Genomic DNA, 57,671 nt, shown 5'->3' on the forward strand with positions numbered 1-57,671 from the left:
TTATAGAGGATTCACCTCTGAAGCAAGACAATTGCACTTTTTTGATAGATTATAGTTAATTTTATTTAGCTATTGACATCTAATAGTTTGTCTTTATTATAAAACGAACACTCGTTCCTTTATTCAATTCACTTTTAATATCAATATGAATATTGTGACGATCCGCAATTTCTTTCGCTATTGCCAATCCCAAGCCACTTCCATTTGCATTGTTTTCATCTTTACTTGCATAAAAGTTCTTAAAAATATTAGGCAAGATGGAAGAATCAATACCACAACCATAATCCACCACTTCAATAATCTTATCATCTTTGTCTGCACGTACATCTATTTTACTAGCAACATTAGAAAACTTGATTGCATTATCGAAAACAATCATGAACATTTGACGAATTCGTGTATAATCTGCATGAATCATCCATACCTCATTAAGTTTATTATCATAGCATATCTCAATCTCTTTCTTCTTTGCAATCTGAGTGGATGATCGTAGTGCATCCTCTACAACATCAAATACATTCACTTCGTTTTTCATAATCGAATAACTCGGATTTTGTAATCGTGATAGTTCTAATAGATCATTTACCATTCGCTCTAAATGCAAACTATCTGCCAGCATCTGTTGATAATACTCCTTGCGTTTATTCTCATCTTTTATAACACCATCATTTAATGCTTCTAAAGAACCACGAATGACTGTAATTGGGGTTCTTAATTCATGTGAAATATTAGAAATGAAATCTTTTCTAGATTGTTCTAATATTTCAATATTCTTGGCTGATTCATCCAATTTTAAAGCTAACATATCAATATGCTTTGCCAAAGAACCTAATTCATCATTTTGTTGGATATCTGTATGTGCTTTATAATCACCTTCCGCTAACTTTTGAGTGGTTGCCTCCATCTTTTTTAAAGGATAAACAAAACGCTTCGCTAAAAGAATCGACAATCCGAAAATAAATAGGATAGCCACTCCAAAACTAATCATCAACACCGTAATTCCTGAGCGTGATAATGCCTCAATTCCAGAGACTTCACTATGCAGTAATACCGCTGCAACAACATTATTATCTTTATCATATACAGGAGCTCCTGCTGTAATTGTAGGATCTTCTAAAAGACCACTAAAATTATCACTCGTTACACTTTCTCCAGCAAAAACATCCTCTACCATCGTCTCAGCACTATCTGGCAAATCGGCATAACTAACTTCATGTTTTCCATGTCCTACTTGAATATTTTTGGTATCTCGATCAACAACCCAAACATTTCCTAATGTTGCATCATCAACAAATCGTATGTATGCACCATATCCATTTTGTCCATTTTGTCCATTTTGACCTTGATTATTCGCTTGTCCTTTGCCATTCCCATGTCCATGAGAAGTTGTTTCATGCTCTTTCTCACTCTCTGCAAGTTCATAAGTACTCAATGTATCTGCAATATTTTCAGCGCGCTCTTTTAAATCATTTGAACTCGTATTTGTCGTTTGCGTCGAAAACAAGTTTAAAAATAACAATCCTACAATGATTGCAAATAACAATAATAACCCTGTAAAGTATAAAACTAATTTTCTTGTAATCTTATGTTTCATCTGTAACTTCCTCAAATTTATAACCAACGCCCCAAATGGTAGTGATCTTCCAATGTTTATGTTCATAACGATCGAGCTTTGCTCGTAATCGTTTTATATGCGAATCTACCGTTCTACTATCACCATAGTAATCATATCCCCAAACGCTATCAAGTAGATTATCTCGTGTAAATACCTTATTTCTATTTGTTGCAAGAAGCCATAACAATTCAATTTCTTTTTTGGTTAGCGAAAGCTTTTCTTCCGCAATCATAACTTCATAGCTTTCTAAGTCAATTTGCAAATTATCATATTGATAATGTTTTTGATCATCCTTTGATTCAAACGTATCCATGCGTCTTAAGATAGCTCTAACCCTTGCCATTACCTCATTTGGAGAAAAAGGTTTTACAATATAATCATCAGCACCAATATCCAATCCCATAATCTTTTCAAAATCTTCCCCTCTTGCAGTAACCATAAGAATTGGTACATTTGAAGTTTTTCGAATTTTTCGACATACTTCAAATCCATCTAATTTTGGCATCATAACATCCAACAATAGAATATCTATGTTTTCTTCATCAAATATTTGTAATGCTGCTTCCCCATCATGGGCAAGAAAAACAGTATATCCTTCTTGTAATGCATACTCACTTAAAATAGAAGTAATTTGTTTATTATCATCGGCTATTAATATCTGTGTCATAAAGAAACCTCCTACCTTGTATAAGTATATCTTTAAATCTTGTCTTTTTTATGTCCTTTAATTTGACTTTATCATAAAAATAGAAAGAAAAAAACATCATTCTGTCACAATTCTATTTTAAACTATAGATGAAGATAACAAGAGGAGGAAATTTTATGAAAAGAAAAATTATGATTATTGCATGTAGTTTTGTTTTAATTACTACGTTATTCGTACTTATCACAAACAAAACTGAAGCAGCTACTGGAAAAGGTATTATGCAACATTGGGATTCTCAAACAAAAGAAAATCTAAAACAAAAAAAGCAAAGTACAAAAGCAGTGAAATCAAATGTTGCCCCTGATACAACAGTAGACACTTCAAATCAGCCTACACAAGCTGCTTGGGTTTGTCCAAACAATTGTAATGGTGGACCTTGTTCGAATGTAGATTGTCCAAATTACACAACTGCTTGGAGTTGCCCAAATAACTGTAATGGTGGATCTTGTTCGAATGCAGATTGTCCAAATTACACAGCTACTTGGAACTGTCCAAACAACTGTAATGGCGGTGCTTGTTCAAATGCAAATTGTCCAAACTATGTGAATTCATCACAAACACCAAATGGAGGACAACACCATGGTAATGATCGCCATAACCAATCAAATTCAGGTCGACACAAAAGTAGACATCACTAAAAAATGCCATTAAAATGGCATTTTTTCTAATATATCTAAATCATATGGTGTTTGTTGGTAAACATAATTCAACCAATTGTGATAAAACAAATTCGCATGGGCACGCCATGTACAAATAGGTTCCTTACTTGCATCGTTCTCTGGGAAATAATCAAATGGAATTTGAATATCGATTCCTTTTTCTAAATCACGATGATATTCCTTTACTAAGGTATCAGCATCATACTCTAGATGTCCTAGAATGAAGATATGCCTTGCATCTTTCGACATAACCATATTCATTCCTGAAAGCGGTGATGAGGATAAAATTTCTAATTTATCATTGGCTTTCACCTTTTCTTCATCTATTCCTGTATACCTTGATTGTGGAGTATCGAATACATCATCAAAGCCATTCATAATAAAATGATTTGATTGTACTTGTTGCGCATAAATACCAAACAATTTTTGATCATATTGCACTTTATCAATATCATAATGATAATATAAACCTGCTTGTGCACCCCAACAAATATGTACAGTAGAGAAGATATGACGTTTACTCCAATTCATAATCGTACAAAGTTCTTCCCAATAATCTACTTCATTAAATGTAAGATGTTCTAAAGGTGCTCCTGTAATAACCATTGCATCATAACGATTTTCATAAATCTCATCAAAATCTAAATAGAATTTTGATAAGTGACTCATGCTTGTATGCTTTGACACGTGTGATTTCATCTTTAGAAAATCAACATCAATCTGTAATGGTGATTTACTGATCAATCTTAATAATTGTATTTCTGTATCAATTTTATTTGGCATTAAATTTAAAATTAATAATTTGATTGGTCTTATATCTTGATGAATTGCGCGTTCGTTATCAATGGCAAAGATATTTTCCTTATCTAATACATGTTTTGCTGGAAAATCATCCAATAATTTAATTGGCATTCTACGCTTCTCCCAATGCCTTAAACGCTTGTTTTAAATCAGCAAGAATATCATCAATATGTTCAATACCACATGATAGACGTACCAATCCTGGAGTAATACCACAATCCAATAATTGCTCATCACTTAATTGACGATGCGTAGAAGTAGCTGGATGTAAAATACAAGTACGGATATCAGCAACATGTACTTCCAATGAGATTAATTTTAAATTGTCAATTAATTTAGCAGCTCTTTCTCTTCCACCTTTTACGATAAAGGAAATAACCCCACAGCATCCATTTGGTAAATACTTTTGCGCTAGTTCATGATATGGGTCACTTTCCAAGCCTGGAAAACTAACACTTTCTATTTCATCTTGGGCTTGTAAATATTTTGCTACATCTAATGCATTTGCATAATGTTTATCCATACGTACTGTTAATGTTTCAATACCAGCATTCAATAAGAATGCATTTTGTGGAGCTGGGGTTGAACCCAAATCACGCATCAACTGTACTCTTGCTTTGGTAATGTATGCAAGTTCTTTAAACGTTTCTACATAACTAACTCCATGATATGTTTCATCTGGTTCTACCAATCCTGGGAATTTTCCATTATCCCAATTAAATTTTCCACTATCAATAATTACTCCACCAACTTGAAGTGCATGTCCATCTAGATATTTTGTTGTACTATGAGTCACAATATCTGCACCAAATTCAAATGGACGACAGAAATATGGAGTTGGGAAAGTATTGTCGATGATAAGCGGAACATCATTGTCATGTGCCAATTTCGCAAACTTCTCAATATCCAATACCGTCAAAGCGGGATTTGCTACTGTTTCTGCAAATACGGCTTTGGTATTTTTCTTAATATATTTTTGTAATTCTTCCAATGGTAAATCTTGATCTACAAAGGTAACTTCAATGCCAAACTTTTTTAATGTATGAGCAAATAAATTTACTGTTCCACCATAAATATAAGAGGAAGAAATGAAATGATCTCCACACTCTAAAATATTTAAAATGGCTAGAAAACTTGCAGCCTGTCCTGATGATGTACACAAAGCTCCAACTCCACCTTCTAAAGCAGCAAGCTTTTGTTCTACAGCATCAACGGTTGGATTTGCTAAACGTGTATAGAAAAAACCAGGTGCTGTTAAATCAAATAGCTGTCCTACATATTCTGTAGAATCATACTTATACGTTGTACTTTGACAAATTGGTAGAACTCTAGGCTCTCCATTTTTCGGTTTATATCCTTCATGCAATACTTTTGTTTCTAATTTCATTTCCATCACTCTCTTTCTTAAAATAAAAAATCTTTCATCCAAATAGGACGAAAGATCGTGGTACCACCTATATTCGTTAATATTTCACAATATCAACCTCTTCAAGTACATGTTATATACTCTATCGCTGTAACGAGCGAACACGTCACCTTCTAACATCATATGCTCGAAGGATGCTACTCCAAGACCATCTTCTACAATACTTCCTTTATTCCTTCTCACCTGCTGGAACTCTCTTTAAAAGTAGATATCGTATACTCTTCTTTTCACAGTATTTATATTTGCTTATCATTCTATCACAATGCTAAGCGATGTCAATACTTTTTTTATTTTGTTTCTATTACAATACTTTATCTAATGTCTTCTCTGATACCCATACGGATACGGAACCATCATTTACAGCAAAGTCTGCACAGCCATCTTCTTCAATTTCTAAACGTTCACTGCGGTTTCCCAAACAATCCACATAAATCTCACCAACATGTTGAGCCCCTATACTCATTCGTTTGACTCCACCTTTGGCATTCGTAACAACTAATGCGACACCAGAATCTTCATGCTCTGTATCACCAAATCTGGTAAATCCAATGATATCAGGATGATCAAAATAGTCCATCTCAGGCCCATAAGCTAAGTATTTACGTACTTTTATCAATATCTCTAACTCTTTCCCCACAGGATCGATATCTTGCTTAGGGATCCCGAATAAGTCCCCAAAGAACACACAAGGAATACCTTCATCCTTCAACAATATCAAAGCATATGCTTGTGGTTTAAACCAACCTTCAATCCATGATTCTAAGCTTTGTCCTGGTTGCGTATCATGATTATCAACAAAGGTAGTTGCCCAGTTGTGACGTGTCTGCAATAATGTATTCTCAAAAATATTACGCATATCAAAGCGTCCATCTGAATTTGATGCATGTTGTAAATTAAAATGTAAAGGAACATCAAACAACGACATCATACCACCACAAGAATCCAAATAATTTTCTAACTTTTCTAAATCACCATTCCAATATTCACCAACCGCAAAAATATCTTTTCCAGCTTCAGAGCGACGATTTTTCAACCACTCAATAAAAAAGGAAAAACGAATATGCTTCACCGCATCTAGTCGATATCCATCAACCTCACTCAACGCTTGATACCAATTCCCCCAACGATTCAATTGATCAACCGTTTCTGGATTATCCATATCAAGATCAGCTCCCATTAGATAATCAAAATTACCATTTTCATTATCTACATTTTGCTCCCACTTCTTACCTTCAAATCCATAAATAGCTTCTTTTTGTGTGAATTCATCCCAATTTACACCTTTAAAGTTCTTCCAAGTCCAAACATAGTCATTATACATTCCATGTCTTTTAGGAAACGTAAATTTTGTCCATGCCTTTATTCTTTCAATACCACTCTCTTGTTGATTACGATTAGTATCTAAAAACCGAATTGCATCCACTTCTTCAGTTTCATCTGCGCCAATAAAATGATCAAATACAATATCTGCATAAACTTCAAGTCCAACATCGTGCAATGCACGAATGGCATGCAAATATTGATCTTTCGTTCCATACTTTGTAGGAATAGCACCCTTTTGATCAAATTCTCCTAAATCATATAAATCATAAACACCATATCCGACATCATGAATTCCTGCTGCCCCTTTATAAGCTGGAGGTAACCAAACACCATAAAAACCCATCTCTTTAAAACGGTGGGCATTTTCGACAATATAATTCCAATGATTTGTATCTTCTGGCAAGTACCATTCAAAACCTTGCAAGATTGTTTTGTTCTCCATATATACTCCTATATTATTTCTATTATACGTTTTTTTCATACTCACATGCAAACAATACGCGACAAAAAAAGGACCTTCCATACTTGAAAAGTCCTAAATACTTACTAAATACTAATCTTATCTAATATATTATTTAAGTATGCTATGGTAACTCCATAGTTTGTAATCGGTACTCCATTTTGCTTAGCTTGTTGTAAACGCGATAATACATATTTCCGATTAAACATACAAGCTCCACAATGAATAATCAAATCATAAGCTTTTAAATCTATAGGAAATTGGTTTCCACTAACTACATCAATCTGTAGCTTATCACCAACCTTATTGCGTAATAACTTAGGAATTTTCACTCTGCCGATATCTTCGCTAAGTGGTGCGTGAGTACAAGCTTCCGCTATCAATACTTTTGATGTTTCCTGTAGATTATCAATTGCTTGTGCACCTTCTATAAATGCATTTATATCCCCTTTATAAGCAGCAAACAAAATAGAAAAAGAGGTTAATTTACTAGCTTTGGGTTTTCTTTCATAAACTTTTTTAAATACTTGTGAATCACAAATAATCAAAGCTGGATCTTTCGCTAAAGATTGTAGTGCTTCCTCCATCTTATCCATTGTACAACTTACAACGATACTCTTTTTATCAAGCAAGTCACGAATGGTTTGTACTTGTGGTAAAATCAATCGTCCTTTTGGTGCTTGAATATCTTGAGGCATCACCAATAATACAAGATCATCTTCTCTTACCAATGTCTTAGTAATGCTTTCCATTCCATAATCTTCAGGCAATAAGCGCAGAATTGCTTTACGAATCACTTCTACATTGTTTTCTCTCGCATTGATAACAAACAGATTCTCATGTACAAAAGATATTAGTTTTTCTTTGATTTTTTCTGGACTATTATCTTTTGTTTCATTGATTATGGTAATAATTTTAATATTCAAATCTTTAAAATATTGATACCATTTTTTTCCTTCTTCAATATCTTCATCTGCAAATACAACGATTGCAATATCACTTTTTGCAGCTGCTAATTTTGTTTTTTCTAATCGCTTTTCCCCTAATTGGGTAGCATCTCCATAACCAGCGGTATCAATAAACACAACCGGTCCAATACCATATAATTCCATGGGCTTATAAATAGGATCGGTAGTAGTACCTTCTTGATTAGAAACAATGGAAACTGCTTGTTTTGTAAGACCATTTAATAAGGTTGATTTCCCACTATTCACTTTTCCAAAAATACCAATATGCAAGCGATTGGCATTGGGTGTACTTTGTAAACTCATACTATCACCTAGAAACGGAAATCCCGTTTTCCATCATGCAACTTCTTCAAATATTCTTCTGCAATTGCTTTTACTTTCTCACTTTTAATATTTGGTATCTCTTTACGAATTACTGCTTCACCCAAAATGCGAGTAGCATCACTTGCATAATCTTCTAGATATTCCTTCAATGTCATCAAGGCGTTTGGTTGACATATATTCGCAATTTGTCCTGACTTCACCAAAGACATAAAACGATCTCCTGTACGTCCTTCACGATAACATGCAGTACAAAAACTTGGTATATAACCTAAGGACAACAACCAATGAACAACCTCGTCAAGCGTCCTTGTATCGCTTACATCAAATTGTGAACTATTTTCTTCTTCTTTCTCTGCATATCCTCCAACACTAGTTGAAGAACCGCCACTAATTTGAGATATTCCCAATTTCAACACACGTTCTCTTGATTTTTGTGTTTCTCTAGTGGAAATAATCATTCCTGTATAAGGGACAGCAATTCGAATAACGGCTGTAATCTTCGCAAAAATATCATCACTAATTGCATCTTCAAAATCTTCTGGATCAATATCGTCTGCTGCCCGAATTCGAGGTACACTTATCGTGTGTGGTCCCACACCATGTACCGCCTCTAAATGCTCCGCATGCATCAACAAGCCAACAAAATCATAACGATACATATTAAGTCCAAAAAGAACTCCAATTCCTACATCATCAATCCCAGCATCCATTGCACGATCCATCGCTTCTGTATGGTAAGCATAATCATGCTTTGGTCCAGTTGGATGTAACATTTCATAATTTTCTTTATGATATGTTTCTTGGAATAGAATATACGTCCCAATCCCTGCATCTTTTAATTTCTTATAATTTTCTACTGTCGTAGCAGCAATATTTACATTCACTCTACGAATTGCTCCATTTTTATGTTGAATCGAATAAATGGTTTTAATACTATCAAGAACGTATTCAATTGGTGACTCAATAGGATCCTCTCCTGTTTCTAATGCTAAACGTTTATGACCCATATCTTGTAATGCAATTACTTCTTTTCGTATTTCTTCTTGGGTCAACTTCTTTCTAGCAATCGTTTTATTCTTATAGTGATATGGACAATATACACAACCATTTACACAATAATTAGACAAATACAATGGCGCAAACATCACAATTCGATTTCCATAAAATTTTTCTTTTATCTCCATTGCCAATTCTTCAATTTGTTTGTTTTCTTCTTCTAAATCACACTCTAAAAGAACCGCTGCCTCTTTATAAGAAAGCCCTTTACATTCCTTTGCCTTATTTAAAATCTCATTGATTAATTGCTTATTTGATTTATTTTCTTGAGCATATGCTAGGGTTGCCAAGATTTCTTTATCATCAATAAATTCTGTTGCTTTTCTAGATCCTTTGTTATACATCTTTCTCTCCTTTAAAATCTCCTCTATCATAGCTAATTGTATAGCCAATTTTTTCTAATCGTTTGTTTAAACTATCCAAGGATTCCGCTGCTTCATCATCCATGCAAGCTTTATCATTGTATAATTGATATTTTTTACGCATCGTAAGTGGTGATAAATTCGGCATCACCACATTTGCACCAGCTAAAATTCCTTGATCACGTCCTGTTGGATCAATCGTTGCCAATGCCGTAGTGGAAGGAATCAATGCTTGAGGGTGCATTAAACGCATAATCGCTAATAAAATTAACGTTGTATCCATACTCCCCTTTGCTTCTTCTTTAAACGGTGTATCCTCATGTGGTAAATATGGTCCGATTCCTATCATTTCAGGTGATAATTCCTCTAAAAACTTGATATCTTCAATCAAATTTTGGGTAGTTTGTTTAGGAGAACCAACCATGATACCACTACCTGTTTGAAAGCCTATTTCCTTTAAATCTTTTAGACACTGTACTCGTGTTTGAATATGCATCCCTTCTGGATGTAAAGATGCATAATGCTTTTCATTGATGGATTCATGTCGTAATAAATACCGATTCGCTCCTGCATGAAAATATTGCTCATACGTATGCTTATCCTTTTCTCCCATACTTAACGTAATTGCACAATCTGGATACTTATCACGAATTGTACGGATGATATCACTCATCTCATTTACACGATAGCTATCATCTTCTCCCGATTGTAAGACAAATGTTCTAAAACCTAATTGATATCCTGTTTGACAACATTCTAATACATCTTCTTTATTTAAACGATAGCGTTCAACCTTTTCATTATCACGGCGTATCCCACAATAATAGCAATTGTTCTTACAATAGTTTGAGAACTCTATCAACCCACGAATAAAAACTTTATTACCAAAGTTTTCTTGAGCTACAGCTCTTGCTTGTTCAAACAAATATGCTTTTTCATTATCACTTAACTTCGTTAATAGATATTCATATTCATAATCTTCTAGATGTCGCTTGTTTCTTAATTTATCTATAAGTTTCATACATTACCTAAACATTCGCATATAATGTTTTTGATTTAATATGATCAAGCATTCCTAACTTTCCCGATAAGGCAGAAATCACATCATTTGGTGCATCAATAATAATACTGATTACAGATATATTCCGCTTACGATAAGGAATTCCCATGCGTCCTACAATATATTCTCCATATGTATGTAATAATTGATTCATTGCTTCTACTGAACCACCCTTTTCAACGATGATTCCAATCTGTGCGATCCTTGTTTCCATATAACCTCCAATAAAAAAATCCTTGACTACAAAAGACAAGGACAAAAAAGATTCCTCGCCTTAATACTTGGGACAGACCCTTGTACGCAGCACGATTTCTGTATTTTATATTGTACTCCTTTTTTCTAATTCTTACAACCAACAAAGAAAATATGCTTTAAATTTTACTCTTTATAAAAATACAGTATAATGTAGATAAAGAAGAAAGAATACTTTCTTAGAGGAGGATGTATAGGATGAAAAAACTATTAGGAATTAGTGTTGCCGTAATTGCTGCAAGTGGGATTGCAATTGCTGTTGCAGCAAAAATGGAAAAAGATAAAATCAAGCGCGAACTTCAAGAAAAGAAGCCCGACGAATTGATTAAAATTTTAAATGATGCCGCAACTGTTTTAGAATTAAAAGAAATTGCGGATATGGATGAAAGTACAAAAGAAAAATTTGAAAAAGCAAAAGCAACACTGATTGCAAAATCAGATAAAAAGGATAAAGAATAAACTATTTTGCTTGTATCAATAACAAAAAACGAGGGCACTCATACTGAGTTTCCTCGTTTTCTTTTATTCTAACTCCAAACCACCTGTATATAGTTGGTAGTATGTTCCATGCTCTTTTAATAAAGCATCATGATCACCACGTTCAATAATTCTACCATGATCCATAACCATGATTACATTTGAATTCTTAATCGTTGATAAACGATGCGCTATAACAAATACGGTCCTGCCTTCCATCAATTTATCCATTCCTTCCTGTACAATCTTTTCTGTACGTGAATCAATGGATGATGTTGCTTCATCTAAAATCAACACTGGTGGATTGGCAAGGGCAGCCCTTGCAATCGATAGCAATTGTCGTTGTCCTTGTGAAAGTGAACTTCCATCACTCTTTAAAACAGTATGATATCCGTCTTCTAAATGTTGTATAAATCCATGAGCATTGGCAAGCTTACTAGCAGCGATTACTTCTTCATCACTAGCATCTTCTTTCCCATAACGAATATTATCCATAATTGTTCCAGAAAATAAATGTGTATCTTGCAATACTATTCCTAAAGAACTACGTAAATCATCTTTTTTAATTAATTTCACATCGATTCCATCATAGGTAATACTACCTTTTTGGACATCATAGAAACGATTAATCAAATTTGTAATTGTTGTTTTCCCTGCACCGGTTGCACCAACAAATGCAATTTTTTGACCTGGTTGAGCATAAAGATTAATATCATGTAAAATGATTTTATCATCATTATAACCAAAGATAACATCATCAAAGCGTACATCTCCTGCCAATGGAACATAGCTTACTTCACCATTTTCACGAGGATGTTTCCACGCCCACTTTCCAGTTCGTTGTGCACTTTCCACCATCTTACCGTCTTCCATTATCGTTACATTACATAATGTGACCTTACCATCATCCACTTCTACTGGTTCATCCATCAAAGCAAAGATACGCTCTGCACCAGCCAATGCCATAATTACAGCATTCAACTGTTGTGATATTTGAGTTACTGGCATGGTGAAGGAACGATTCAACTGTAAGAAAGACGCCAACCCTCCAAGGGTTAAGTTTCCAATTCCAGAAATTGCAAACACTCCCCCAAAAAGGGCCGTAAGCACATAAGATATATTTCCTAAGTTTCCCATGATTGGCATCAAGATATTCGCATATTTATTCGCTTCATTTGCACTGTCAAACAGATCTTCATTAATCTTATCAAAAGCTTCTTTGGCAGCTGTTTCATGAGTAAATACTTTAATTACTTTCTGACCTTCAAACATTTCCTCAATATACCCATTCACACGTCCTAGATTCTTTTGTTGGGCATTGAAATATTTCGCACTTTGCCCTGCTATCCTCACTGTCACAAAGCGCATGATCACCACCATCACAATAACAATTGCGGTAAGTGGTAAACTAAGTACTAACATTGAAACAAAGACACTTACAACTGTAATTGCTGAAGAAATAAACTGTGGGATACTCTGTGATATCACCTGTCTTAAGGTATCTACATCATTGGTGTATACAGACATGATATCCCCATGTGAATGCGTATCAAAATATTTAATTGGTAACTTTTCCATATGAGCAAACAATTCATCCCGAAGCTGCTTTAAACTATTTTGGGTGATTTGGTTTAATAACCAAGAATAAATATAAGTAGCTAGTATTCCAGTTAAATAAATAACTCCCATGGTAAATAATGCATTCACCAAACTACTAAATTCAGCATTTCCTTTCATGATTGGTAAAATATAATCATCAATCAAGCTTTTCAAAAACAAGGAACTTATTACTGAAACAATCGAACTGATGAAGATAAAAACTAAAACAAGAAATGAATATCCTTTTCGTACCGATATGATAAATTTAAGAATTCGCTTTAATGTTTTTACTCCATCATTTGGTTTTACTACTTTATTTCTTGCCATTATCTTCACCTCCCTTTACTTGTGTTTCATAAACATCTTGGTAAATAGGATTCGTCTTTAATAATGCTTCATGTGTTCCAATCCCATTGATTTTTCCATCTTCTAAAACAACGATACGATCAGCATCTTCAATGGAAGAAATACGTTGTGAAATAATCAATTTTGTCGTATCTTTTAGCTTTGTTTGAAAAGCTTCACGAATAAGATAATCGGTTCTTGTATCAACCGCACTTGTAGAGTCATCTAAGATCAAAATCTTAGGCTTTCTAAGCAATGCACGGGCAATACATAAACGTTGTTTCTGACCACCAGAAACATTGCTACCACCCTGTTCAATATAGGTATCATACCCTTGGGGAAACTTACGAATAAAATCATCCGCTTGTGCTAACTTACATGCTTCCACAAGCTCTTCATCACTGGCATTACTATTACCCCAACGAAGGTTTTCTTTAATTGTACCTGAGAATAATACATTCTTTTGTAATACCATCGATACTTCTTCACGTAAAACATTTAAGTCATATTTCGCAACACTTACTCCACCAACACATAACTCCCCACTTTCAATGTCATACAATCTAGGAATCAATTGAACAAGTGTTGTTTTACTACTTCCCGTTCCTCCTATAATACCAATGGTTTCTCCACTTTTGATATGTAAATCAATATCACGAAGACTGTAATTTTCGTTATCTTTTCCATAAGTGAAATTTACATGATGAAAATCAATTGAACCATCCTTCACTTCCATAACTGGGTTTTCAGGATTCAATAAATCTGATTTTTCTTCCAACACTTCACTAATTCTTCTTACGGATGCAAAAGACATTGATAACATTACAAAAATCATTGCAAGCATCATCAAAGACATCAAGATGTTCATTGTATATGTAAACATACTCATCAATTGTCCCGTCATTAAATTGCCATCCACAATCATATTTGCACCCAACCATGAAAGCGCAATAATACAACCATACATTGCCAATTGCATGGCTGGCATATTAAACAATAGAATGTTTTCTGCTTTTCGAAATAGTTTAAACAATGCATAAGAAGCGCGATTGAATTTTTTTGTTTCTGCTTCTTCCTTTACATATGCTTTAACCACTCTCATATTCGTAATGTTTTCTTGAATACTAGCATTTAAATCATCATACTTTGTAAATGCTTTTAAATAGATAGGATATGATAAATATACAATTACTGCTAAGACAATTCCTAAAAATACGATTGCATATAAAAAGGTTGATGCTAAAGATGCATTAATATAAAAAGTCATTCCCATTGCACATATCAATATTAATGGTGCCCGCACACATAGACGTAAAACCATTTGATATGCATTTTGGACATTTGTTACATCCGTCATCATTCTTGTTACCAATCCAGCAGTCGAATACTTATCGATATTTTGAAATGAAAAATCTTGAATATTATTAAACATTGCCTTTCGCAAATTTTTCGCAAATCCTGCTGATGCATATGCTGCATACTTCCCAGACAATGCACCAAACAAAAGCGATGCAAAGGCTGCAAGACTCATCATCACACCATAAAAAATAACACTATTCATATCTCCCTTATTGACCCCTTCATCAATAATAAAAGCCATTAAAAAAGGCAATAAGATTTCTAACACAACTTCTCCAACCATAAACGTAGGAGCTAAAATCGATGCCATCTTATATTCTTTTACTTCTTTTAAGATCCTTTTTATCATAAACTTCCTCCTTTGTTTTCCCTTGTCTACTGCTCACTAATAATTTGTTCAACAACTCAAACAAGGTATCTTTTTCCCTTTCACTCAGATCAACTAGCAACGTTTCATCCATTTCATCAAATTTATTTCTGAGTTCTTCTTCAAAGCCTGCTACCGTATCATTCAACCGTATATATCTGATTCTTGCATCTTCTTTTGATGCAACACGGCGGATCAGCTGTTTTGCTTCTAAACGATTTAAAATACCAGTGAGTGTCGGATTAGAAATGTTCATATGATCCTCTATATTTCTTTGGTTCACCAACACATTTTCCTTTTCTTTACGAATCAAATAGCGCAACACTCGTACTTGACTCATCGTCAAACCATACGAACGCAACATATTGTTTATTTTATGCTCATGTATCGTATTTAACTGTTTAATAAGCAACCCAATTTTTCGTTCTTCTTTCATCGTTACCTCACTTTATATATAGCACGCTATGTATTAGTATATGCTTTTGCATATATAATGTCAACCACAATAAATGATTAAAAAAAATGATGATTATCATCATTTTTACTCTATATATTTACCAGCTACATATCCACTAACAAAGGCAACTGTTATATTATAACCACCTGTAAAAGCGTTGATATCCATCACTTCTCCACAAAAGGATAAAGTGTCTATTATTTTTGATCCCATTGTCTTTGGATAAATCTCTTTTATAGATATTCCACCATTTGTGACAAATGCATTAGCAAAGCCTCTTGTCGTATATACAGACATTGGAAATTTTTTAATATTATGAACCAATGCCATCTCATCTTTCGATATAGATTTTAAATATTGAAGAAGACGTTTTGGCAAAGCGATTGCTTCTTCTTTCCTTAGTTGCTCACTAATATCATTGTGATGTAGTGTTGGTAAGAAATCTATTTCAAGCATTACTTTATCTTCTTTCTCCAATCCTTTTAACACATAAGTACTCGCTCTTAGTGCTGCTGGACCAGAAATACCAAAATGTGTAAAGATCAAATCGTGATGAATACGTTTTTTTATCTTTCCGTTTTGTAATACACTAAGTGTAACATCACTGAGTGACAACCCTTGTAATATCTTCTTTTGAATTACTTCATCATTAGACACCAAAGGCACTTCTGCTGGTAGTAAATCACTAATCGTATGCCCTGCTTTTTTTGCCAAAGCATATCCAGAACCATCAGATCCTGTAGTGTGATAGGTTTTCCCACCAGTAGCAAGAATTATATGATCATAATGATAATCTTCTTGCTCTGTATATAGTATTTGTTGCTTATAATCAACATCTAAAACCTTACTTTGAAATACAATTTTCACATGTAATGCTTTTAATTTCCTTGTTAGTGCTTTGCGAATATCTTCTGCTTTATCACTTTTCGGAAAGACCCGATGATGATCTTCTACTTTTAATGGACAATCCATTGATACAAAAAAAGATTGAATCGATGTTGCATCAAACTCTTGTAAACTACTGAATAAAAACTTTCCATTCTTCACAATATTAGCAATAAGTTCATCATGTCCTACATCTGCAGTTACATTACAGCGTCCCCCACCTGTTAGCATTAATTTTTTCCCTAGTTGTTCATTACGTTCTAGAATAGTTACCTCATAGGTAGGATGATGTGTCTTTGCAGAGATTGCCGCCATCATACCTGCTGGTCCACCACCAATTATATAGACTTTTTTCATAGATTCTCCTTCTATAATATTATACCAAATAAAAAATGCCAATTAAGGCATTATTTTTCTGATACATAACTAACGATTAAAAACACAATAAATACTGGTAGTAAAATTTTAAAAACAAAACTCACTACAACTGATAATAACCAGAAAACCGTACTTATTAAAAGCACTGGAATCATAATACGTAAAATTGCTTCTATTACATACCCATCATTCCATAAATAAATCGTTTGATTAAGATAACTTTTAAAAATCCCCATTTTTTATTCACTCCTAAACATTTTCTATTTTTTCTACATTTAATTTTAGACGATATGATAATTTTTCATATTTCACACCTGCAGCTTCAAACATCTTTCTACTCGCCGCTGCTGCATCTGATTTAAAATTCTTATCATCTTCAAATACCACCCGAATAATACCACTTTGAATAATTGCTTTTGCACATTCATTACAAGGAAATAAAGATACATATAAACTACATCCTCGTAAATCTTCGCCACTGTTTAAAATTGCATTTAACTCAGCATGAACAACAAAAGGATATTTTGTATTTAAATAATCACCTTCTTTACCCCAAGGAAAGACATCATCATCACATCCTTTTGGTAAGCCATTATATCCAATACCGACAACCTTTTTATCATCTGAGACGATACAAGCACCAACTTGTGTAACAGGATCCTTTGAACGTAATGCACTTAAATGTGCCAACCCCATAAAATATTCATCCCATGTTAGTACATCTTTTCGCTTCATCATTTCCTCCTACTCTTCATATAGGGTTACTACCCTATCTTCAATATAGTCTGCATAACCATCCAATCCTAGATTATGAAGATGTTTTATAACTTGATAATCAGTTTTTGGAAAAAGTGGTTCTACACTATTGTTATTATACCCTAAATATCCTAGGCAACCTAGGAAAATCACAAAACAGATTGTTACATGTGGTTTATAAGCTTTCCATCGATCACTCTTAATAAAGATAAAACCTAATACTGCTCCAGCCAAAAAACCTCCAAGGTGCGCCGTCATACTAATTCCTGGCAATAAAGAAATCAATAGGTTAATCGATACAATTCGTAAAATAGAGTTACGTACTTGAGGAATCTTGATAGTACGATTTTCAAAAGCAATGACAATCACAGCTGCCATAAGCCCATATAACCCACCAGATACTCCTACTGACATCAAATTATCCATCACAACAAAAGTAACAATATTTCCAACAATTACCGATACAATTAAAATAATGAGATATTGTGCTTTCGTAAATACTTTCTCAATTACCTTTCCTAAGGTGTATAAAGCAATCATATTCATTAAGAGATGCGAAATATTCATATGCAATAAACCCGCTGTAAATAATCGCCAATATTCATTGGCTGCAACAATAAACGTCTTATAATACGCGCCACAGATAATTAATGTATCATTCCAAACATTATCACTACCCCAGCCACCTAAATAATTAGAAACACCAAATGTCAAAAAGAATATAGCAATAAAAACCGCTATTAATATTCCAGTGAACTTTGGTACTTTATTTGCTTCTTTTTGTTGTTCATATAACCGTTTGTTTTGATGGTTTTGTAGATTTTTATTAATCCTTTTAATTTCCTCTTGTTTGTTTTCAACCTTATGAATTGCTGATTTTAACGCTGGAAAAGTTTCTATCAAGTTTATATCTTCTGTATTTTCATTTAACAATACTTGGGTAAACTCATTTTCAGCAAACTCTGCACTCTCTTTATTCGTATTAATAATCAACACATTTCTATCACTTTCGATAAAACGATTCAAAAAAGTTTTTACTTTTTCTAAATACTCTGTTTCAAACATCATTGAAGAAGATGCAACTGCATTGAGTCGAATGATAGGATATTGCTTGTGATCCTTATTGGTAAGCCACAAGTCCTTTTTCTGACCACTAAAGCGAATAATATTATATTCATAGTTCTCAACTAAACAATCCATTATTTGATATAACGTCACATCTTTGTCTTGTAGTTCCATATACGATCACTCCTTCCTTAAGGTTTCTAATACTTCTTTAAATATATCCGGCATCTCTGCTTGGACTACGACCTCTTCATCTGTCACAGGATGCTTAAAACGCAATTCATAAGCATGTAGTAATTGTCCACCTGTTCGCATTGTCTTTCGATAAGCGTAGGCTTCATCACCGGCAATAGGATGCTTGATATATTGCATATGTACACGAATTTGATGTGTTCTACCAGTTTCTAGTGTACATTCAACAAACGTATAATTTTCAAATCGCTCTAATACCTTAAAATGAGTAATTGCTGGTTTGCTATTTTGCTCGCAGACACACATCTTTTTACGATCTTTTACATCTCTACCAATTGGTGCATCAATCGTTCCATAATCATGTTCTATTACCCCATGGACTAGTGCATAATATTTACGTGATACTTGCTTCTTCTGCAATTGTTCACTCAAGCTCATATGCGCTTGATCATTTTTCGCAATAATTAACAAACCACTCGTATCTTTATCAATACGATGTACAATGCCAGGACGTAAAACACCATTAATTCCACTTAAATCGTGACAATGATATAAAATTGCATTCACTAAAGTTCCTTGATAATTTCCAACTGCTGGATGTACAACCATCCCTCTAGGTTTATTTACCACCAAAACATCTTGATCTTCATAAACAATATCAATTGGTATATCCTCTGCTTCAATCTGCAATTTACTCGCTTCAGGAATCTCAATTGATATTTTATCTGCTATTTTTAGCTTATAATTATTTTTCACTGGTCTATCATTTACTAAAATGGCTTCTTCATTAATTAATGATTGAATCCTACTTCTAGACATATCCAAATGATCACTTATATATTTATCAATGCGCACATCCATTTGTTCTTCTGTGACTTCAATTACTTCTTTACACATCGACTTTCACCCCGATTCCTTTTAAAAATTCATCTAAGAGCAATAATCCAATACCAATACACAAACACATATCCGCTATATTGAATACAGGAAAATCATATCCAAAAATTATAAAATCCAAAAAATCTCTTACATATTGAAACATCAAACGATCAATAAAATTTCCTAACGTTCCAGAAATCATTAAGATGATACCAACCTTTGATAACATCTTTTCCCCTTTTAAATTACGATAATAAAAAATCAACAAAACAAGAGCTACAATTGTAATAAGATAAAAGAAAACCATCTTTCCTTCAAATAAACTCCATGCTGCTCCCGTATTACGAACATAGGTAATATCAAAAAAAGAAGGAATGATAGAAACTGATTCCCCTAAACGCAAGGATCCTTCAATTGCATATTTACTTATTTGATCTAGCAACAAGCTACCTATAAAAATAATAGCTAAGATAATTTTATTTCTCTTTTTCATAATTTCCCTCATTTATTTGCATTTTAATATTATAACACCTTTGCTTATGTTTTCAAAAATTAAGTACTTTTTATAAAGAAAAAAGCATTTCCAAAAAAGGAACTACTTTTTTGTTTTTGCCAATGATTTTTTATATGCCTCAAATTTTTTATTCTTACAAAAACTAACAAAAGCACACTGCTCACATTTTGGATTTCTTGCCGTACAATGATAACGTCCAAAAAAGATAAACAGATGATGTGCTTTATTCCAATATGCACGATCTATTTTTCGCTTCAATTTCGTTTCAACAACTTCTACATTATCACCAAACTTAGCAAATCCTAAGCGTTTTGATATTCGCTCTACATGTGTATCTACTGCCATAGAAGGAATATCAAACCATACCGAACGTACTACATTTGCTGTTTTTCTACCAACCCCTGGTAGACTCGTCAACGCTGAAAAAGAACTTGGTACTTTACCATCATAGGTTTCATCCAATGCTTTAGCACAAGCTTTAATATTCGCTGCCTTATTACGATATAAACCGATTCGACGAATACAATTTTCAATATCTTTTATATCGCCTTCCCCAAGTGCTTTGGGTGTAGGAAACTGCGCGAATAGATTAGGTGTTACTTTATTAACTGCTTGATCTGTAGTCTGCGCACTTAAAATTACCGCAATGATAAGCTCATAATCATTTTTATGAACTAGTTCACACTCTGCATCCGGAAACATTGATTCCATCGTATCCAAGATAAACTTTACATCCATCAGCGTTTCCCCTCTTCATAGTCCTTTGCTGTTAATTGTTTTTCTTTCCAATTAATTAATATAACATCAATATAATCAAAACTACGTTTTTCATAAACAACCGCTTCACGAAGTGCATACTCAATCAATTGAAGATCATATGTAGCCATCCATTCACTAAGACGTTGCGACTCTAAAGAAGTCAAAGGACGAGCAAATTCACTCTCATATAATTCAAATAAATTTGTATATTCATTAGTGGATAATACTTCAAGATTTTCTTTTACTCGAAAGACTCCATCTAAGCAATAAATAACTTGTCGATTTTGCATCTTAATCTCTACATATCCACGATTCATCAACGAATTCAAAAGTTGATCTAAATGCATAGCTGTCATTTTACATTGTTTTGCTGTTTGTTCTAAATCAAAATTAATATTAAATTCATTACAATAATCAATATATAATAAGATGAATGTTTCTTCAGCACTAATATCTAAAGCTGCTATTTCACTCAAAATAAAATTGCGGCGATTAAAATATGTTTTCTGATACAATGTATTCATCTTTACTTGCCTCCACTATAGAATAATAACTCTAAATTTTCAAAATCATAAACTAACATATCAATATCATTTTCAAATATATATACAACACTATCATATCCATAAGAAACAACTGGTTCAATCCCGTTGAATTCTTCATATTTAGATTGTTTTTCCTTCACTTCATCAAACTGTGCTTCCTTCTTTCCACGTGATGCAATTTTCTTACCATTTTTATCATAAATTACATATTCAGAAGATGTTTCACATGTATAAGTAACAAATTCAAAGCTATATCGATCGATACTCTCACAAGTATCCTCATCATTTCTAATCTTATCTATTACTTTTTCTTCAGCACTTTGGTTTTTTAGTACTGGCCCACTTATAAAAATTGCCATAACCCCAATCATAATCAAGAGAGTCAATAAAAGTAAAGCTAACGTTATTAAAATTGTCTTAATATTAATCTTTTTCATATTGTCTCCTTTACTTTACATCATATTTGATAAATGACTCACAAAACATTGCACTTCGCTCACTAGCTTGTATTGCATATTCCATAAAATCCATTTCACTATTGGTATGATATGCGTTGTCTGATAAAGAGCGTAGGATAATACATGGAATTTTGAAATGATTACATACAAAGGCAATTGCACCTGCCTCCATCTCACAAGCAATCACTTCTGGAAAATGATCCTTAATTGTATTTACCTGAGACATTTTGTGAACAAAGCTATCACCACTAGCAATTGCACCAACCCATATCGTATGCGTTTCTTCAGCTAAAACAGCTAAAGCCTTTTCAATCAATGTTTCATCACTATAAGATATAATACCATAGCCTTCATCGCCATCCAATCCACTTGTATCATAATCATGTTGGATGATTTCTTTCGCTATAACCAAATCCAATACTTCTTGTGTTTCTTTTAAACCACCTGCTGTTCCAATATTGATAACATACTCAATATCAAATGTAGAAAGCAATAGCGTTGTTGTCATTGATGCATTCACTTTACCAACACCACTTAATGCTAAAACAACCTCTTGTTCACCCATTTTTCCTTTGGTAATTTTAATATTTGATACCACGCTATCTTCACAGCTTGTAAGCTTTGATTTCAAGGCATTTACTTCAATCTCCATAGCTCCTATAATTGCAATCATACACTACCCTTTCTACAAACAAAAAAATATTTTTCGCCACTTTGAATTCCTTTTTTCTCAAAATCCGTAAATATTTCTAAATGAAAGCCAATTGCTTCTAGCAATTGTTTTACTTCCTGAGGATCAAATACATTTTGTATATGGTTTTCATATTGTGGATTTCCTCTATCATCATAAAAAATAAAATTATGATAAAGTTTATCCTCCTCTGAACAAATACTCCATGTATATTCTACTCCATCAACAATGCCAGCTTCATAAAATGCTTCTGAGAACTCTTCTAAGCGATCTAAAGAATGCATATCAAACATCCAAACACCTTGTTCATTTAAATGCTCATATACCGAAGTAAAGACATTTACCAAATCATCACTCTCTAGATAATTAAGACTATCACAAAAGCATATGATTGCATCATAATGATTTGAATCATTTATCTTTGTCATATCCATTAATTGATAATCAATAAGTTTGGTAGCATCCTTAGCTTTGGCAACTTTCAACATAGAAGCTGAAATATCACTGGCTACCATACGATATCCCGTTTTTGCCAACGCCAAGCTGATTTCTCCACTTCCACAAGCCAATTCCATGATTGAATCACCAAGCATATGTTGCTTTACAAATTCCACATATTGCTTGGTTGCATCTTCATCTTTTACTAAGCTATCGTAGTGTTTGGCTAACACATTATACATGCTGTCCCTCTTCAATCCTAGGTAAATCAGCATACAACCGCTCTAATTTATACAATTCCCTTTCTTCATCTAAGAAAATATGCACGATGATATCATCGGCATCAATCAAAATCCAACGAGAGTCTTTATTTCCTTCAAAGTGATGAATCGAATACCCATTCATCTTTAAATCATCACGAATATTATTCGCAATAGCATATACTTGCCGCAAGTTGTCTGCATGGGTAATTACAACCCTGTCAATAAAAGGATTCAAAGCTGTGAAATCATAAATGATAACATCTTCTCCTTTGGTTTTATTTATTGCATCAATAATTAAATCTAATTTTTTATTCATCTAAAAACTCCTCACCATAAAATTTTTCCTGGTCTTCTTTTACTGCTTTAAATCCAGCATGAATATCTGTCAATGCGATATTCCATAATTTTTGTGTATCATAATCTCTATCTGGATCTAATTTGTCTGCGATATATAAAATTTTCGCATAGATTGCATTGCTACTTCCCAACACATGATGTTCAATCGCCTCTAATATGCGATGATCATAAATTCCTAAATGGTGCTTACATACATAACTTCCCAAAAATCCATGCCAGATACTTTCCTTGGTCTTCAACAGATTAGGTTGAAGGTGTTCGATAATCACTTTCGCATCCGCCAAAGAAAGATAGGTAAACTCTTTATTAATATCGTGATACATACCTGCTAAATATGCAATCTTTTCATCATATCCATGAACCTTAGCTAAGTTAACACAAAGCTCAGCTACTCGCATACTGTGTTGATAGCGATACTCACTCATATAATTACTTACAATTCCAGCATATATATAATTCTCACTGATATATCTTTTTACTTTTGGATTTAGATAAGTTAACTTACCTTCACGAATTGTACTACTACTAATAGGATAAGGATTCATATGTAAAGGATGAAGTTTATAATCAGAAGTATATTTTTTTCCATCCCTTTCAAAATAACACAGAGATACTTCCTGTTGAAGTTTATCAATATCCTTCCACTTATCCAATTGCTCTACCTGATCTCCACCAACGATAAAGAAAAAAGCAGAATCTTTATAAAGCTTTTTCAATTTGTGAACCGTATCAATTGTATAATTTTTTCCCTTATTCGTTTTTTCAATTGTACATACTTTGAAATTACGATAAGAAGCTATTGCAAGCTTAACCATGTTCACTCGTATTTGATAATCACTGAGCACTCTTTCCTTTAATGGTGTATCGTTGCTTACAACAAACCATACCTCATCCAAATGCAATTGTCGTTTTGCTTGTTTGGCCATTTCCACATGTCCTAAGTGAATCGGATCAAAACTACCTCCCAGCAAACCAACTTTTCTCATACATCAATAACCTTCTTTTTACTTCTACGAAATAAAACGATTGTCTTCCCAATCAATTGTACAACTTCACTATTGGTTGCACCTGCAAGATCCAAAGCCATCTCTTTGATATTATCATCACAGTTTTTTAATACACTAATTTTTACTAATTCATGTGCTTCTAACGCCAAATCAACGGTTTCAATCAAGTTTGCTCCCAAACCTTCTTTACCAATTTGAATAATTGCATTTAAATTTACAGCTAAACTTCTCAAATAACGTTTTTGTTTTCCACTAAGCATTAAATCATCGCCTCTCTAAATAGTACATCTACATTCTTATTTACATATACATGAATATCTTTCACTTCTCCTTGGATGCAAAACCATCCTAGTCCAGCAATTACAATATCCATCTTCTTTATATTTTTAGTTGTCGTATATTTTTTCATATCCTTATAATTAGAATCAATCGTTGGAGAAAGCATTTCCCCAAGATGTCTTTCCCATAGCTCATCCGCTTGTTCCATCTTCCCTCGATGAATCGTTAAAGATTCACTAAAGTAACACACTACACTTACCTGTTCACAAGCTTTTAAATCCAAGCGTACATATCCACCTATCGCTAATGATTGATTATCCTTTAACTGATATTTCTTTGGATTCAGCTGCTTAAAGAAGATTGCATCCTTTAACTGATCTTCTGGTACATATGTCAACAAGGATTTCTTGTTGACGATTCCAGGGGTATCATAAAGAGTATAGTCATTATATAGTATTGGATTAATATCCAATGTTGTTCCTGGATGAATCGATGTAGTTAATGCTTGTTTTTGTAACAAAGCATTTAGCAATGTACTTTTCCCTGCATTTGCATTCCCTAATAAAACAACATCACGTCCTGCTCTAAAGTGATCCATAGCAGCTTCAATTGAAGCTACAGATTCTTCATCTTGTTTATGAAGATTTGGACACATGACAACACCTTTTACATGAATTCCATTTACTTTTAAACGATGTAAAATAAAATTTGCAATTTTATTTGGATTTACATCTCTTGGTAATAAATCACTTTTCGTACATATTAATACGATATCTTTTCCTATCAAATGACGATTGATACCTTTGATAATACTAGATTCAAAATCAACAACATCCACAACCCATAACACTAATGCATCTAATGCATTTACCTTTTCTAATAATGCATCGTTATCAATTCCTTGTTGCATAGATATCATTACATCATTGTAATGTGTTAATCGAAAACAACGTTGGCAATATTCTTTTTCCATAGAAGGTGTATATCCCAACGCTTCTTTATCTTCATTTTGTAATATCACTCCGCATCCTTTACATGTTTTACTCATTAAAAACTCCTCTTTTTAAGATACCACGATTCTCTAACCGCTTATATATACGACGTTCAATCTTTCGGTTTATTTTTGTAGAATTCAAATCACGATCAACTAACGGACTCGTTAGAATAGCATATATTTTCATTCGTTTTGCCCCTAAAACATCAGTTAACAATTGATCACCAATAGCCACTACATCTTCTGCTTTCATTGCATAATCTTTTAAAATTTTTCGATATGTCCACTTAATTGGTTTCTTAGCAAAACTGTAACGATGAATCCCCAGTGCTTTGGCAAACGTTTCTACACGTTCTTTATGATTGTTGCTAATTAAACAAATTTGTAATCCACTAGCAAGTACATTTTCCACAAACTGCTTTGCTTTATCACTTGGTAAGCTCATATCATGAGCAACTAAAGTATTATCAATATCACAAATAATCAATTTTTTATTCATTTTAACAAGTTTTTGAATATCAATATCCATAAAACTTTTCACATATAAATCAGGTGTAAATAAACGAATCATTAAGCACTCACTTTCTTATTTTTTACTGTACTAATAGTACCATTTTTTAGTTATCATATCAATTTCTTAAAGACAAAAATAGAAAACCACTAAACTTTATTTAGTGGTCTTATTCAAATGCCTTATAAGTTAATTCTACTGACAAATGATTATTAATTTTATCCAATGCCTTCAAAAACTCTTCTTTATCATAAATTGCAAGATCAATATAAGAATAATTGGTACCTATTGCACCACCAATGCTCTTAGCTATACCATGCGGAAACAACAATTCATTTAATTTCTTTTCTAACTGTTGACGATAAAGTGCATCTGCATCAGAACCATGGTTGTTCTTATAATATAAGTATCCAAATTCACCACCATAATCATAAAATTCATGATACGTAACAAACTCATTATTTAATACTTCACTAATTAAAATCGGATGAACCGTAAAAATCATTTTCATATCTTTACGAACTTCATCAACAATTTTTTCATCTTGCAATTGATACACTCTATAAATTGTCGTTGGATCATTATATTCTGGCCATTCTTTCTCATCTATAATTTCTAACATTACTTCATAGAATTCTGGTAAAATTGCATAATTTCCACCCTTTTGTGCATCAATAACTTCAATATTTCCAATATATGCTTCAAGAGCACATTCACCAATGAATAACTGCAACATATATACTGCGATTTCATTAGCTTTATTAGGATCTAAAACAGAGAAAGCATCACAATAGATTTCCACATGAAAAGATTTATTCACATCATCAATTGTATAATAAACAATAAAATCTTCTGGGTGATATTCTTGTTCTTTAATTCGCAATACCGTATGCAATGCTTTTTCACTTAATGGTGGTAAATACGCATTGATAATCCATTTGTCTGATAACGCTTTGGGTGCAAACGATTTTAATACAGCACAGATTAACTGTACGTTTTTATCTTGTCCGCTATGGAATGTCAATTCATAAAAATCATCGCTGATTCCCACTTCTAGTGAAGAATTCGTAAATTCTTCAAAATACGTGTTTAAAATTTTAACAATCTCATTAATCTCACCACTATTATTTTCTGCTAACGCTTTTTCTAAATTATTTTTCTCTTCTAGAAATACTTTCCAAAATCTCTTCACTTGTTTTTTGATTGACATTTTGTTCTCCCTTCTTTCGATAGATGATACAGTAGATTACATAACCAATACATCCACCAATCGTATTAAAAATCAAATCATCAATATCGGATATTCCAACATAACACAAATACTGAACACTTTCGATTGCTAAAGATAATAAAAATGAATAACACAATACTTTTATAAAGTTTGTCGTTTTTATAAAATAATTGATACAAAGGCCAAAAGGAATAAACCAAATGATATTTCCACCAACATTATATAGCAAGAAAAGATATGCGCTTCGTGTATCTACATACAACAAATTTTCAAAAGACCATAATAAAATGGTCAATGGTTCTAAATTGATTACCCGCGTGGTATTCATAAACAAACCCTCACGATATACCGTAACATATAGCAAGGCAATCAAATAAAAGACAAAAATAAAGGTAACAATTTTATGTTTAAAATGCCTCCCTTTATTTTTCTTATATATATAAATGATACTAAATATAATTGTCGATAGTATTGTTGAAACAACAATACTATTGACAACTAATTCTATAAGCCAGTTTATCATCTGTATACCCCCGTAACTTACTTATCACGAGCGTGAATATCAGCGATAATTTTATCGATTCGATCTCCTTTTTCAAGCGTGTCATCCAATAAGAAGACTAACTCTGGAACTTTGCGCATCGTTAATTTTTTAGATAATTCACTACGAATAAATCCTTTTGAACGATTTAAAGCTTTCATTCCCGCTTCTTTACGAGAATCTCTTCCCAAAAAAGATACATATACTTTTGCTACTGATAAATCATTTGTAACAACACAATCCATTACTGTGATGAATCCAATTTTTGGATCCTTCACAGCTCTTGTTATGATTTCAGAAATATTCCTACGAATCAATTCTGCAACTTTTTCATTCTTTAAACCCATGTGATTACTCCACTTCTACTTGTTGATCTTCAAATGCTTCAATTAAATCTCCTTCTTTAATATCATTAAAGTTTTCAATTGTGATACCACATTCGTATCCATTACTAACTTCTTTGGCATCATCTTTAAAACGTTTTAAAGATCCAAGTTTTCCTTCATAGACAACGATTCCATCACGGATTAAACGAACTCCACAGTCTCGTTTAATAACACCATCACTAACCATACAACCAGCAATAGTTCCAATCTTACTAACCTTGTAAGTTTCACGAACTTCTGCTTGTCCAATGATAACCTCTTCATATACAGGTGCCAACATACCTTTCATAGCATGTTCCATTTCTTCAATCGCTTTATAAATAATGTTATGAAGACGAATATCTACGCCTTCTTCCTCTGCTTTTTTACGCACAGCAGCATTTGGGCGTACATTAAATCCATATACAACTGCATTGGATGCACTCGCTAACATAATATCTGATTCACTAATTGCTCCAGCAGTAGAACGAATTACATTCACCTTTACTCCTTGTACTTCGATCTTTTCAAGTGATGCTTTTAAAGCTTCTGCACTACCTTGTACATCTGCTTTTACAATCACATTGATACTTTGAATGTCACCTTCCTCGATTTGACGAGCAAGGTCATCCAAACTAAGAGCTGATGAAGCATTACGCTCTTCTTCAACACGAACATTTAAACGTGCTTCTGCAATTTGTCTTGCTTTCTTTTCTGAATCAAATGCTTTAAACACATCTCCAGCAACAGGAACACTATTTAACCCAATAATTTCTACTGGTGTTGATGGACCTGCCGTTTTGATTTCTTTTCCTATATCATCTGTCATTTTTCTTACTCTACCAAAAGCGGTACCAACAACAATAGCATCTGATGCATGTAATGTCCCATTTTCAATAAGTAAGGTTGCAACTGCTCCACGACCCTTATCAAGTTTCGCTTCAATTACGGTTCCAACTCCATTTTTATGAGGATTTGCTTTTAAATCTGCAACTTCGGCAACAACTAAAACATTTTCTAATAGGTCTTCAACGCCTTCTCCTGTTTTTGCACTTACAGGAACAAAGATCGTATCTCCACCCCATTCTTCTGGCATACATCCATTATCACTCATCTCACTCATTACGCGCTCAGGATTTGCACCTTCTTTGTCCATCTTGTTGATAGCTACAATAATTGGTACACCTGCTGCCTTCGCATGGTCGATTGCTTCTTTTGTTTGTGGCATTACACCATCATCTGCTGCAACAACGATAATAGTTACATCAGTAACTTTTGCACCACGAGCACGCATAGCCGTAAATGCCTCATGTCCTGGTGTATCTAAGAAGGTAACCTTTTTACCTTTGACCTCGATTTGATACGCACCGATATGTTGTGTAATTCCACCAAATTCACCTTCTGTGACTTTTGTTTTACGAATTGTATCCAAAAGTGTTGTTTTCCCATGGTCAACATGTCCCATGATAGTAACAACAGGTGGACGGCTTTCCAATTGTTTTGGATCATCTTCTTCTTCAATTTCTTCAAAATTGAACTCTTCAACAATATTTTCTTTATGAACTTCAATACCAAACTCCATACCTACAAGTTCAATATTTTCATCATCCAATACGGTATTGATGGTTGCCATATTTCCCAATAAAAAGAGAAACTTAATAATTTCAGAAGATTGTTTGTGCATTAGCTTAGCCAATTCACCAACTGTAACCTGTCCAGAATATGTTATCTCTGTAACTGCTTCTTCTACTTTTTTTGGCGTATACTCTCTTTTCGTATTCTTGTTATTGCGTCTTTGTCTTGTTTTTGCCATATCCTCACCTAACCTTTCAAATTAATCTTTATTTTATTCGCAAAGCCATCATCTAATATTCCAACTGCTTTCACATTAAATTTACCAATCGCTTTGCTTAACACCTCGCTACTTTCTATAAAACCATATGCTATTTGATAATATTTACACTTATCTTCTAGTTTCTTTTTTGTATTTGCTGAAGCATCTTCAGCAATCAAAACAAACTTACACTTCCTCGCTCGAATATCTTTCATGATTGTTTCACCTATAGAAATATTTCTAGAAGCTGCTGCCAACCCTAAGATACCTACAAGTTTATTCATTAATCAACTTCCTCAATTCATCATAAATAGAATCTTCTACTTTCACATTCAAAGCACGATCCAAAATCTTTTTCTTTTGTGCCAAATCAACAGCTTCATTGCTTTTCTTTAAATAAGCACCTCTACCATTAGCCTTACCACTCAAATCAACAATGACATCCTTTTCTGGTGTTCTAACCACACGAATCAATTCCTTTTTAGGTAATTGCTCTTGGGTTGCAACACATTTTCGTAAAGGTATTTTTCTCAAAATGATACCTCTTTTCTATTCCTCATCATAAAATTCATCATATTCATCAAAATCAATATCATCATTGATCCATGCTTTTTCTTTTTCAGCAGCTTCTGCTGCAGCAATTTCCGCCAATTCTTCTTCTGTATAAATTGGTTTCAATTCATAATCACGTTCGTTTGGATCATGTGTTGGTTGAGGTTGTGTATCTTCATAGATTGCATCGTTATCATCTTGCTTCTTATATTTCTTCTTCACTTTTGCCTTTGGTGTTTCTTCTTTCTTCGCACCAGCAATATCTTCAAATTTAGAAACATAAGCACGTTTTTCTTCAATATCGATACCCTTTGCTTTTTTCTCTTTTGCTAAACGAGCAGCTTTTTCAAGTTCATCTTCTTCTTTTGGTACTTCTACTTTTTCTACTTTCTTTGGTTTTGGTTGGGCTTTTTCTTTCGCAACCTCCACCGTTTCTTCCACAACAACTTTCTCTTTGTTTGTCTCAACAGGAGTAGTTGTTTCTGGTTGGAATTCTTCTTCAATGAACTCTTCACTCAACAATTCATCACTGAATTCTTGTTGTGCTTCTTGTTTGCTTAACTCATCAAAAATATCTTTTTGTGCACGTGCACGTTCTTGTTCTTTTGCTTCTGCCATCTTAAGTGCTTCTTGTTCAGCAATTGCTTTCCAATCAATTCCCATTGTTTCTGCATCACTAACCGATTTAATATCAATCGTATTATTTGTAAGTTTCACTGCAAGTCTAGCATTTTTTCCTTTTTTCCCAATTGCCAAAGATAATTGATCATCATTTACAATAACCATCAATCCGCGTTTGGCTTCATTTGGAATAACAGCTAAAATTTCTGCTGGAGCTAATGCATTCTTAATAAGTTCTCCTACATCTTCACTCCATTCAAAAATATCAATTTTTTCACCTTTTAACTCTTCAATAATAACTTGAACACGTGAACCACGTGGACCAATACATGCTCCAATTGGATCAATGTTTTCATTATTTGAATATACTGCCATCTTACAGCGTTCTCCAGCTTCACGAGCAATCGCCTTAATTTCCACGATTCCTTGATAAATTTCAGGTACTTCTTTTTCAAACAAACGTTTTACCAATACTGGATCTGCACGAGAAACCAATACTTGTGCACCTTTTGTTTCTTTATTAACATCACTAATTACAACCTTAACATGTTGTCCTTCATAATATGTTTCATTTGGAATTTGTGCCACCTTTGGCATCAAAGCTAATGTTTTACCAATATTTACCAAACAGAATTTATCCTCTACCGTTTCCACAACACCAGTTACAAGCTCTTCTAACTTATCTGCATACTCATCATACACAGCTTGTTTTTGAGCTTCTCTAGTCTTTTGTTTCATAACATTTTTCGCTAAAATAATGGCGATTCGTCCAAATTCTGTAAAATCCACTTCTTCTTCTACAAAAGCTCCCAATTCATAATCTTCACGAATTGCTTTTGCATCTTCTAGTGAAATTTCTAATTCATCATCTGTGACTTCTTCGACCACAAGTTTTTGATGATACACCTTAATATCATCATCAAAAGATACACGTACATAAGCATCTTGAATATCAATATGTTTACGATATGCTTTTGTTAATGCTTCTTGCAAAGCTTCAATAATAATTTCTTTTGAAATACTGCGATCACTTTCAATTTCTTGCATCGCCTTCATTACATCTTTTAGTTTCATGTCTTTGTTAAGTTCCTTCCTAAATTTTAACTGATAATCTGATTAAGCGTATATTGCTTTTATCAATCGAGATTTGTTTCTTTACTGTTTTTAATAAATATTCTACCTGAATTGTTTCTTCATCTACAGCTTTTAAATAGCCTTTTATTTCATCAAGTCCTGCCTTTGGATCTTTTAATTTCACATATACATAATCTCCAAGTGCACTCATCAATTCTTCATCGTTTCGCAATTCACGCTCAGCCCCTGGTGAACAGACTTCTAGATAATATTCATAGTTAATGATATCAAGCTCATCTAACTTATCTGAAATATACCCAGATACTTTTGCACAAGTATCAATGTCCATTTTTCCACTTTTATCGATTATCGAAACCTGCAATATTTTCATTTTACCCTCTTGGGTCCACACAATGTCATACAAATTTAAATTCTCTGCATCAACGATTGGTTTGATAATTTCTTTTAGTTTTAAAAGTGAAGTCATACTACCTCCTATTCAATAAGTAAGAGTGGGCTTTCGCCCACTCTTGTTTCGTATGCATACAGTTTAGCACAACTTCCTCAAAACTGCAATATAATTCATTTTTTCCTAATCTTTACATTATTTTTGAATGTTTCTTTTGTTTTTTTGCGACACCTAATATTGCTATTAATGATAAAGAAAGAACTCCCATCCAAAGATTTACATTTGTTGCATCACCACTGTTTACAACATTTGTATCATCGGTTGATTTTGATGGTTTACTTATTACTTTATCTTCTTTGGCTTTTTGCACTGTAACTTGAATATATTTTTCATATACACTTCCCTCTTGTTCTACATATAAACGAAGTGTATATACGCCTCCTGTTTTAGCACCATTTTTTAAAGCTTTCAATGTGTTCACATCTACTTTAACTTCTTTGTTTCTTTCAACTGATGCACGAGATCGAAGATCCGTTATAACATTTACATTTGCTAATTCTTTGATTTCACTTTCATCTAATGATTGTACTTTCTCATAAGGGATAGTAAAATCACTAGCCTCTATTGTTATTGACAATTCCATAACATTAACAATTGTTGTGAATGTCTTTGTTTGGTCACCATCTACATAAAAGATAACTGTATAGATTCCTTTTTCTCCTTGTACATTATGTGACTTCACCGCTACTGGCACTTCTGATAAATCATCTTTTCGATATGCTTGTGCATCTGTCAATTCAATCAATTCCTCATCCGTGATATCTTTTGCTTGCTGTTTACTAATCATGATTGGATTTGCTGTAAACATATACTCATCTTTATTAATAATCTCATTTTCTACTACGATAATCTTACTTGTAGCAACAATTACAGTTGGATCCCCCTCTACACAAAATGAAACTGTATATTCTCCTTTTGCTGGAGAAAATGTGCTACTTGCAACTTCTATCGTACTTCTCTTCACTGGTGTTTTTCCATCATATTCCCATGCTTCTGCATCTACTAAATCAATCAATGCTTGATTAGAGTTTACTTTTTCTGCTTCATTTACTTCAATCACTACATCATTTGCATTTCCAACATAAGTAACTTTCTTATTATCTGCTGCTTTTACAATTAACGTTCTTGATGCAGTAAACGAGTTATCATCACTATCAACAACTGTATAGAATATTTCATATTCTCCAGGTTCTGTAAAGTATACAGAATCAAACAGTCCATTCAACGTTCTGTACTCTACCTTATATGTTATATCTCCATCCTTATCATCTTCTGCCGTAACACCACTCATTAAATCCAATTCTTTTCCTGCTTCAACAATTAATGGTGTTGAAGCAAAGCTTATTCGTGGATATCCATCAATATAAATATTTGATGTGATACTTACATCAAGATGTCCAATTACTGCATAATATATTTGCTGTTTTGGTATATACCCTAACATCGTTGTATCTACTTTTTTCATATCAGCTAAATTCCACGCTTGAACATTGGCAGCAACATTTAAGTCTGCATTATCATATTCTGTTTCACTCATCCTTACATCATTGCTTGTAATCACAAGTCCTTTTTCTTTATTTACCGTAATATTATCTGCATCCACTACTTTTACAATAACCGTTTTTTGAATTTTTTTATTCGCCTTATACCCTTTGGCTTCTAGTTTTATTTCATATTCCCCTTCTGCTACTACAAAATTAGATGATACTACTTTGGTAGTTGTAAATTCTCCTTTATTTGTATCTACATTATACAATTTAGAATACGCATTTGTTAGTATGATTAAATCATCATTATTCTTTATTTTTTGTGCTTGTGCTAAAGTAATCAATTGATTTTCAGCTGTTGTAGTATAATATGTTTTTTCTTTGCTATCCCCTACATTTATAACTACAGAAATAGTTAACATGGGATTATCTTTTGCTTGGAACGTTACGTTATAAAGGCCTTGTTTTGCTTGTACGTTGTTATCTTTAATTACAACATCTGCTTCACTCATATCCTTTGTGCTCCAAACCTTTGCACCACAAAGTTCAATAAGTTGTTGTTCGTTTATCTTACTTGCTTCTGCCTCACTCATGGAAGCTCCCTTTGCATAAATCGCAAAATTATTACGAGCTTCTATGGTTCCTGTATCTACTACTTTGATAGTCACAGTCTTTGTTAGTCCATCACTCATTGCCTCATCAGGTAAAAGCCTTGCTTTAAAACTCACCTTATATTCACCAATCTCTGGCTTGTATGTTGAAGAGACCATATCTGTTTCTCGATTTCGAGTTCCATATCCTACGATTGAAATTGTAGATTTTGCTTCCGTAATTTTTATCAAATCTTCTGCTGTTGTAATTTTCACAGCATCTTCTAAAGTGATTACAACATCGTTTGCATTCGTATGATAGAACGCACCTCCTGTTGAAGCTGAAACAGCAATATATACAGTCGTTTGGGTAGAAGGATCTTCTACCACATAAAAAGTGACCTCATATACTCCGATCTCTGGTCGGAAATTGGTTTGCTTCACACGTACTTCACCTTCACTATTATCACTTTCACGATAAGCTTTCGCTTTTGCAAGTTCAATCAATTCATCATTGGCTTTAATTGACCTTGCTTCATTTGATGTCATTACTATATTCGCTGCTGTAATTGAGTATGTTTCTTCAATTGCAACCTCTGGCTCATCATTATCCACATCTTCACTTTGAAGCGTTTGGATACTTTTATTATCTTCTTTATTATCATCTGTAACATCTGTTTCCGTAATTTCAGAAGCGTTTGATTCCAGCTCCAAACCACTAAATACAATAGACATACTAAGGATGCTTAGAATCATCAAACTACATAATATTCTTCTTCCATAAACAATATGCTTTCTCAATTTTCTCTTGTTCATCTTCTCTTTTCCTTTCACGTATGTTCCTTTAACACACTATTTAATTAGATGAAAACAATAAAAAAAAGGTTCACTATTAAAAAATGAGAAGAATATCTTCTCATTATCATTTTAATTTAATCCCTGTTGCAATAATCCCTTAATTTCATCAGAATAAAGAATAATAGATTCTTCCTGTCCTGGGTTAATCACTACATTATTTTCTTTTAAGGTTTCTAGTATATCCGCAGCATTGGCTTTCACATAAGGTGTTTCATTTTCATCAAGGAAATCTGCTAATGCATTCATTGATAAAAATAAAGGTACATATACTTCATCTTCATGATTGATTGTGAATATTTTTAAATTGTCACCTTCTACAACACGATTTCCTTCTAAATCACTCGCAGCAATAATATACACATCATTTAATAACAACTCATAGAAAAACTTCTGTTGCATCGCTTCATCGTGAAATGCTTTTTCAAATGTTGAATCTAAACTCATATTATCCCTTTTCCTGCTGCATTCTTTTTCGCATAGTTTCTTTTGCTTCTAACTCTAACGTATCGTCCAAAGGTTTTAACATTACTTCTTCATAATCTTTATGCAATGCTTTCTTGATGATGAAATCAGCCATCTCTGGATTCTTTGGTAACAATGGTCCATGCATATAAGTACCTAAAACCTGTCCATTATAAAAGCCTTCAAATTCACCACGATAAACATTTCCATGCCCTTTGATTACCTTTCCTAGTGGTGTTTTAATATTCTTTGTCTGTCCACCATGATTTTCAAAACCAACAATCGACACTTTTTCACCATCCAAATCAGCCTCAATTTCAATATTTCCAATACATCTACCAACATCAGAATTGCTTTCTGTATAATACTCAAAAAGTCCCAACCCTTCAATTCGATTACCATTGCTATCAATGTAGTATTTACCAAAAAATTGATAACCTCCACAAATCAACAAAACGAATGTATGAGCTTTAATTGCATCGAGAATGTCTTGTTTTCGATTCACTAAATCTTGATATAGTAAATGTTGCTCGCGATCCGCTCCACCACCAATGAAAATCAAATGATAATCGTTTAAATTTTTTTGCTCACCAATTCCACAAGTATCAATACTTACTTCGATATCGCGATCCAAACAACGTTTTTTTAATACTTGAATATTTCCTCGATCTCCATAAAGATCCATAATATCATGATACATCCATAAAATTTTCATTTTCATTTCTGATTCCTCCTCAATGCTGTACGCATTGGTTGGAGTGCAGTATATGTTGCAAGTACATATGCATGATCATGCAACGATTTCAATTTCATAATCGCATCTTCCACCTTAGGTAAAACAATGATTTCTCCCGTAAAATTTTCATACTTTAATCGCAATGCCATATCATATGCCCGCAAGCCACTACAAATAATTACTTTTGTTTGCGAATCTACTAATAAATCAAAATGTGCATCCCATATCCATGAAATATCAGTTCCATCTTGAACATTATCATTTAATACAATAACAATATCCTTAGCTTCTTGATCACGCATGATATACTTCATAACTTCATTGGCACCTGTAGGATTTTTTACTAAATTCAACAAACAATCTCTACCAATATCAAAATGTTCCATCCGTCCATCTTTTAATTCAAAACCTTCCAACACTTCTTTGGCTACCAAAAAAGAAATATCATACAACTTAGCAATACTAATTACTCCCACGCAATTATAAATTGCATATAACGCATCTTGTGGTGTATGAAACACGACTCCATCCACAGTAAAGCTTTGCTTATCAATATCCACATCAGTCGCTTCTAAATAGAAACTATGATGTCCAAAATCACAGTTTGGACAATGGAATCTACCAATATGTGAATATTGATAGTAATCATATTCTAAAACAGCATTGCATCGAAAACAGAATTTTCCCTCACTCGCTTCATCAGATACTTGTTTACTTAGTTTATTTTTTGCTACCCCAAAGTAAAACACTTCAGCTTGAGGAGCTACATCTGCTAACCGCACAACATTTGGATCATCCCCATTCAATACCAATTGTCCTTGGTATGTAGCAAGTGCATTTCCTACTTTACCAACAACATTTTCCATTTCACCTGCACGATCCAACTGATCACGGAAAAAGTTATTAATTAAAATCGTTGATACAGGTACATTCTTTAAAACATGTGGCACATTTAATTCATCAACCTCAATGACAATACAATCACTTTGTACTTTCAAACCAAATGAAGTATGATTTAAAATTAGTGTTGTTATCCCTGCCATTAAATTATCTCCACGTACATTACAAATGGCATTCTCATATTTCTTACGCATAAGCGCATATACCATATTATTGGTTGTTGTTTTCCCATTTGTACCAGTTACAAGAATAATCTTTGAAGGATACTTTATCTTTTTTAAAATATTTGCATCTAATTTCAATGCAATTTGTCCTGGTAGTGAACCACCACGACCAAACAAGCGTAATCCTGCTCGGATAAACTTTACAATTAATATCGTTATTCTAGCTCTCATCTTAACTCCTATTTTTAATGAGACTATTATATCACCTTCCACAAGAAAGTTATATATAAGTCTAATATTTCATAAAAAAAACAGCTTTCGCTGCTTTCTTATTCTGTAATTTGTTTTCCGTTGTAATTTCCACATTCACACATTCTGTGTGGTCTAACAAATTCTCCACATGCTGGACATTTTGTCAATGTAGGTCTTACTAATTTATAGTGTGTTCTTCTTTTTGCTTTTCTATGCTTTGAACCACGTCTTTGTTGAACAGCCATAAATACCTCCTCTTAATCTTCTTCGATTTTAAACTCTTTTAGCTTAGCTAATCGAGGATCTACTTCATCTTCTTGTTTGTTTTTATAATCGCTTTCTTTTATTACTTCCCAACCATTTCCCTTTGGATATTCCTTTACATCATCTTTTACAACTTTTAAAGGTACTTCCATCATGATGGTTTGAAAGATAATTGGCAGAAGTTCGATTACATCTCCCTTTGCTTCATGAATGTCTTCATTATCCTCAACTTTACGAAATGCAAACACTTCTGTTGTTTCCACATTGAATGGATAACGAACATCTTCATTTGTAATCGCACAAGGTAGGATCATGTCGCCACTAATCTCCATGTCACAAGTAACAAAGTCACTTTGTACATCATAGCGAAGTGTACCTTTTACATTCACATTTTCAAGGTCACGTAAGTGGTGATTTTTATTAAATACCTCTTTGGCAAAACTGATATCTTCATCAAAAGATATAGGTTCCTTATGCAAATTTAGTATCTCATTTTTTGACCATTTCAAGATCATCACCTCATTGCCTGCCTATTCATTATATTGAAAAAGTAGGGCAAAGTCAACAAAGAATCAATGAAATTAATCCCAAAGTGGTACAGGGTATTTTCCATCATCTATCAATCTTTTTATTCCAGCTTTGACAATTGGTTTGTCTTCTTGATAAGTAACTCCATACCATTTATCTTCACTTGATAAAACCGTTACTTCAATTTGGTTATCACGTAACATTTTTCCAACTTCTTTAGGAATATAGAATTCTGACTTCAATTGGTTCTTAGGAACTTCATTTTCAAAAAACTTAACGAAGTCTTCTTTCATATACTGAATGAAGGAAGGTTTGAATCCCCACATGTTCATCGATACCAAACGGTTTTCTTCCAAAGGCAACCATGTCATACCTTCATCTTTGCTATATTCAATTCCTTTTGGATGTTTTTCAATTCGTGTAAGTTCATCGACATTCGTAAGCTTGCCATCCTTCACCGTACATACTCCACGAGCAACACTTCCATTCTCACTCACTGTATTCGCTAAAATATAACCAACCATTGCATAATGATCACCAATCGCATCTGATACTAAGAAATCATGCAATTTCTCAAACCCTTCACGCCCATAGTAATCATCCGCATTAATAACTGCGAATGGTGAGTCAATTACACCTTCACAACACAATAGGGCATGGCCTGTTCCCCAAGGCTTCTCTCTTCCTTCTGGAATTTCAAATCCTTGTGGAATGCTGTTATCAATTTCTTGATAAACATATTTCACATTCACTTGTTTACTTATTTTATCTCCTATTGCAGATTTGAAATCTGCTTCTATTGCTTTTTTTATTATGAAAATAACTTCATTAAATCCAGCTTGAATAGCATCATAAACACTAAGTTCAAGAATCACTTCACCATTTGGTCCGATCTTGTCAATCTGCTTTAATCCCCCATAGCGACTTCCCATACCAGCAGCCAAAACTACTAAACTTGTTTTTTTCATCTTTTTACCTCTCTTTCACTATTCTAGCATAAACTTATTTTTATTTAAATCCATTTGAAGTATAATGAAGACATGAAAACTCATTTTAAAGTAGCGGGCATCGTATGTGAATACAATCCATTTCATAATGGACATATGCTGCATATTCAAAAAACAAGAGCAATAACAGGTGCTGATATCTTGATTTGTGTCATGAGTGGAAACTTTGTACAGCGTGGAGAACCCGCTATCACAAATAAGTGGGAGCGAGCAAAGGTAGCGATTGAGCATGGTGTAGATATCGTTGTAGAATTACCTTTTATTTATGCTACCCAAAGTGCAAACATGTTTGCCAAAGGAGCTATTGATATCTTAAAACTTGCTAATATTGATGCTTTGGTATTTGGTAGTGAATCTAACAATCTTGATATTTTAAAAAAACTTTTAACCATCAAAGATGATATCAGTGAATTAAAACAAGCAGGAATATCCAGTGCAAAAGCTTATGAACAACTTTATGGCGATTTAAATCCTAATGATATTTTAGGTTTGAATTATTTAAAACATTTAAAGGACACTGAAATAGAAGCCCATACAATTCAAAGAACCACAAATTATCATGATACATCATTAAAAGGGAAAATAAGTAGTGCGACAGCTATTCGTGAAAGTATTTTTGCCCAACAAGATTACACATTGGCTACACCTATGCATAATCTAAGTGATACTTTTCAAATGCAATATTATTATCCATATATCAAAACCCTATTGTTGACGAGTGATCAAAAACATCTATCTCAACTATTTTTGATGGATGAAGGAATTGAAAACAATTTAATCAAACATTGCAAACTCGCAGACTCTTATGAAGATTTCTTAATATCTTGTACATCAAAACGTTATACAAAGGCAAGTATCCAACGAACTTTGACCCATTTGATGAACCAAACCAAAAAAGCCGATGTAAATAATCTTCCTGAAGTAGATTATTTACGCATCTTAGCTTTTAATAAGCGAGGACAGGCTTATCTTAACCATATAAAAGAAGAGGTTAAGATTGCATCAAAATATAGTCAGATTCCTTCTCCCTATCGAGAAATGGAACTAAAAGCCACTCAAGTATACAGTTATCCAACAACCATTGAAGAACAAAAAATGATGGTCAAACAAGAATTGCAACCACCACTTTTTATTGAAGATTAAAGATTATAAAATACCATTCTTCAATTGCCTTATTTATTTTCAAAAACTGGAACCTTGTTTAGGTATCCAGTTTCTTTTTTATACTAAATCGTATCGATATAATGCTGTTAAATATCCTTTTCCTAAATCAACGATTTCTTCTAGAATAAAATCATTTCGCTCATAATACGCCCGCAGTTTATCTTTGTGTGCTCGAACATCTAGTTTTACACAAGGCATACCTGCCTTACGTCCAAGTTCTTTAAACTGATCTAAAATATAGTTTGATACACCTTGTCCCTTCACTTTATCCAAAACCATAACCTTATGGATATAAAGAGCTTCATGAGGTTTATCATGTAGCCAATAGGTTGGGTCGTAGTCAATTACACAAAAACATCCAACAGGATCATCATCTTGATATACAAGATAGAAATTTTCCACCACATACTCATTTTGTAAAGTTTTCCAAAGCACTTCTTCTTTTTCCCATTGCACCAATCCTTTTTTTGAAAGTTCATCTACCTTTTGTAACAATAGACTTTCAATCAATTGGCAATCCTTTGGGGTTGCTTGTCTCATAGATAACATAGGTAGTAAAAAATACTCTTATTAAGAGTATTTTATAATCCTTCCACATTGTGATATACATTTTGTACATCATCAACATCATCTAATAGATCTAATAAGCGTTGAAACAACATTTTATCATCTCCATCTAGTGTTACATATTCATTTGGTAACATCGTTAGTTCCAATACATCAAATGTAACATCTGGAATCAACTTATCAATTTCCTCTTTAGCCTTATATAAGTCCTGTGGTGAAGTAGTAATTGACATGTGTTCATCTTCTACTTCAATCTCTTTCACATCCACATCAGCCATTAACAAAGTTTCTAGCATTGTATCTTCATCTGTATAAGGAATTACAATCTGTCCAACACTTTCATAGTTGAATGACACTGAACCACTAACTCCCATTTTTGCTTTCGCCTTATTAAAAGCACCTCTTAAATCAGCAATGGTACGGTTTGGATTATCTGTTAAACACTCGATAACAACCGTGGCAACTCCACCGCTACCGAAACCTTCATAAGTAGAACTTTGATAATTTTCACCAGTTCCACCCTTTGCTTTTTCAATTGCTCTTTTTATAACATCTGCTGGTACCTGATTTGCTTTTGCACGCTCGATTGTCTTCTTCAAGTTTGCATTCATCTCTGGATCAGGTTCACCGTTTTTCGCAGCTACATATATTTCTTTTCCATATCTTGAATATACTTTTGTTTTTGCTGCTGCTGTTTTTGCCATACTGGCTTTACGTACTTCAAATGCACGTCCCATAATTATCACCATCCAAATTTACTTGTTTATTATATCAAAGAATAAAACATCCGACAATGCTATTCATCAAAGTAAGAAAGAAACCACACTAAATTTCTAATGTATAGAGAATTAAAAAAACATAGGAAACTCCTATGTTTTATCTTTTATATACACATTTTCCAGATACATAAGTTTGTTGATTTTGATAATTTTTATCCATAATACAAATATCTGCATCTTTTCCTACTTCCAACGTTCCCTTTAACGTATCTATCTTAATAACCTTTGATGGATTTATACAAGCCATCTGAACAATTTCGTTTACTGTACACCCAGTAATCTCTGCCATAGTACGAATAACATAGTCTAATCCCACAGCTGAACCTGCTCTGCGTCCTGTTTCAATCACAGTTACACTATAGCCATCTTTTATACAATTTTTACCACTAAAATAAAATTCTCCATCAGGCATTCCTTTTCCCAACATCGCATCAGTAATAAGAACAATCTTTTCAGCTCCTTTATTCAAATACGTCATCAACACTACTTCTGGATCTACATGAAATCCATCAGCAATAAGTTCCACATATGCATCTTTATTAATAAAAGCTGATGTTACCACTCCTGGAGTACGATGAAGATGCTGGCTCATTGCATTATAAAGATGCGTAAACCCAACGGCCCCATGTTTGATTGCTGCTGTTGTTGTTTTACTATCTGCAGCACTATGACCAATCATCATTGCGATATTATGCTTTGCTCCATACTCAATAAACTCCATCATTCCATCCAATTCTGGAGCAATTGTCATCTGTCTAATCCGATTGTCAGATGCACTTATCATTTCATCCAATTCTTTTATTGAAGGAGCACGCAAGTGCTCTTCAATCATAACGGCTTTATATTCTCTACTTAAATAAGGACCTTCCCCATGAACACCTAAGAAGTGTGCACCATTTCCATCATCTTCAATTGTTGCATACATTTTTAGCGTCTCAACTATCTCTTCTTGTGATACCGCTGTAAGAGAAGCTAAAAAGCCTGTACATCCATCTTCCACTAAATTATGTGCAATCTTATGTATATCATCTTTCGTAGCATCGATAAAATCACTACCTACACCACCATGCATATGAATATCAATTAAACCCGGCATAATATAGTTTCCCTTAACATCTTCAAATACAACGTCGTGGTCTTGTTGATATATTTGGAATTTAGGATCATTGGCAGCTAACACTTCAATAATCTTATCTCCCTCAATTAATACACCACCTTGTTCCAAACTTGTATGCCCATCAACTACAACAATTCCATTATACAAAAGTGTTTTCATATTTTTTCCTCCTATGTCTCATCATGATGAATCACTTCATATACATTTTTTGCGACCGCTTCTGGAACGATCTGTGATATTTCTTCTATCGTTGCCTGTTTTAAACGTTTCATACTTCGAAAATGATTCCATAGCTTATTCTTACGAACTTTTCCCAATCCACTAACTTCATCTAAAATTGATTTTGTTTGTGCTTTAGAACGTAGTTTCTTATGATAAGTAATTGCAAATCTATGCACTTCATCTTGCATCTGTGTTAATAAAAAGAAAAGTGGACTATCTCTACGAATGGGAATAATATCTCCATTTCGATCCATTAAATTATTTGTACGATGTCGATCATCTTTTACCAAGCCACATAATAAGATATCAATTTCAAGAGCATCTAAGATTTCTTTCACTGCATTAATCTGTTGTAAACCACCATCTACAATTAATAAATCATTTTGTACTTGTTGTTCTTTTAAAAGTCGAAGATAACGACGGTATACAACTTCTTTCATGGAATCTACATCTGAAATATAAGTATCCAATTTATAAATACGATAATCTTTCTTAGATGGTAAACCATCTTTAAACACAACCATTCCTGATACATTAAACGCTCCACTAATGTGTGAGTTATCATAGATTTCAATAGAATGAATTGGTTTATGAAAAATATCAGATAATTCTTTAAGGGCAAGGATGCGATTATTATCCTTACGTTTTACTAATTCAAATTTATCTTCATGGGCTTTTTTAGCATTTCCTTTGACCATTTCCATTAAACGTAATTTTTCACCTCGTTGTGGTTTCATTACTTTTGTATCTAAATAATCACCAAGATCTGTGTGAATATCTTTTGGTATTAATAATTCCTGTGGTAAAGGATTTTTACTATAATATTGCATAATAAAAGATACAAATGCATCTTCTATTTCCTCATAAATTGGCGTAATAGATAAAGCACGTTCTAAGATTTTACCATTACGCAAAAAGAATCCTTGAATACATAAATACCCCTTATCATAATAGTAATTAAATACATCTCGATCTTTTCTATCTTTAAATTGTACATGCTGATTCATTGCTACATGGTGAATCGATTCAATCAATTCATGCAATTCTTGCGCTCTTTCAAAATCCAACTTATCACTAGCTGCATGCATTTGTTCTTCTAATTGTTGAACAATGGCCTTTGTGTCACCACGTAAAAACCTTTTGATATCATTTGCCATCTTTTCATAAATCGCAGGATCAATATCATTGATACAAGGTGCTAAACATTGACCTAAATGATAATACAAACATGCTCGCTTAGGCATGTGTTTACATTTTCTCAATGGATAAATTTTATTTAATAAATCTTTGGTTTGATGAGCTGCTCGTGCATCAGGAAAAGGTCCAAAATAATATGCTTTTTTATCTGTAAGTTTTCTTGTAACAGTTAACACTGGTGCTTTATCTGTAGTTAATTTTATATATGGATAACTTTTATCATCCATGAACATAATATTATATTTTGGTGAATGCTTTTTAATTAAATTAATTTCCAACAACAAAGCTTCTTTTTCACTATCACAAACAATATATTCAAAATCATCAATATTGCTTACTAATTTTGTTGTTTTATAATCATGGGCACCACGAAAATAAGAACGCACCCGACTATTTAAACGAACTGCTTTCCCTACATAAATAATCTCTTGATTCTTATCTTTCATCAAATAACAACCTGGCTTTGCTGGAAGCAAGGCCAATTTGTCTTCGATTTTTTCCATGTTAGCCATCTTTACCACCTTTTAACGTTACTACAGTTGCTCCTAACCCTCCTTCAAACTCACCACCTAAGCGGAAAGTTTTGACATATTTTTGCTTCTTCAACATCTCATGAATGGCACTACGAAGCGCTCCTGTACCACTACCATGGATAATCGTTACTGTATACATTTTATGATACAGCGCATTATCCAAATATTTTTCAACTACTGGCAAGGCTTCACTCACTCGCATTCCAATAACATTACATTCCATTTTAGGACGTGCTACAGAAGATGAAGAAGAGACACTAGCTACCTTTTTCTTCACTGGGCGGTGAGTATGTGTTAAATCACTTACTTTTACATTCATACGCATACCATTTGTTGAGATAGTTGCTTTATTGCCTTTCAATGAAATTATTTCTCCTTGATATTGTAAGCCTTTTACTTTCACATAATCATGCAGAGCAAACGTCTCCACCACTTCTGGCAATGGATCCTCTTTCATAGTTTCAGTTTTTAATTTACTAACTGCCTCAATAATCTCATGCTCTTTTACCTGTTTCATAGAACGCAACTCATCAATTACCGATTTTGCTTGTTCCTTGGCATCATCAATTACTTGTTCTGCTTTTGCATATGCTTCTTTTAATAATTTATCTTGCGTTTCTTGTTGCTTTGCTTGGGTACTTATTAAGTTTTGTTTTTCTTTTTCTAACTGCTCTTGTTGATTTTTTAAAAGTGTTTGTTGATCCAGCAATTCCATACGATCTTTTTCAAGTTTTTCAATCAACCGCTCCTGATCCGAATAGCTTGCTTCTCTTAATTTATAAGCATATTCTAAAATCTCATCTTTGATGTGATATCTTTTCGCAATCTCCAAAGCATTGGAATTTCCACTAAACCCACTCATATATTTGTAAGTAGGAGTCATCGTATCCAAATTAAAACCTACACTTGACATTAATATTTCATCTTGAGTTTTCGCATATTCTTTTACTTTTGAATAATGGGTTGTCGCAACACTCATAATTTTATGTTCACGCAAATATTCTAAAATTGCGATTGCTAAGCATTCCCCTTCACTCGGGTCCGTTCCTGAACCAAGTTCATCTAATAATACTAAAGAACGAGAACTTGCTTTATTTAAAATCGTAGATAGTCTTGATAAGTGTGCAGAAAAGGTAGATAACGATTCCAAAATTGATTGAAAATCTCCAACATCCACAAACACATCATCAAAAAGAGGAACGATTGCTTCCTCGCAAGGAATTGGCAAACCGCTCATTGTCATAATTGTAAACAAACCAATCGTTTTCAATGTAACCGTTTTTCCACCTGTGTTTGATCCACTAATTAATAAATGTCGATTTGGTGGTGCTATTTCATATGTATTTGATACTACTTTCTCTTCTTCTATCAAAGGATGGCGTGCATCTTTAAAATACAACCGTGTTCCCTTTTCATTCAATTCACTATAGACTGCACCTAATTTATCTGCCCATTTAGCTTGAGCAAATAACGTATCTAATAAGGTATAAGTATCTAGATTAGCTGCCAACTCATCCACATGAGGCATAATTAATAAGCATAGCTCTTTTAAAATTCGTTCAATTTCATTCTTCTCATTTGCTCGTAATGATTGCAAGCGATTATTTAATATCAAAAGCGCTTCAGGCTCAATATACACAGCCTGTCCAGATGCACTTTCATCATGAATAAACCCTTTAATTTTATGTTTATCACTACTCTTTACCAACAAAGTTGTTCGATTGTTACGTGTAGCTGTAATGTTTTCCATTAAAATACTACTATATTTGCTCATTATCTCACTTGTCTTCTTGGTGATTTCTTGTTCGCAATGATGAATGTTACGACGGATATCTGCTAATGCTGGCGTAGCATCATCACGCACTTCATAGTTGGCGTTGATTTTCTTTTCAATCGCTACCTGAATAGCTGTATGGTCACTTAAAGAAGCTATTAAATCTTTAATGATCTCTGCTTCAATTTCAATCCTTTTTTTATAATTCTTCATATGTTGATAAGCACCCATAAAGCTTGCAATATCAAAAAGTTCTTTGGTACTTACAATTTTACCTTTTCCAACATCTTTGAAAGTATTGTAAAAATCATGAATACCTGCAAAAATTGGTGACTCATGATGTTTATATAATTTTAACGCCTGCTTTCCTCTTTCTAAATCGCGTTGCGCGATTAAATAATCAAAGACTGGCTGTTTCTCTTGTATCGCTTTTTTTGATAGTGAAAATGAGCAATGTTTAACAATTGCTTCTTTTACTACCTCAAAATCTAATCCTTCGTATTGTTCTATCATATATTCTCCAAATTATTGTTCTATCAATGTTTCCCAATCAAAATTACCATCTTCTCTAGCTTTATCAACCGTATCAAACACTTGTAATACATTTTTAGCAATTGGTACATGTTCACCAATCATGGTACGTATAGGAATTAACCCTGCCTTATCCAAAGCTACTTTACCATTACTAAATATAGGGCTAGAAATAAAGACAATGATAATGATTGTATAAATTAATCCTTTACAAAAGGCTAAAACACTTCCCAGCACTTGATTAACACTACCAACGAGTGTAAGCTTATTTAGCTTTCTTATATATCCTCGTGCAATTCTTAATAAAATATTGACAACAACAAATAGAAGTCCAAACCAAGCCATCCGATTAGCTAATTCAACTACCAGTTTATCAAGCGTTGTAATACCTGTATTAAGTAAAGATGCAGGCACTAGTAAAAAAACATCTTTCATCACATCCGAAAGCCACCAACCAATACATACACAAAGTAATAAGGATATCGTAATAATCGCTTCTAAAACCAAACCATTACGGTATCCCTTCCAAATATAATATACCAGCATGATAACAATACCAATCGTTATCAAAATACTAAATTGTAAAGGAAATTCCATAGCCCACCTCATATTTATTTTAAAGTAAACCATAGGTTAATGCAACTTTCAAACAGATTTATGATAAAATGAAACCGAGGTGTTTTTATGACGATTACAAAGGTATATACAAAAGCTGAGATTGAACGACTGTATGCTTCTTTAAGTGCAGGGAAAGTTTGTAAAACTCCCCCTTATGCACTTTTCCAAATTCGTATGAGTGATTGTGTAATCACTGCCTATGAATCTTTAAAAGTTGTCTTTCAAGGTGAAGGTGCTGCTTTTTACAGTGGTGTTGTTGAGCCACAAGCAAGCAAAGAAGAAACGCTTACCTCAACATATCCACAAGCAGGAAGTGATGAGGTCGGTACTGGAGATTATTTTGGTCCTGTTGTTGTCTGCGCTGCCTATGTAGAAAAAAAAGATTTAGAATTGCTATCAACGTTTCATATTCAAGATTCAAAGCAAATTAAAGATGAAGATATTTTAAAAATTGCACCCGTTTTAATCGATACTTTAAAATTCAGTATTCTAATTTTAAATAATACCAAATACAATCAAGTGCATGAACACAATAACATGAACCAAATTAAAGCAAAGTTACATAATCAAGCTTTCTTAAATTTAAAGAAAAAATTCAACTTACAACTAGATACCATCTATGTTGATCAATTTACCCCACCTAAAAATTATTTTCGTTACTTGAGTGGTGAAGCAGATGTTGTTGAAAACATCCATTTTGAAACTAAAGCTGAAAGTAAATATATTAGTGTAGCCTGTGCTTCTATCATTGCTCGTTATTATTTTTTAAATACGCTGGCAAAAATGAGTGAGAAATACGATTTTCCATTCCCTAAAGGAGCTGGTGCACACGTCGATGAAGCAGGAAGAAAATTTATAGACATGTATAGTGAAAACGAATTATTACATGTTAGCAAATTCCATTTTGCCAATACAAAAAAAATATTGAATGAAGAAACCCTTTGATAACAAAGGGCTTTTTTTATGAGAATTTAGTTTTAAAAAAATTTAAGAAAGCATTGGCATCATCTTCTTGTTTTACGCAAAGGACGACTTCATCTGGGTCTTGATTCAGCATTTCTTGGACTGTAAAGGTAATGTATTTTTTAGGAAATTTATTAGCATGAATTCTTATCTCCTTAGAGAACATTGCAATTTTTGCTTTTTTTACTTCATCATGTTTTACATAAATAGGATCCCCATATGCACTTAAATCTCGATCAATTGGTAAAATGACAATTTCATTTGCATCCTCATCAAAACCAATTGCATAACTTGCATATGTGTATGTCGTTTGTCTTACAACGATAAAATTCATCATTCCTACATCCACACCACAACCATAAACAACACGGAAGCGATTCGCATCTTCAATCACATTTGAAAATAATGCTTTCATTTTTTCAACATTCTCTAAACATACTTCATCACTTATCTTTTTTGCCATTGTTTCACCTCTATATTTAAAAGTATAGCATATTTAATTACATATAAAAACGAGCAAATGAATGGCATAAAATTATGTTAATGCTAAGATATAAGCAAGGACGGGAAAGGTCCTCGTAAAGAAGGAGGAATTTATTATGGAAGACTTTAAAACAAAAATGGAAGAAGTAAAGGAAAGCGTTAGCAAAGAAGCTGAAAAAATCGGTGGAAAAGCTAAGGAAAAAGGAAAAGAATTAAAAGATGACATAAAAGAAGTTGCTGATAAAGTTAGTGATGAAGCAAACAATTTAAAAGATAAGGTTGTTGAAAAAGCAGATGCTTTGAGTGACAAAATGAAAAGCGAAAGTAAGACAGTAAAAAAAGATGCGAAACATACAAAAAAAGACGTGAAAAGTAAAGCATCAAAAACAAATAAAAAAGTCCATACCAAAGCAAAAGAAGTTTCTAACAGAGCAAGTCATTAAAGAATGGAAGATGGAAAGGAGATAATCGTATGTTAAGTTTTATTTGGTCATTGATTATCGGTGGCATCATTGGTGCTATAGCAGGATTTATCCTAGGTAAAGGAACTCCTGCTGGAATCATTGGAAATATTATCTTCGGATTTATTGGAAGTTGGGTAGGTACATCCTTATTTGGTAACTGGGGTCCAGTCATCGGAGGATTTGCATTTGTACCAGCACTTATTGGTGCTATCTTAACAATTGCCGTGTACTCATTCTTCTTTAGAAGAAGTGAACAACATTAAATAGCAAAAGCTTCTCAATTATATGATGAGAAGCTTTTTTTATGCCTATATTCTATCAAAAATATTTATTATACTCTTGCTCTTTTTCTTTTCGCTAAGATACCTGCAGCAACTAAGAATGCAAGGATACCCGCCATTGCATATCCACCAAAGTCAGTAGTGTCCCCTGTGTTTGTTCCACTTCCTGCTCCTGTAGATGTAGATGCAGATGAACCTGCAGCAACTACTCCTTTTACGGTAATAGTTTCTTTTGTAGAACCTGATGTTGCAGTAAATGTTACATCAAATTCACCACCTGCTTTTCCAGCTTTTTTAATTGCTGCCACTTGTGCAGCATCAACGCTGATATCCACTGGTTCATTTGCTCTTGCTCTTGTTTTCGTCCATTTTGCATTCGCTCCAGCTTTTTTAATTAATATTTCAGCTGTTACTTTGCTAGCTTCATCATTGTTTAACTTGAAGTTATTAGCATTGATTACTAACTTATCAATAAGCGTTGTAGGTCTACTTGGATTATATGTAGCAACACGATCATCATCAATCAATCCTGCCCAATTTAATCCATAAGCTACATCATATGTATTTCCTTGTGTATCTAAATAAGGAATTACATCTTCCCCTACATCTTCAAGGTTTGCTTCTACTGTATCCATATCTCTTGGGAATTGCATTGGTAGCAATCCTTTTGGCTCATGATTACCATTGATAACGTCATGAATTGCTGCATCACTTACTGAGAATCCAACCACAATTGCATCTACTTTATCTTCAAATTCAGATACGATTGCAGGACCACTTGCGTTCATTGCAACAACAATTGGAATATCTTTTCCTGTTTTTTCTACTGCTTCTACCGCATTCAATACGATATCTAAATCATGAGAATTAATTAAACGTGATGTTTCTCCATAGTAAGATCTATTTTCTTTTGATCCATCATCCAATGTATCTCCAGCAATTGATTCTTTTCTTACATTCTCACCATCTGCTACATAATCACCATATTGTAATGATAATGGATAGTATCCATAGCTTCCATCGTCTTTTGTATAGCGACCTGTATTAGAGAATAATCCTCCATTCATAGGAGAACGAATTCCAACGATTACTTTATCTACACCTGTTAAATCAGGTACTGTATAACCATCTGTATCATTACCATTATCTGTAATTACTTCTCCATAGATTGAACGTGCTACATCTAAATTCATTGAAGGAGCCCATCCAGCAGGTGTGCTACCAAAGATACCAGGTTGTTCTTTTGTGTAAACCATTGGAATATATACTTTCATACTCTTAGGATCTTTTTCATTGTTAGCAGCTGCTTGAATTGTATTGTCTGCATTTTTCAACATAACAATAGAATCTAATTGTGCATTATATCCTGCTTGCATTTTTTCTGCATTTCCAGCAGATGCTTCAGATGCTGCAACATCTAAGTATGGATTTTCAAACATACCAGGTTGCATTGTAAGTTTAATCAAGCGTTTTGCTGAAGTTGCAAAACGGTTGTCTGCCCATGCTTTTCCTTTTTCACTAACCATTCGGTTATAAGATAATACAATTGGTTCAGCATTGTTGTTTCCACCAAACATATCTGTTCCTGCCATTAATATTTCATAATGACGATCTGCTGTTGAAAGTGCTTCAGCACCCCATGCCATACCAAATCCTCCAAAGCTAGTTACACCCCAGTCAGTACATACAACACCATCAAATCCAATTTTATCAGTATCTCTTAATAAGCTCATTTTTGCGATATTGTACGCAGAACCTACAAGTTGATCGCCAAATTGTGAATTTCCATCAGCATCAACACCAATTGAATATGATGTCATAACAGCAGTTGCAGAACCTGTTTTTCCATTTAATTTCATTCCACCTTCAGTGAAAGGAAGTAAATGTTCATCATAATTTCCACCAGGGTAAACCGCATATTTTCCAGCTGCTGTATGTGATTCACGACCACCTTCACCAGCACCATCACCAGGGAAATGCTTAATCATAGCATTGATAGAGTCTGAACCCCATCCTAAATCATTTCCAGCACCATCATAAGATGATTGTGAACCATCAACATATGCTTGAGCCATAGCCGTTGCCAATGCTGTGTTTTCACCAAATGTTCCTCCTACACGAAGCCATCTAGGTTCGGTAGCTAAGTCTATTTGTGGTCCTAAAGCTGTAACAATTCCCATTGCACGATATTCAGCTGATGTAGCTTTAGCAAAGTTGTACATATGTTCTGTACTAAACGTTGCAGCCATTCCTAGGTTTGAAGGCCAAGCTGAAATATCTGAACCTTCTGCAGCACTTGAATACAAGTCCCCAGAACCAGCAGTTGATCTTGGATCAGAACTAAAGTCCACTGGAACATTAAAATCACTTGTTTCAACAAACGCTTGCATTGCATTTGTCCAACCCACGGAATCACTTACATCATTACCAGCAGCATCCGTAATATTACGAACATAGCTATCTGTCAAATATTTTTTTTGTGATTGTGTCAATCCAGCTTTACTATTTGATTCATGACTACTAAATAACATCAATCCAGCAATCTTTTTGATACCATCAGGATCTGTTGTTACTAAGTAATTTGCTAAAGCCTCAGCTCTTGTATCAACATCAAGACGCCAGTCTTCATAAGCATCTAAAGAACCATTTTTATTCATATCTTTAAAAGCATATGTATAATCGCCATCTACTTCTTCTAAGATATATTTATTCTTTCCATCTGTACCATCTGTATTGTGAAGGATTCCTAAAATAGGACCATTGTTTGGGTTTGTTACAAAATCAACTTTTGTAGTTCCTTCAGCACTTTCGTTAATGGTATGGATGTCCTTTGTTTCTACTGTATATTTTATTTCACCAGCTGCTGAAACAGCAGAAGGGACAGTAGCAAATACACCTATTGCAGCACTCGCTGCCAATATTCCCTTAAATATTCTTGAACTATTCTTTTTCATTTTATTCCTCTACTTTCATTTTTTAACCTTATTTGTCAAATTTAAAATTCTTGTCTTAAATACCTTCCCATGTTTAATTGTTATTAAACTTTTTGCTATCCACTAATACTTAAATACAAATCTCTTTGAAAGCTGAGGTTTGGCCAACTTAATGTCACCATCCAAAAAAATTATAAATCGATACAAATCTCCTCCTTTCTTATATCAACACATCCTTTGATGTTATGACCATTTTACTATGTCAAATAAAAAACCTATTCACGATTATTATAAAAACAATCGTAAATAGGTTTAGCTTGTATTACAAATTGATTCCTTCAACAAATCTGTAGAAACAATCACTATCCACTTTACAATTCTAATGTTAGCATAGCCAAACATTGAATGCAAGCGGTTTCAGATTTTATTTTTATCACTTGAATTTGATATAAAATTCTTATATATTACAAACCAAAAAATACTAAACTTCGGTTTTTAGTTCTTTACAATTTATAACGTTCACTTAATGTATTGATCACTACATTGCTTTTATCAAATAATATTAACATGATTAAATAATTTGATATTCCGTGGATTAAATCAAATGGAATTCCTTTTAAAAAGTAAATCCATCCCATTTTAAACGAAATAACAAAATAAGGTATAGAAAATAAAAAGCCAAATATAAGCCCAAAGATTCCACTAAATATTGCACATTTCGTATAGGTTGTTAGAATGTTTTTTAAAACATATACAAGAAACACTAACAATATCCACACAATAAAATACATCGGTGTCCAAATACTAATTCCATATAATAGCATTTGAACAAAATTAAATACTACAACAATAAAAATACTTCCTTTTAGTTCAAAATTTAATGTATATAGAATTAGTAAAAAACTAACCAATTCAATATTTGGTAGAAATACTAGTAATTCTTTTGAAACAACTACAATTGCTGCACACATTGTATAAATAACAATATTCTTTAATGAATTCATATTAATATGTTATTTCACTTAATTCAAAAACAAAGTAATCTTGATCTGTTATCTTCAAAGCGTTGGCTGCATCACAATAACCAGCTTCAATACAAGATTTATTATTTTCTGATGAATAAACCCAATATTTATTTGCTTTTGGATTTTCTTTATATAGCTTGTTTTTTCCCATCCCTTTGATATACATACCATAAGATTGATCTTCATAATCAAGCTTTATTTCCCCTTCTTGTTCCAACTCCTTTAACAAGTCTGCTAATGTTCCTGCATCCGTATCAACACTTTCTTTATACAAGGTTTTACCATCTGCTTTAATCATAATATGGATTTCTTTATCTCCTTTATCTTGACCCAATTGTTGATACAAAAAAATCCCTGCAACCACAACGATCAAAGCTATCGCTGCAACTACAATTTGTTTTGTTTTCTTCTTCACTTTTCCTCTCTCTTTCTTCATTCTTCTCCTAGAGAATGATCAATGTAATCATCGATGGCAGGTCTTCTGACTCGTGTTCATCCGCAACATTCCTTCCCATATTTTCATACAGTGGTCACTATGTCTTGTCACACTCACAGCTGCTAGGACAGTTAAGGCTTTCCTTATTCCCTATTCTCACGTAGTAAAACGTGCACCATCTATTTTACAGTGTTTGCTTATACTCTCTCACTGTAATAGAGTAAGCAATTCTTATTGCTTAGAAATATTATAGCATTATTTCATGCTTATGATTTACTTGAAATTAAGATTATTTCATCATTATCAAATAATCTTGTAAGTATAACATTTGGTTATCACAAGACGATTGATTATACTAAAATAGAAATATATGGAGGTAATCACATGAAAGCAATTGTTGTAAATGAGTTTGGGGATGAACATGTTCTTCAGTATACGGATATACCTATTCCCACTCCAAACGAAGGACAAGTACGAATAAAAGTAGCTGCCATCGGTGTGAATCCTGTAGAAACCTATATTCGCAGTGGACACTATACACGCCTTCCTAAGCTACCTTATACCCCTGGAAATGATGCTGCAGGAATCGTAGATGAAATCGGTTCTAATGTATTCCATTTAAAAAAAGGACAACGTGTATATGTTGCTGCAATCTTAGCGATAGTAAATAGTGGAACCTATGCTGAATATGTAGTTTGTGATGCAGATGCTGTTCACCCATTATCTGATACACTATCTTTTTCACAAGGTGCAGCAATTGGCACCCCTGGATTAGCAGCTGCTTACGCACTGTATGAGCGAGCACAGATCAAAGCAAAAGAAAAAGTCCTTATTCATGGAGCAAGTGGTGGAGTTGGTTCCTTTGCTGTACAGTTAGCAAAACAAGAAAATGCTATTGTCTATGGTAGTGCAGGAAATGAAGAAGGATTAAACTACATTCAATCCTTAGGTGCTGATTATACATTTAATCATCATGATAAAGACTATATAGATAAAATTAAAGAACTTACAGATACTGGACTAAATACGATTATTGAAATGGCTGCAGATAAAAACCTTATGAAAGATACAACCATACTAGATACATTTGGGAAAATTGTTGTAGTTGGTAGTCGTGGTCCTTTAGAATTTAATCCTCGAAGTTTAATGAGTAAAAATCTTCAAGTACTTGGAATGAATCTGATTAACACAGATAAGCAAACATATCTTTCATTGCTTAAAAAAATAAATCATGCAATTACTCTAGGAATGAATATTCTGGTAGAAGAAACACTACCTTTATCACAAGCATCACAAGCACATAAAGAAATTATTGATGGGGTAAAAAAAGGTAAAATCATATTAAAAACTATTTAAAGAATAAAATTTTACGTAGTGATATCTTTTGAAAAATGGTAAAATATTACATTATAAGGAGTAATATCATGAAAATAAAAGTTGGAATCGTAGGATATGGAAATTTGGGTAAAGGTGTAGAAAGTGCACTTACTCATAGCAATGATATGGAATTGGTTGGTGTGTTTACACGCAGAGAACCAAATACATTAAAAACAATTACAGATGTTCCTGTATACAAATTAGATGATGCATATACAATGAAAGATAACATTGATGTTATGATTTTATGTGGTGGAAGTGCAAATGATTTACCTACCCAAACAGTAGCTTTCGCAGAACATTTTAATGTAATTGATAGTTTTGATACACATGCGAAAATCCCCGAACATTTTGAAAAAGTAAATAATGCAAGTAATAAAAACCAAATGATAAGCATTATCTCTGTAGGATGGGATCCAGGACTATTCTCTTTGAATCGTCTTTATGGACAAGCTGTCTTACCGCAAGGAGAAGATTATACTTTCTGGGGAAAAGGTGTCAGTCAAGGACATTCAGATGCAATTCGTAGAATTGATGGCGTATTGGATGCTAGACAATATACTATACCTATAGAAGATGCACTAACAAAGATTCGTAATGGAGAAACACCTACTCTAACAACACGTCAAAAGCATTTACGAGAATGCTTTGTTGTTGCGAAAGAAGATGCTGATTTAAACAGTAT

Annotated in this window: 61 protein-coding genes, 1 riboswitch and 1 other annotated feature (1 of these 63 running past the window's edge); of the genes, 8 read left to right on the forward strand and 53 right to left on the reverse strand. The window is 33.4% G+C overall.

Going from position 1 to position 57,671, the window contains the following annotated elements; translation table 11 throughout:
- Window positions 1-79 precede the first annotated feature (79 nt).
- Both M2475_RS01900 and M2475_RS01905 read right to left on the reverse strand, forming a co-directional pair.
- Window positions 80-1,594, reverse strand: coding sequence for a HAMP domain-containing sensor histidine kinase (locus M2475_RS01900; protein WP_277489237.1), 1,515 nt, complete (start codon window positions 1,592-1,594; stop codon window positions 80-82).
- Window positions 1,584-2,282, reverse strand: coding sequence for a response regulator transcription factor (locus M2475_RS01905; protein ID WP_277489238.1), 699 nt, complete (start codon window positions 2,280-2,282; stop codon window positions 1,584-1,586). Before M2475_RS01905 ends, M2475_RS01900 begins: the two co-directional genes overlap by 11 nt.
- 155 nt (window positions 2,283-2,437) lie before the next feature.
- Between M2475_RS01905 and M2475_RS01910 the strand changes: the two genes are divergently transcribed.
- Window positions 2,438-2,959: a hypothetical protein gene (locus M2475_RS01910; RefSeq protein ID WP_277489239.1), complete on the forward strand. Its 522-nt coding sequence runs from the start codon at window positions 2,438-2,440 to the stop codon at window positions 2,957-2,959.
- Between the two features lie 9 nt (window positions 2,960-2,968).
- On the opposite strand, the gene metA is transcribed toward M2475_RS01910, so the two are convergent.
- From metA to M2475_RS01945, 7 genes are all read right to left on the reverse strand, one after another.
- Window positions 2,969-3,892: a homoserine O-succinyltransferase gene (gene metA / locus M2475_RS01915; RefSeq protein ID WP_277489240.1), complete on the reverse strand. Its 924-nt coding sequence runs from the start codon at window positions 3,890-3,892 to the stop codon at window positions 2,969-2,971.
- Between the two features lies 1 nt (window position 3,893).
- A complete protein-coding gene (locus M2475_RS01920; RefSeq protein ID WP_277489242.1) occupies window positions 3,894-5,168 on the reverse strand; it encodes an O-acetylhomoserine aminocarboxypropyltransferase/cysteine synthase in 1,275 nt (424 codons plus the stop codon).
- Window positions 5,169-5,208: 40 nt separating this feature from the next.
- Window positions 5,209-5,447 (reverse strand) — a binding site (T-box leader).
- 61 nt (window positions 5,448-5,508) lie between these two features.
- Window positions 5,509-6,972 (reverse strand): alpha-amylase, encoded by a 1,464-nt coding sequence (locus M2475_RS01925; protein ID WP_277489244.1) that lies wholly within the window; start codon window positions 6,970-6,972, stop codon window positions 5,509-5,511.
- Window positions 6,973-7,076: 104 nt separating this feature from the next.
- Window positions 7,077-8,261 (reverse strand): [FeFe] hydrogenase H-cluster maturation GTPase HydF, encoded by a 1,185-nt coding sequence (gene hydF / locus M2475_RS01930; protein WP_277489246.1) that lies wholly within the window; start codon window positions 8,259-8,261, stop codon window positions 7,077-7,079.
- A gap of 8 nt (window positions 8,262-8,269) precedes the next feature.
- Window positions 8,270-9,682, reverse strand: a complete 1,413-nt coding sequence (gene hydG, locus M2475_RS01935) for a [FeFe] hydrogenase H-cluster radical SAM maturase HydG (RefSeq protein ID WP_277489247.1) — start codon at window positions 9,680-9,682, stop codon at window positions 8,270-8,272.
- Window positions 9,675-10,721 carry a [FeFe] hydrogenase H-cluster radical SAM maturase HydE gene (gene hydE, locus M2475_RS01940; protein ID WP_277489248.1) on the reverse strand — a complete coding sequence of 349 codons (1,047 nt, stop codon included), beginning with the start codon at window positions 10,719-10,721 and terminating at the stop codon, window positions 9,675-9,677. The genes hydG and hydE overlap by 8 nt, the downstream gene beginning before the upstream one ends.
- 7 nt (window positions 10,722-10,728) lie before the next feature.
- Window positions 10,729-10,974, reverse strand: coding sequence for a TM1266 family iron-only hydrogenase system putative regulator (locus tag M2475_RS01945; RefSeq protein ID WP_277489250.1), 246 nt, complete (start codon window positions 10,972-10,974; stop codon window positions 10,729-10,731).
- Between the two features lie 236 nt (window positions 10,975-11,210).
- On the opposite strand from M2475_RS01945, the gene M2475_RS01950 reads away from it, so the two are divergent.
- Entirely contained in the window at window positions 11,211-11,471 is a 261-nt protein-coding gene (locus M2475_RS01950) for a hypothetical protein (RefSeq protein WP_277489251.1), read from the forward strand.
- A gap of 63 nt (window positions 11,472-11,534) precedes the next feature.
- Here the strand turns inward: M2475_RS01950 and M2475_RS01955 are convergent, their stop codons facing one another.
- The 34 genes from M2475_RS01955 to M2475_RS02120 form a co-directional block, all read right to left on the reverse strand.
- Window positions 11,535-13,415, reverse strand: a complete 1,881-nt coding sequence (locus tag M2475_RS01955; RefSeq protein WP_277489253.1) for an ABC transporter ATP-binding protein — start codon at window positions 13,413-13,415, stop codon at window positions 11,535-11,537.
- On the reverse strand, window positions 13,402-15,141 hold the full coding sequence (locus M2475_RS01960; RefSeq protein ID WP_277489254.1) for an ABC transporter ATP-binding protein: 1,740 nt from the start codon (window positions 15,139-15,141) through the stop codon (window positions 13,402-13,404). The genes M2475_RS01955 and M2475_RS01960 overlap by 14 nt, the downstream gene beginning before the upstream one ends.
- Complete coding sequence (locus tag M2475_RS01965) at window positions 15,104-15,595, reverse strand: MarR family transcriptional regulator (protein WP_277489255.1); 492 nt, start codon at window positions 15,593-15,595, stop codon at window positions 15,104-15,106. Before M2475_RS01965 ends, M2475_RS01960 begins: the two co-directional genes overlap by 38 nt.
- Window positions 15,596-15,700: 105 nt before the next feature.
- A complete protein-coding gene (locus M2475_RS01970; RefSeq protein ID WP_277489256.1) occupies window positions 15,701-16,858 on the reverse strand; it encodes an aminoacetone oxidase family FAD-binding enzyme in 1,158 nt (385 codons plus the stop codon).
- A 50-nt stretch (window positions 16,859-16,908) separates the two neighbouring features.
- A complete protein-coding gene (locus M2475_RS01975; RefSeq protein ID WP_277489257.1) occupies window positions 16,909-17,115 on the reverse strand; it encodes a hypothetical protein in 207 nt (68 codons plus the stop codon).
- 13 nt (window positions 17,116-17,128) lie between these two features.
- The gene (locus M2475_RS01980) at window positions 17,129-17,614 is read right to left on the reverse strand and encodes a dCMP deaminase family protein (RefSeq protein WP_277489258.1); all 486 of its coding nucleotides are present in this window, start codon (window positions 17,612-17,614) and stop codon (window positions 17,129-17,131) included.
- Between the two features lie 9 nt (window positions 17,615-17,623).
- Window positions 17,624-18,874, reverse strand: a complete 1,251-nt coding sequence (locus M2475_RS01985; RefSeq protein WP_277489260.1) for a rhomboid family intramembrane serine protease — start codon at window positions 18,872-18,874, stop codon at window positions 17,624-17,626.
- Between the two features lie 6 nt (window positions 18,875-18,880).
- Window positions 18,881-19,789: an RluA family pseudouridine synthase gene (locus tag M2475_RS01990; protein WP_277489261.1), complete on the reverse strand. Its 909-nt coding sequence runs from the start codon at window positions 19,787-19,789 to the stop codon at window positions 18,881-18,883.
- Window positions 19,782-20,264, reverse strand: coding sequence for a signal peptidase II (lspA, locus tag M2475_RS01995; RefSeq protein WP_277489262.1), 483 nt, complete (start codon window positions 20,262-20,264; stop codon window positions 19,782-19,784). Before lspA ends, M2475_RS01990 begins: the two co-directional genes overlap by 8 nt.
- 102 nt (window positions 20,265-20,366) lie before the next feature.
- The gene (nth, locus tag M2475_RS02000) at window positions 20,367-21,023 is read right to left on the reverse strand and encodes an endonuclease III (RefSeq protein ID WP_277489263.1); all 657 of its coding nucleotides are present in this window, start codon (window positions 21,021-21,023) and stop codon (window positions 20,367-20,369) included.
- Entirely contained in the window at window positions 21,023-21,568 is a 546-nt protein-coding gene (locus tag M2475_RS02005) for a DnaD domain protein (RefSeq protein ID WP_277489264.1), read from the reverse strand. Before M2475_RS02005 ends, nth begins: the two co-directional genes overlap by 1 nt.
- Window positions 21,569-21,570: 2 nt before the next feature.
- The gene (locus tag M2475_RS02010) at window positions 21,571-22,026 is read right to left on the reverse strand and encodes a hypothetical protein (protein ID WP_277489265.1); all 456 of its coding nucleotides are present in this window, start codon (window positions 22,024-22,026) and stop codon (window positions 21,571-21,573) included.
- 10 nt (window positions 22,027-22,036) lie between these two features.
- Window positions 22,037-22,720, reverse strand: coding sequence for a 5'-methylthioadenosine/adenosylhomocysteine nucleosidase (locus M2475_RS02015; protein ID WP_277489266.1), 684 nt, complete (start codon window positions 22,718-22,720; stop codon window positions 22,037-22,039).
- Window positions 22,717-23,418, reverse strand: coding sequence for a class I SAM-dependent methyltransferase (locus M2475_RS02020; RefSeq protein ID WP_277489267.1), 702 nt, complete (start codon window positions 23,416-23,418; stop codon window positions 22,717-22,719). The genes M2475_RS02015 and M2475_RS02020 overlap by 4 nt, the downstream gene beginning before the upstream one ends.
- A complete protein-coding gene (rsfS, locus tag M2475_RS02025; protein WP_277489268.1) occupies window positions 23,411-23,755 on the reverse strand; it encodes a ribosome silencing factor in 345 nt (114 codons plus the stop codon). Before rsfS ends, M2475_RS02020 begins: the two co-directional genes overlap by 8 nt.
- Window positions 23,748-24,782 (reverse strand): nicotinate (nicotinamide) nucleotide adenylyltransferase, encoded by a 1,035-nt coding sequence (gene nadD, locus M2475_RS02030; RefSeq protein ID WP_277489269.1) that lies wholly within the window; start codon window positions 24,780-24,782, stop codon window positions 23,748-23,750. Before nadD ends, rsfS begins: the two co-directional genes overlap by 8 nt.
- Window positions 24,779-25,063: a ribosome assembly RNA-binding protein YhbY gene (yhbY, locus tag M2475_RS02035; protein WP_277489271.1), complete on the reverse strand. Its 285-nt coding sequence runs from the start codon at window positions 25,061-25,063 to the stop codon at window positions 24,779-24,781. The genes nadD and yhbY overlap by 4 nt, the downstream gene beginning before the upstream one ends.
- Window positions 25,063-26,130 (reverse strand): ribosome biogenesis GTPase YqeH, encoded by a 1,068-nt coding sequence (gene yqeH, locus M2475_RS02040; protein WP_277489272.1) that lies wholly within the window; start codon window positions 26,128-26,130, stop codon window positions 25,063-25,065. The genes yhbY and yqeH overlap by 1 nt, the downstream gene beginning before the upstream one ends.
- Window positions 26,123-26,647 (reverse strand): YqeG family HAD IIIA-type phosphatase, encoded by a 525-nt coding sequence (locus M2475_RS02045; RefSeq protein ID WP_277489274.1) that lies wholly within the window; start codon window positions 26,645-26,647, stop codon window positions 26,123-26,125. The genes yqeH and M2475_RS02045 overlap by 8 nt, the downstream gene beginning before the upstream one ends.
- Window positions 26,648-26,756: 109 nt before the next feature.
- Window positions 26,757-27,797, reverse strand: coding sequence for a hypothetical protein (locus M2475_RS02050; protein ID WP_277489275.1), 1,041 nt, complete (start codon window positions 27,795-27,797; stop codon window positions 26,757-26,759).
- Entirely contained in the window at window positions 27,739-28,341 is a 603-nt protein-coding gene (locus tag M2475_RS02055) for a VanZ family protein (protein ID WP_277489276.1), read from the reverse strand. Before M2475_RS02055 ends, M2475_RS02050 begins: the two co-directional genes overlap by 59 nt.
- A 17-nt stretch (window positions 28,342-28,358) precedes the next feature.
- Window positions 28,359-28,706, reverse strand: a complete 348-nt coding sequence (gene rbfA, locus M2475_RS02060) for a 30S ribosome-binding factor RbfA (RefSeq protein WP_277489277.1) — start codon at window positions 28,704-28,706, stop codon at window positions 28,359-28,361.
- 4 nt (window positions 28,707-28,710) lie between these two features.
- Window positions 28,711-30,537 (reverse strand): translation initiation factor IF-2, encoded by a 1,827-nt coding sequence (infB, locus tag M2475_RS02065; protein WP_277489279.1) that lies wholly within the window; start codon window positions 30,535-30,537, stop codon window positions 28,711-28,713.
- 8 nt (window positions 30,538-30,545) lie between these two features.
- Window positions 30,546-30,842 (reverse strand): ribosomal L7Ae/L30e/S12e/Gadd45 family protein, encoded by a 297-nt coding sequence (locus M2475_RS02070; RefSeq protein ID WP_277489281.1) that lies wholly within the window; start codon window positions 30,840-30,842, stop codon window positions 30,546-30,548.
- Window positions 30,835-31,092 carry a YlxR family protein gene (locus tag M2475_RS02075; protein WP_277489282.1) on the reverse strand — a complete coding sequence of 86 codons (258 nt, stop codon included), beginning with the start codon at window positions 31,090-31,092 and terminating at the stop codon, window positions 30,835-30,837. Before M2475_RS02075 ends, M2475_RS02070 begins: the two co-directional genes overlap by 8 nt.
- Window positions 31,093-31,107: 15 nt before the next feature.
- The gene (gene nusA / locus M2475_RS02080) at window positions 31,108-32,805 is read right to left on the reverse strand and encodes a transcription termination factor NusA (protein ID WP_277489283.1); all 1,698 of its coding nucleotides are present in this window, start codon (window positions 32,803-32,805) and stop codon (window positions 31,108-31,110) included.
- A 19-nt stretch (window positions 32,806-32,824) separates the two neighbouring features.
- Window positions 32,825-33,292, reverse strand: a complete 468-nt coding sequence (rimP, locus tag M2475_RS02085; protein WP_277489284.1) for a ribosome maturation factor RimP — start codon at window positions 33,290-33,292, stop codon at window positions 32,825-32,827.
- Between the two features lie 112 nt (window positions 33,293-33,404).
- A complete protein-coding gene (locus tag M2475_RS02090; protein WP_277489285.1) occupies window positions 33,405-36,167 on the reverse strand; it encodes an immunoglobulin-like domain-containing protein in 2,763 nt (920 codons plus the stop codon).
- 111 nt (window positions 36,168-36,278) lie between these two features.
- Window positions 36,279-36,653 (reverse strand): SseB family protein, encoded by a 375-nt coding sequence (locus M2475_RS02095; protein ID WP_277489286.1) that lies wholly within the window; start codon window positions 36,651-36,653, stop codon window positions 36,279-36,281.
- Window position 36,654: 1 nt separating this feature from the next.
- A complete protein-coding gene (locus M2475_RS02100) occupies window positions 36,655-37,392 on the reverse strand; it encodes a glutamine amidotransferase (protein WP_277489287.1) in 738 nt (245 codons plus the stop codon).
- Window positions 37,389-38,702: a Mur ligase family protein gene (locus M2475_RS02105; RefSeq protein WP_277489288.1), complete on the reverse strand. Its 1,314-nt coding sequence runs from the start codon at window positions 38,700-38,702 to the stop codon at window positions 37,389-37,391. The genes M2475_RS02100 and M2475_RS02105 overlap by 4 nt, the downstream gene beginning before the upstream one ends.
- A 98-nt stretch (window positions 38,703-38,800) precedes the next feature.
- The gene (gene rpmF / locus M2475_RS02110; RefSeq protein ID WP_277489289.1) at window positions 38,801-38,968 is read right to left on the reverse strand and encodes a 50S ribosomal protein L32; all 168 of its coding nucleotides are present in this window, start codon (window positions 38,966-38,968) and stop codon (window positions 38,801-38,803) included.
- A gap of 12 nt (window positions 38,969-38,980) precedes the next feature.
- A complete protein-coding gene (locus tag M2475_RS02115; RefSeq protein ID WP_277489319.1) occupies window positions 38,981-39,502 on the reverse strand; it encodes a YceD family protein in 522 nt (173 codons plus the stop codon).
- 66 nt (window positions 39,503-39,568) lie between these two features.
- On the reverse strand, window positions 39,569-40,483 hold the full coding sequence (locus M2475_RS02120; protein ID WP_277489290.1) for a sugar phosphate nucleotidyltransferase: 915 nt from the start codon (window positions 40,481-40,483) through the stop codon (window positions 39,569-39,571).
- A 72-nt stretch (window positions 40,484-40,555) separates the two neighbouring features.
- On the opposite strand from M2475_RS02120, the gene M2475_RS02125 reads away from it, so the two are divergent.
- A complete protein-coding gene (locus tag M2475_RS02125) occupies window positions 40,556-41,665 on the forward strand; it encodes a nucleotidyltransferase family protein (RefSeq protein ID WP_277489291.1) in 1,110 nt (369 codons plus the stop codon).
- 78 nt (window positions 41,666-41,743) lie between these two features.
- Here M2475_RS02125 and M2475_RS02130 read toward each other — a convergent pair whose 3' ends face one another.
- The 6 genes from M2475_RS02130 to M2475_RS02155 form a co-directional block, all read right to left on the reverse strand.
- Entirely contained in the window at window positions 41,744-42,196 is a 453-nt protein-coding gene (locus M2475_RS02130; RefSeq protein WP_277489292.1) for a GNAT family N-acetyltransferase, read from the reverse strand.
- A gap of 71 nt (window positions 42,197-42,267) precedes the next feature.
- Entirely contained in the window at window positions 42,268-42,990 is a 723-nt protein-coding gene (locus M2475_RS02135; protein WP_277489293.1) for a YebC/PmpR family DNA-binding transcriptional regulator, read from the reverse strand.
- A 139-nt stretch (window positions 42,991-43,129) separates the two neighbouring features.
- Window positions 43,130-44,308, reverse strand: coding sequence for an N-acetylglucosamine-6-phosphate deacetylase (nagA, locus tag M2475_RS02140; RefSeq protein ID WP_277489294.1), 1,179 nt, complete (start codon window positions 44,306-44,308; stop codon window positions 43,130-43,132).
- A gap of 11 nt (window positions 44,309-44,319) precedes the next feature.
- Window positions 44,320-46,080 (reverse strand): excinuclease ABC subunit UvrC, encoded by a 1,761-nt coding sequence (gene uvrC, locus M2475_RS02145; protein ID WP_277489295.1) that lies wholly within the window; start codon window positions 46,078-46,080, stop codon window positions 44,320-44,322.
- The gene (locus tag M2475_RS02150; protein ID WP_277489296.1) at window positions 46,073-48,388 is read right to left on the reverse strand and encodes an endonuclease MutS2; all 2,316 of its coding nucleotides are present in this window, start codon (window positions 48,386-48,388) and stop codon (window positions 46,073-46,075) included. Before M2475_RS02150 ends, uvrC begins: the two co-directional genes overlap by 8 nt.
- 12 nt (window positions 48,389-48,400) lie before the next feature.
- A complete protein-coding gene (locus tag M2475_RS02155; protein WP_277489297.1) occupies window positions 48,401-49,003 on the reverse strand; it encodes a CvpA family protein in 603 nt (200 codons plus the stop codon).
- Window positions 49,004-49,090: 87 nt separating this feature from the next.
- Between M2475_RS02155 and rnhC the strand changes: the two genes are divergently transcribed.
- Window positions 49,091-49,969 carry a ribonuclease HIII gene (gene rnhC, locus M2475_RS02160; RefSeq protein WP_277489298.1) on the forward strand — a complete coding sequence of 293 codons (879 nt, stop codon included), beginning with the start codon at window positions 49,091-49,093 and terminating at the stop codon, window positions 49,967-49,969.
- Window positions 49,970-49,985: 16 nt separating this feature from the next.
- Here rnhC and M2475_RS02165 read toward each other — a convergent pair whose 3' ends face one another.
- The gene (locus M2475_RS02165) at window positions 49,986-50,450 is read right to left on the reverse strand and encodes a hypothetical protein (RefSeq protein ID WP_277489299.1); all 465 of its coding nucleotides are present in this window, start codon (window positions 50,448-50,450) and stop codon (window positions 49,986-49,988) included.
- Between the two features lie 136 nt (window positions 50,451-50,586).
- On the opposite strand from M2475_RS02165, the gene M2475_RS02170 reads away from it, so the two are divergent.
- A complete protein-coding gene (locus M2475_RS02170; RefSeq protein ID WP_277489300.1) occupies window positions 50,587-50,913 on the forward strand; it encodes a YtxH domain-containing protein in 327 nt (108 codons plus the stop codon).
- 29 nt (window positions 50,914-50,942) lie between these two features.
- Window positions 50,943-51,197, forward strand: a complete 255-nt coding sequence (locus M2475_RS02175; protein ID WP_277489301.1) for a GlsB/YeaQ/YmgE family stress response membrane protein — start codon at window positions 50,943-50,945, stop codon at window positions 51,195-51,197.
- 68 nt (window positions 51,198-51,265) lie between these two features.
- Here M2475_RS02175 and M2475_RS02180 read toward each other — a convergent pair whose 3' ends face one another.
- The 3 genes from M2475_RS02180 to M2475_RS02190 form a co-directional block, all read right to left on the reverse strand.
- Window positions 51,266-54,169 (reverse strand): glycoside hydrolase family 3 N-terminal domain-containing protein, encoded by a 2,904-nt coding sequence (locus M2475_RS02180; RefSeq protein WP_277489302.1) that lies wholly within the window; start codon window positions 54,167-54,169, stop codon window positions 51,266-51,268.
- Between the two features lie 482 nt (window positions 54,170-54,651).
- Complete coding sequence (locus tag M2475_RS02185) at window positions 54,652-55,152, reverse strand: hypothetical protein (protein ID WP_277489303.1); 501 nt, start codon at window positions 55,150-55,152, stop codon at window positions 54,652-54,654.
- Between the two features lies 1 nt (window position 55,153).
- On the reverse strand, window positions 55,154-55,609 hold the full coding sequence (locus M2475_RS02190; RefSeq protein ID WP_277489304.1) for a hypothetical protein: 456 nt from the start codon (window positions 55,607-55,609) through the stop codon (window positions 55,154-55,156).
- 17 nt (window positions 55,610-55,626) lie between these two features.
- Window positions 55,627-55,804, reverse strand: a riboswitch (cobalamin riboswitch).
- Window positions 55,805-55,843: 39 nt separating this feature from the next.
- Between M2475_RS02190 and M2475_RS02195 the strand changes: the two genes are divergently transcribed.
- Both M2475_RS02195 and M2475_RS02200 read left to right on the forward strand, forming a co-directional pair.
- Window positions 55,844-56,965, forward strand: coding sequence for an NADPH:quinone reductase (locus M2475_RS02195; protein WP_277489305.1), 1,122 nt, complete (start codon window positions 55,844-55,846; stop codon window positions 56,963-56,965).
- A 68-nt stretch (window positions 56,966-57,033) separates the two neighbouring features.
- A protein-coding gene (locus tag M2475_RS02200; protein ID WP_277489306.1) for a diaminopimelate dehydrogenase crosses the window boundary here: on the forward strand, window positions 57,034-57,671 show its 5' portion. The gene runs 346 nt beyond the window's last position; only the first 638 of its 984 coding nucleotides appear in the window; it begins with the start codon at window positions 57,034-57,036; its stop codon lies off the right edge, out of view.

Origin of the sequence: Breznakia sp. PF5-3 (genome assembly GCF_029504745.1) — a bacterium.
GTDB lineage: Bacteria > Bacillota_I > Bacilli_A > Erysipelotrichales > Erysipelotrichaceae > Breznakia.

Excerpts from the sequence above, each read along its gene's own strand:
- M2475_RS01900 (WP_277489237.1), bottom strand. The coding sequence starts at position 1,594 with ATGAAACATAAGATTACAAGAAAATTAGTTTTATACTTTACAGGGTTA.
- M2475_RS01905 (WP_277489238.1), bottom strand. The coding sequence starts at position 2,282 with ATGACACAGATATTAATAGCCGATGATAATAAACAAATTACTTCTATT.
- M2475_RS01910 (WP_277489239.1), top strand. The coding sequence starts at position 2,438 with ATGAAAAGAAAAATTATGATTATTGCATGTAGTTTTGTTTTAATTACT.
- metA (WP_277489240.1), bottom strand. The coding sequence starts at position 3,892 with ATGCCAATTAAATTATTGGATGATTTTCCAGCAAAACATGTATTAGAT.
- M2475_RS01920 (WP_277489242.1), bottom strand. The coding sequence starts at position 5,168 with ATGAAATTAGAAACAAAAGTATTGCATGAAGGATATAAACCGAAAAAT.
- M2475_RS01925 (WP_277489244.1), bottom strand. The coding sequence starts at position 6,972 with ATGGAGAACAAAACAATCTTGCAAGGTTTTGAATGGTACTTGCCAGAA.
- hydF (WP_277489246.1), bottom strand. The coding sequence starts at position 8,261 with ATGAGTTTACAAAGTACACCCAATGCCAATCGCTTGCATATTGGTATT.
- hydG (WP_277489247.1), bottom strand. The coding sequence starts at position 9,682 with ATGTATAACAAAGGATCTAGAAAAGCAACAGAATTTATTGATGATAAA.
- hydE (WP_277489248.1), bottom strand. The coding sequence starts at position 10,721 with ATGAAACTTATAGATAAATTAAGAAACAAGCGACATCTAGAAGATTAT.
- M2475_RS01945 (WP_277489250.1), bottom strand. The coding sequence starts at position 10,974 with ATGGAAACAAGGATCGCACAGATTGGAATCATCGTTGAAAAGGGTGGT.
- M2475_RS01950 (WP_277489251.1), top strand. The coding sequence starts at position 11,211 with ATGAAAAAACTATTAGGAATTAGTGTTGCCGTAATTGCTGCAAGTGGG.
- M2475_RS01955 (WP_277489253.1), bottom strand. The coding sequence starts at position 13,415 with ATGGCAAGAAATAAAGTAGTAAAACCAAATGATGGAGTAAAAACATTA.
- M2475_RS01960 (WP_277489254.1), bottom strand. The coding sequence starts at position 15,141 with ATGATAAAAAGGATCTTAAAAGAAGTAAAAGAATATAAGATGGCATCG.
- M2475_RS01965 (WP_277489255.1), bottom strand. The coding sequence starts at position 15,595 with ATGAAAGAAGAACGAAAAATTGGGTTGCTTATTAAACAGTTAAATACG.
- M2475_RS01970 (WP_277489256.1), bottom strand. The coding sequence starts at position 16,858 with ATGAAAAAAGTCTATATAATTGGTGGTGGACCAGCAGGTATGATGGCG.
- M2475_RS01975 (WP_277489257.1), bottom strand. The coding sequence starts at position 17,115 with ATGGGGATTTTTAAAAGTTATCTTAATCAAACGATTTATTTATGGAAT.
- M2475_RS01980 (WP_277489258.1), bottom strand. The coding sequence starts at position 17,614 with ATGAAGCGAAAAGATGTACTAACATGGGATGAATATTTTATGGGGTTG.
- M2475_RS01985 (WP_277489260.1), bottom strand. The coding sequence starts at position 18,874 with ATGGAACTACAAGACAAAGATGTGACGTTATATCAAATAATGGATTGT.
- M2475_RS01990 (WP_277489261.1), bottom strand. The coding sequence starts at position 19,789 with ATGTGTAAAGAAGTAATTGAAGTCACAGAAGAACAAATGGATGTGCGC.
- lspA (WP_277489262.1), bottom strand. The coding sequence starts at position 20,264 with ATGAAAAAGAGAAATAAAATTATCTTAGCTATTATTTTTATAGGTAGC.
- nth (WP_277489263.1), bottom strand. The coding sequence starts at position 21,023 with ATGGATGTAAAGTTTATCTTGGATACGATGGAATCAATGTTTCCGGAT.
- M2475_RS02005 (WP_277489264.1), bottom strand. The coding sequence starts at position 21,568 with ATGAATACATTGTATCAGAAAACATATTTTAATCGCCGCAATTTTATT.
- M2475_RS02010 (WP_277489265.1), bottom strand. The coding sequence starts at position 22,026 with ATGAAAAAGATTAATATTAAGACAATTTTAATAACGTTAGCTTTACTT.
- M2475_RS02015 (WP_277489266.1), bottom strand. The coding sequence starts at position 22,720 with ATGATTGCAATTATAGGAGCTATGGAGATTGAAGTAAATGCCTTGAAA.
- M2475_RS02020 (WP_277489267.1), bottom strand. The coding sequence starts at position 23,418 with ATGTATAATGTGTTAGCCAAACACTACGATAGCTTAGTAAAAGATGAA.
- rsfS (WP_277489268.1), bottom strand. The coding sequence starts at position 23,755 with ATGAATAAAAAATTAGATTTAATTATTGATGCAATAAATAAAACCAAA.
- nadD (WP_277489269.1), bottom strand. The coding sequence starts at position 24,782 with ATGAGAAAAGTTGGTTTGCTGGGAGGTAGTTTTGATCCGATTCACTTA.
- yhbY (WP_277489271.1), bottom strand. The coding sequence starts at position 25,063 with ATGCTTAGTGGAAAACAAAAACGTTATTTGAGAAGTTTAGCTGTAAAT.
- yqeH (WP_277489272.1), bottom strand. The coding sequence starts at position 26,130 with ATGAGTAAAACATGTAAAGGATGCGGAGTGATATTACAAAATGAAGAT.
- M2475_RS02045 (WP_277489274.1), bottom strand. The coding sequence starts at position 26,647 with ATGATTCGTTTATTTACACCTGATTTATATGTGAAAAGTTTTATGGAT.
- M2475_RS02050 (WP_277489275.1), bottom strand. The coding sequence starts at position 27,797 with ATGTCAATCAAAAAACAAGTGAAGAGATTTTGGAAAGTATTTCTAGAA.
- M2475_RS02055 (WP_277489276.1), bottom strand. The coding sequence starts at position 28,341 with ATGATAAACTGGCTTATAGAATTAGTTGTCAATAGTATTGTTGTTTCA.
- rbfA (WP_277489277.1), bottom strand. The coding sequence starts at position 28,706 with ATGGGTTTAAAGAATGAAAAAGTTGCAGAATTGATTCGTAGGAATATT.
- infB (WP_277489279.1), bottom strand. The coding sequence starts at position 30,537 with ATGGCAAAAACAAGACAAAGACGCAATAACAAGAATACGAAAAGAGAG.
- M2475_RS02070 (WP_277489281.1), bottom strand. The coding sequence starts at position 30,842 with ATGAATAAACTTGTAGGTATCTTAGGGTTGGCAGCAGCTTCTAGAAAT.
- nusA (WP_277489283.1), bottom strand. The coding sequence starts at position 32,805 with ATGAAACTAAAAGATGTAATGAAGGCGATGCAAGAAATTGAAAGTGAT.
- rimP (WP_277489284.1), bottom strand. The coding sequence starts at position 33,292 with ATGACTTCACTTTTAAAACTAAAAGAAATTATCAAACCAATCGTTGAT.
- M2475_RS02090 (WP_277489285.1), bottom strand. The coding sequence starts at position 36,167 with ATGAACAAGAGAAAATTGAGAAAGCATATTGTTTATGGAAGAAGAATA.
- M2475_RS02095 (WP_277489286.1), bottom strand. The coding sequence starts at position 36,653 with ATGAGTTTAGATTCAACATTTGAAAAAGCATTTCACGATGAAGCGATG.
- M2475_RS02100 (WP_277489287.1), bottom strand. The coding sequence starts at position 37,392 with ATGAAAATGAAAATTTTATGGATGTATCATGATATTATGGATCTTTAT.
- M2475_RS02105 (WP_277489288.1), bottom strand. The coding sequence starts at position 38,702 with ATGAGAGCTAGAATAACGATATTAATTGTAAAGTTTATCCGAGCAGGA.
- rpmF (WP_277489289.1), bottom strand. The coding sequence starts at position 38,968 with ATGGCTGTTCAACAAAGACGTGGTTCAAAGCATAGAAAAGCAAAAAGA.
- M2475_RS02115 (WP_277489319.1), bottom strand. The coding sequence starts at position 39,502 with ATGATCTTGAAATGGTCAAAAAATGAGATACTAAATTTGCATAAGGAA.
- M2475_RS02120 (WP_277489290.1), bottom strand. The coding sequence starts at position 40,483 with ATGAAAAAAACAAGTTTAGTAGTTTTGGCTGCTGGTATGGGAAGTCGC.
- M2475_RS02125 (WP_277489291.1), top strand. The coding sequence starts at position 40,556 with ATGAAAACTCATTTTAAAGTAGCGGGCATCGTATGTGAATACAATCCA.
- M2475_RS02135 (WP_277489293.1), bottom strand. The coding sequence starts at position 42,990 with ATGGGACGTGCATTTGAAGTACGTAAAGCCAGTATGGCAAAAACAGCA.
- nagA (WP_277489294.1), bottom strand. The coding sequence starts at position 44,308 with ATGAAAACACTTTTGTATAATGGAATTGTTGTAGTTGATGGGCATACA.
- uvrC (WP_277489295.1), bottom strand. The coding sequence starts at position 46,080 with ATGGCTAACATGGAAAAAATCGAAGACAAATTGGCCTTGCTTCCAGCA.
- M2475_RS02150 (WP_277489296.1), bottom strand. The coding sequence starts at position 48,388 with ATGATAGAACAATACGAAGGATTAGATTTTGAGGTAGTAAAAGAAGCA.
- M2475_RS02155 (WP_277489297.1), bottom strand. The coding sequence starts at position 49,003 with ATGGAATTTCCTTTACAATTTAGTATTTTGATAACGATTGGTATTGTT.
- rnhC (WP_277489298.1), top strand. The coding sequence starts at position 49,091 with ATGACGATTACAAAGGTATATACAAAAGCTGAGATTGAACGACTGTAT.
- M2475_RS02165 (WP_277489299.1), bottom strand. The coding sequence starts at position 50,450 with ATGGCAAAAAAGATAAGTGATGAAGTATGTTTAGAGAATGTTGAAAAA.
- M2475_RS02170 (WP_277489300.1), top strand. The coding sequence starts at position 50,587 with ATGGAAGACTTTAAAACAAAAATGGAAGAAGTAAAGGAAAGCGTTAGC.
- M2475_RS02175 (WP_277489301.1), top strand. The coding sequence starts at position 50,943 with ATGTTAAGTTTTATTTGGTCATTGATTATCGGTGGCATCATTGGTGCT.
- M2475_RS02180 (WP_277489302.1), bottom strand. The coding sequence starts at position 54,169 with ATGAAAAAGAATAGTTCAAGAATATTTAAGGGAATATTGGCAGCGAGT.
- M2475_RS02185 (WP_277489303.1), bottom strand. The coding sequence starts at position 55,152 with ATGAATTCATTAAAGAATATTGTTATTTATACAATGTGTGCAGCAATT.
- M2475_RS02190 (WP_277489304.1), bottom strand. The coding sequence starts at position 55,609 with ATGAAGAAAGAGAGAGGAAAAGTGAAGAAGAAAACAAAACAAATTGTA.